The organism is Halalkalibacter akibai JCM 9157, assembly GCF_000513135.1.
Classification (GTDB): domain Bacteria; phylum Bacillota; class Bacilli; order Bacillales; family Bacillaceae_D; genus Halalkalibacter; species Halalkalibacter akibai.
The window spans coordinates 1-53,449 of record NZ_BAUV01000030.1; the positions used below are offsets into that span (position 1 = coordinate 1).

Below are 53,449 nucleotides of genomic sequence, written 5' to 3' on the forward strand. Positions count from 1 at the left end.
AGTGGTACTACTTAGAACATCCGATAATTAGCTAAATCCGTCACCCCACCCTCTCATTCCCAAACTCCAATTTATAAAAACATATAAAAAACAACTCAAAATTGTTACTTTTCAAAATATATTTAACTTTTCTTATCTATCAAGAGGTCAATTAAAAACCTATAATAAAGTTGTAAGCACTTACATGAAAGAATATGGGGGGAACGAAATGAAAGGGAAAATGACAAAATGGTTGATGTTGGCAATGTTTGCTTTAGTACTGGCTTTGGCTGGTTGTAGTTCACAAACAAATAACGATCCTGGTGGTAGTGAAGAAGCTCCGACTGATTCCGCAGATACGACTGATGATTCAGCTGCTACTGGCGAAGATGAAGTTACGATTCGTGTTGCTTGGTGGGGAGGGCAAGAGCGTCATGATATGACTCTTCAAGCGATTGATTTGTTTGAAGCAGAGTACCCTCATATTACTGTTGAGCCTGAGTATACAGGTTGGGATGGTTATTGGGAGCGCTTAAATACACAAGCTGCTGGAAATAACTTGCCAGATGTTATTAACATGGATAACTCCAAGTTAAATGAGTACAATAGCCGAGATTTATTAGTAGATTTGGCACCGTTTATTGATGCTGGAACGATTAATTTAGATGATGTTGATGATGTTTATCAAGAAATTAACCATGATGGTGACCGCGTTTTAGCTGTATCACTAGGGGCTAACTCGTTAGCAACTGTGTTCAACCGTGATTTGTTTGAAGAGCATGGCATTGAGTTAGAGCCTGGTTATACGTACGGGGATTTAGTTGATGCAATGCTGAAAATTAAAGCATCAGCAGATGGCGAATTTTACGGATTTGATTTTGCAAATGCGGAGTACGAATTATTCTTCTCTTATGCACGTCAAAATGGTCAATCTGTCTTTAATGCTGATGGAACAGGCCTTGGTTTTGAAGAAGGAGCACTAGTAGATTTCTTTACGTTAGTTCAAGATATGGTAAATGAAGGCGCTGGGCCAACACATGATATTACAATGTCTTACATTGATGGTGGGAACGCGATGATTGGAGATGGAACAGCAGCAGTACAAATGGCAGCTAGTAACCAAATTATCGGACTTTCTCAATCAACTGACTATGAACTAGGATTAAACTTGTTGCCTTCTCTAGAGGGTGGACAGCATGGTAACTGGATTCGTCCAAGTATGTCATTTGCGATTTCGCAACACTCCAAGCAACAAGAAGCAGCAGCTCTATTCATTGATTTCTTCACAAACAGTTTAGAAGCTCATGAATTATTAAAGGCTGACCGTGGGGTTCCGATTTCTTCAAAAGTTCGTGAACACTTAGCTCCATTAGTAGATGGACCGGTTCAAGAAACATTTGAATTCTTAGAACTAGTAGCAGAATACACGAGTCCAGCAGATCCACTATCTCCTCCAGGGGAATCGGAAGTTCGAGGATCATTTTTACGTATCGTAGAAACGCTGAAATACGACCGCATTACTCCAGAGGAAGCGGCGAAACAATTTATTCAAGAAGCTGAAGCAGTATTGAATTAGTAGTTTGTATAAGGCCACTGAGAAAAGGTGTGTTTTACCTTTTCTCAGTGGACTCTAAGCAACGTGTGGAGCCATTGCAGCTTCCTTGAATAAACTTTCAAGGGGTTTTCAGTGGGCTCCTCTTTTATAAAATAGGAGGTAGACGATCATGTCACGACCAGAAGAAGTAATTCGGACTCCATCACCGTCTCTGACACCATCTGAGCAAACGAAAAAACAAAGGCGCCGAAAGGCATTGAGAGAAAATTTAACAGGGTACGCAATTATTTCTCCTTGGTTAATTGGGTTTCTAATTTTAATCATAGGGCCAATGATTGTTTCTCTCTATTTATCTTTTACAAACTATGATTTGTTATCAAGTCCGAATTGGATTGGCCTTCAAAATTACGTGAACATTTTAACGAATGATCCACGATTTATTCAATCGTTAAAAGTTACTTTTATCTTTGTGTTTGTTTCGACACCTTTGAAGCTGATTTTTGCCTTGCTTTTGGCGATGTTATTTAATACAGGACGTAAAGGTACAGGATTAGCTACAACGATTTATTATATTCCTTCCATCATCGGGGGAAGTGTTGCCATTGCTGTTGTTTGGAAGCAAATGTTTGGTCGTTCAGGAGCAATAAATGAATTAGTCACATCATTAGGTTTCACAGGAGTTAACTGGATTGGTAATCCAGATACGGCTTTATCGGTTTTAATTTTACTAGTAGTTTGGCAGTTTGGATCGCCTATGATTATCTTTTTGGCGGGTCTTCGTCAAATTCCAATGGATTTATATGAAGCAGCGAGTGTAGATGGGGCGAATGCGATTACGAAGTTTTTCAAAATAACGCTTCCGATGCTCACACCTGTTATTTTCTTCAATTTAATTATGCAAACAATAGGCGGCTTTATGACCTTTACGCAGTCATATCTCATTACAGGTGGAGGACCAATGGATTCAACATTATTCTACGCGGTCTATCTTTATGAGGTTGCCTTTCAATATTTAAGAATGGGTTATGCATCTGCTATGGCTTGGATTTTGCTAGTGGTTATCGGGATTATTACCCTTATCTTATTTAAATCGTCGAAATATTGGGTTTATTATGAATCAGAAGGAGGGCGTTAATCATGAAAAATAAACGTCTTCTAAGCGACATCATTTATTATGTGTTTGTGATTGCCTTTGGCTTCATTATGATATATCCGATTCTATGGATGTTTGCAAGTTCTTTGAAGCCGGCTCAAGAGATTTTCAATAACGCTTTATCTCTCATTCCAAGTGTATTTGTCTGGGAAAACTATCCTACCGGTTGGCAAGGTTTTGGCCGAACAGGCTTCGATATCTTTTTCAAAAATTCAGCGATCGTGACATCTCTAGTGGTCATTGGCGCAATTTGCTCGAGTAGTATTGTGGCCTATGGGTTTGCGAGATTGAATTTTAAATTTAAAGGTCTTTTATTTGCCTGCTTGATGGGAACGATCATGCTTCCGATGCAAATTACGTTAATTCCGCAGTATGTGTTGTTTCATAATATCGGATGGGTGAATACGTTTTATCCGTTAATTGTTCCGGCATTTCTAGGTGGGACTCCGTTCTTTGTATTCTTGTTAATCCAATTTATTAGAGGGATACCGCGTGAGCTTGATGAAGCGGCTATTGTCGATGGTTGTTCTACCTTTGGAGTGTTCTGGAGAATTATTTTACCACTATTAAAACCAGCTCTTGTAACCGTGGCACTATTTGCTTTCATGTGGACATGGGATGACTTCCTTGCTCCATTAATCTATTTAAACAATGCGAATTTACACACCGTTACATTAGGGTTACGGAATTTTATGGATGCGGATGGCAATACAAATTGGGGACCATTGCTTGCGATGTCGTCACTATCATTAATGCCACAATTCATCTTGTTTGCCTTTTTCCAGAAATATTTAGTCGAAGGAATCGCAACTACTGGTTTGAAGTAGGAGAAGTAGAATAGGAGGCTACCAGAACATTTTCATTCAGGTAGCCTACTCTTTTTTAAACAGATTAGGAGGAGTATATATGCCAAGTTTAGTATTTGATGAGAAAGAAATAAAACAGGTGATTGATCGAATTGTGGAAAGAACATTGAATATGGATTTCAGCTGGGATTGGCCAGGAGGAGTAGCCTTTTACGGAATTACAGAGGCTTTTGAAGTAACAGGTGAAGAAAAATATATCACAGCTATTAAAGAGTGGATTGATCAGGAGTTAGAAGACGGACTACCGAAGTTAACGGTGAATGCCTCTTCCATTGGTCATATTTTACTAACATTATATAAGGTAACAGATGACAACAAATACTTAGAGATTGCTACACAAATGGCAGATTATCTAGTGAAGGATGCAGAACGTTTCGATGATGATGTGTTACAACATACTGTGAACGGAGATAAATACAATTTCCCTGAACAAGCATGGGTCGATACGATGTTTATGGCTGGTTACTTCTTGCTTCGTATTGGAAGATTGTTAGATCGAGAGGATTATTTTGAATTTGGTTTAAAACAGTATCACGGTCATGAGAAGTTTCTACAAAACGACGATACGAATCTTTACTATCATGGCTGGGACAATATTGCGGGCAATAACATGTCTAGTATTTTTTGGGCTCGCGGGAACAGCTGGGCTGCGATCACAATGGCAAGAGCATTAGAGTTAGTGGAGGTTCAGCATCCTTCTTATATGGTGATTGATGGTTCACTGAGAGATCAGCAAAGCGCACTTGTACGCTTGCAGGCAGAGAATGGCTTGTGGCATACGATTTTAACAGATCCTACTTCCCCTGTGGAGGTATCGGGTTCAGCAGGAATTGCAGCGTCTCTACTAGTGAGAGGCAAGTTATATAACAAGTATATTCAAAAGTCTATTCACGGAATGTTAGAGCAAGTGAAAGAAGATGGATCGGTTATGAGAGTGTCAGCAGGAACGGCTGTAATGAACGATGCTCAAGGCTATAAGGATGTTCCTGATAAAAGAGTTCAAGGCTGGGGTCAAGGGTTAGCACTCGTCTTCTTTGCTTCCTTGCTAAAAAGTAGAAACATTAACTAGTTTGAAAAGTTAGGAGTGTTCGGTATGCGAGCAGTATCAGAGGTACTTCCTTTTATTTCTTATGGTGGAGATTATAATCCTGAGCAGTGGTCAGAAGACGTTTGGCTTGAGGATGCTCGTCTGATGAAAAAAGCTGGTGTTAACATGGTGTCTCTTGGAATATTCAGCTGGGGTGTTTTGGAGCGGAGCGAAGGAGAGTTTGACTTTGGATGGCTAGATAAAGTCATGAATATTTTACACGATCATGGAGTAGGGGTTAATTTAGCGACAGCGACTGCTTCAACCCCTGCTTGGCTGTCAAAAAAGTATCCAGGTTCGATCGCACTTGATCAACATAAAAACCCGTATTCATTTGGCTCAAGGCAACATTATTCTCCTAATAGTCCAGATTACATCCGCCGTATCGAAATTTTAGTCCGGAAGCTCGGGGAAAGGTATAAAGACCATCGGCTTTAAAGATGTGGCACATTAATAATGAATATGCCTGCCATGTTTCTGAGTGTTATAGTGATGATTCGGAAAAAGCTTTTAGAGATTGGCTGAAGGAGCGTTATCAAACAATTGAAGAATTGAATGATAGATGGGGAACGAATTTCTGGAGTCAGCGTTATAACGACTTTGAAGAAATAACGTTACTGGCGAACCCGCCAACGTTTGCGAATCCAGGGCAAGAGCTAGATTACAAGCGGTTCATGGACGATGCTTTTTTAAATTTATATAAAATCGAAAAAAATATATTAAGAGAAATTACACCTGATATCCCGATCTTCACGAACTTTATGTATCAATTCAAGCCGTTGAATTATTTCAAATGGGCAGAAGAGATGGACATTGTCACCTGGGATTCCTATCCGGATCCAAGAGAAGGCATTCCGGTTTCTCATGCGATGACACATGATCTGATGCGAAGTTTGAAACAAGGGCAACCGTTTTTGTTGATGGAACAAGTAACAAGCCAAGTGAACTGGAGAGACATTAATGTCATTAAACCTCCTGGCGTCATGAGGTTATATAGTTATTCGACGATCGCCCGTGGCGGAGACGGAATTTTATTTTTTCAATGGAGACAGGGTCGTGCCGGGGCTGAGAAATTTCATGGCGCAATGGTGCCTCATTCGAATGATGAAAACAGCCGAATCTTCCAAGAGGTCAAGCAGCTCGGTCATGAGTTAAAGAAACTAGATGCGATTGTCGGTGCTAGAACGAAGGCGAAGGTCGCGATCGTTTTTGATTGGGAAAACTGGTGGGCGGTTGAGTTAGATGGTAAACCGCATAATGACTTGCAGTATGTTCAAAGAGTCGAGGTGTATTATCAAGAATTTTACAAAGCTAATATAGCGGTTGACTTTGTCAGAGCAGGTGATGACCTATCAGCTTATGAGCTAGTCGTCGCACCGATGCTGTATATGATTAAGCCTGGTGAAGCTGAAAATCTAGAAGCTTTTGTAGAAAATGGAGGGACGTTAGTCGTATCTTTCTTCAGCGGCATTGCCGATGAGAATGACCGAATTCACCTTGGTGGATATCCTGCGCCGTTACGTAAACTGTTAGGGATTTGTGTAGAGGAGTTTGATCCTTATCCATTGAACGAAAAAAATACGATTCTCTTTAATGGCCAAAAAGCCAGCTGCTCAATGTGGAGTGATGTTATTCGCTTAGAGGGCGCCGAAGCCTGGCAGAGTTTGGCGAAAACTGGTATAAAGGCAAACCGGCTGTTACCCAGCATAAATTTGGACAGGGAAAAGCTGTCTATATCGGAACAGAGCCAGAAGCCGATTATTTAAAAGACTTATTAACGAAGCTAACCTCTGAAAAAGCAATTAAAGCTCCAATTGAAGCACCAGCAAATGTAGAAATACAACTAAGAGAAACGAAAGAAAACAGCTTTCTCTTTATCATGAATCACAATGATGAAGATGTAGAACTACAACTACCAGCAAACATTCCATTCCAAAATGTATTAACAGGTGAAGTTATCTCAGAAACGATCACGGTTAAAGGAATTGACGTTGCAATTCTTCAAAGTAGAGGATAATTGCTGGTTGTATGTTTGCCCCACTAAGTGAAATGAAGCGGAAGTCACTCGAGTCCTGCGGGAAATAGAGGTAGGGTCAAGGCCCCACAGGCGCAGCGAGGAGGCTTGACCCCTCCCCGCGGAAAGCGAGTGACTGCAGCGCAATGGAACGAACACGTCCTGTTCCTCCCAACTGAAAAACCAACCAACAAAGATGTCCCAAAGGTTTAAACCAGCCTTTAGGGTCATCTTTGTTGTTTTTTAAAAGAAATTTAACGTTTTTTAGCTACTCCAATACAACCCAATCCATTATAATATTTTGTAAGCGATTTCATAGAGGGGCTGAGAATAGATGAATTTTATCGGATTTACCGAAGTCGTTAATACCTTTTGTGAATGGTTAATGAAGTTAGCTTTTCTGAACACCTTATGGGTGATTTTCACATTAGCAGGTGCGGGTATCTTTGGCTGGGCTCCCGCCACAGCAGCTCTGTTTGGAGTTTTACGAAAACGAATGCTTACAAATGAAGATTTCCCCACATTAAAAACCTTTTTTAGTCTTTATAAAAAAGAATTTTTCAGAGCCAACCTAATTGGTTTATTTATCTTAATAGGAGGCTGGTCGCTTTATTATAGTTTAAGCACACTGATCTTTTTAGAGCAAACGGCTATGATCCTTTTAGGAACGATCTTTTTTATTATGACGATTTTGTTTGTGATTGTTAGCTTGTTTATTTTTCCTGTCTTTTCCCATTATAATATTCCGTTTAAAAAGTGCTTTCGTTATTCTCTTATGCTTGGACTCTCTCATTTACACTATTGTCTACTGATGGTTATTGCGTTGAGTGTTACAGCTATTCTTTTTCATTCTTTCCCTGGGTTTTTATTGTTTTACGCAATCAGTATTCCTGTTGCTTGTGTGATGGTAATTACAATGAGAGTGTTTACTTCTCTAGAAGATAAAGTTGATTTGAAGGTATAGCGAGGAACTTTTGCTAGAAAATCAAACATGAAAAATATGAAACTGCTTACATTTAATAGGTTATATTGCTAAAATGATCATATTAGCTATCGGGTTGGACCTGGAGGATTCAAAAAAATGAACATTTTCAAGCGGTTTCGAATTAGGTATTTATTGTTTGGCAGTTTCTTTCTGTTTATGCTTGTGTTGTTTGGGGTCATTATTTACGTTAGTTATCAATATTCAGTTAGAGGCATTATTGAAACAACAACAGAATATCAAGAAAAACAATTAAGTTTGTTTAATGAGGACCTCACAAGCAAGCTAGACACATTTGAAGATTATTCTGTGATTTTATCGAGACAGCAAGTTTTTCGAAGTGTCATTAGTAGCAATCAAAGAATTTACAATAATAATGTTTTGTCTTTAACACAAGATTTTTCTAATATTGTTTATAGCATTCCAGCTCTTCATTCTGTGGAGATCTATTTGAATTATCCGCCAATCGATAATATTCAATATCCGATTAGGTATAAAGAGTTAACTGAACTTCATGAAGCCTCGTGGTATGCTCCACTTGAGGAAATTATTTCGTCTTGGCTCGGGACAAGAACTGTGGAAATGATATCAGGTGAAGAGCCTGTCATCAGTTATGGGAGGAAAATTAATACATCAAGAGGGAGTTTACAATCGGTTATGATTGTTAATCTCGATCCTTATGTTATTCAAGGTTGGTTAAGAGGATACAATGAAAATTCCAATTTAGTATTACTGGATCATAACGGGAAGGTCATATCAAGTAGCCGTCCTTATGACATGCCAGATGGGCTTTACGAAAAGGTAATGGCAGCTAGTCAAACGAAAGAAGATGGGAAATTATCCTTTCACTTACGCCATGATGAAGACTTTGTGGTAGCAACATCCATCTCATCTTTAAATTGGACGTTAATGGAGATCACTCCATTTGTTGAACTAGTGGCTGTTAGTAGAAAAATGACTAGTTCTCTTATTGCAATAGGAGTTGTTGCGATAGTTTTAGCTTTCGTTGGAACTTTATTTTTAACAAGAAGCTTTACATCTCCAATCTTAAAACTAGTACATGCGATGAATCACTATCACATTAATCAACCAAAGCCTGTTTTACCAGAAGGCTACAAAAATGAATTTGGTCAATTATTTAAAGGTTTTCAAGATGTAACAGACCGAACCGAAATGCTCTATCAATCTCTTGATGAACAAAATAAACGCCAGAGAGAAGCTGAAATTAAGGCGTTACAAGCAATATTAATCCTCACTTTTTATATAATACTTTAGACCAGCTTAACTGGATTGCGATTGAACGTGGCGATCATGATATGAGTAGAATGCTTGAACTACTTGGAAAAATGCTCAGAATTGGTTTGTCTAAGGGAGATAGTATTATTACGATCGAGAAGGAGTTAACCTACTTAGATTACTACATGAGAATTCAGAAAATTCAGCTAGAGGACCGTTTTGAATTTAAAATTGATTCACCGAAGGAACTCGAGCACTACTATATTCCGAAACTAACTTTGCAACCATTTGTTGAGAACGCTGTCATACATGGGTTTCAAGATGGTAGAAAAGGGAAAGTTACGATTTCGGTACAAGAAGAAGCAAATCATCTCATTATAAAAGTAATAGATAATGGCATTGGCTTTAACACATTGACTCCGAGTAAAAACAAGCTTCATACAGGAGGGTACGGAATTCGTAATGTGATCGAGAGACTGGATGTTTATTTTGGAAAAGAAACGAGTGTGAATGTCATGAACCGAGAAGAAGGAGGGATCATGGTCCTGATTCGAATTCCTAAGGTTAAGGAGCAGAGTGGGATTCAACATACGACGGCATAAAATAAAACAACCAAGGGGGATTATTATGTGGCGTGTCGTAATCATTGATGATGACCATAAAGTGCTAAGGGGAATGAAAAAGATCATTCCTTGGGAGGAACTGAATTGCGTTTGGGTTGGTGAAGCACCTAATGGTAAAGAAGGACTTGAAGTGATAAAAGAATTAAAACCAGATATTATCATTACAGATATTTATATGCCAGTGATGAATGGACTAGAGATGATTCAAGAATTGAAAGAGTTGGATGTAGCTAGCAAGGTCATTATTTTAAGTGGCTTTAATGATTTTGAATATGCACGTCAAGCGATGAGGCTACAAATTGCAGACTATTTATCAAAGCCTGCATCGATAGATACGATTACAGAAGTGTTGAGTAGAGTAACAAAGGAGTTAAAAGAAGAACAAGCAGAGCTTCTACAAGTTGTTGAATTAAAAAATAAGATAAGCCTGTACGAGCCATTTGTTGAAAAAGAATGGATCAAATCCATTGTCACAGGCACTGTGAATTTATCTGTTTTACCTAGTACAGTCCTACAAATGGTGGAAAGCTGGGAAAAGAAGCAACATGTCGTTTTGGCGATTTCTTATGATCAGCCGTTAGAAAACACATCCTTCTTTAAAGCAGATGGACACTTATTTCGTTTTGCAGCTAAAAATATAATAAATGAAGTGGCTCAATCATTTTTTGAAGATTTTCAGTATATTGAGCTTCACATCTTTCAATCAGCCTTATGTATACATTTTGAAGAAAATCAAGAAGCGATTTCTAACTTGAACAAGTTGACTAAGAAGATTGAAGCTTCTATCAATACGTTTTTACAAGTGAGAACAACGGTCACAATTGGCTCAATCAAGTCTAACTGGAGAGAGATATCTGACTCGATGAAAGATTGTGTGTCTGGTTATGGAAATAGATCAGTTATTCATCCAGTGAAAGAAGATGGCTCTGCCTCCTTTCAACAATTTCTTTGGTCACAGTCGATAGAGGCCATCCAGAAATTATCGGAAGCGATTCGCTACGCTGATCAAGATGCGGCTAGTGAGATTATCAATTCCTTCTTTGAACATGTGAGGAGTTACCCTTACTCAAATGCAGCAGCTGTTCGTCTCGGGATCGAAATGTGGACGGTGATGACCTATTCCCTCCATGATATCGGGATTCGCATTCAAGAAGTACTTCCTGAAGACTTTGACTTGTTATATGAACTCTCAAACCAAACATCATGGCAGGATCTAAATATATTTTTAAACGAAAAAGTAGCTGAGATTTGCCATCACCAGCAATGGGATGAGAACTTGAAGCACAAACAATTAGTCGAAAAAATGATCGCCTATTTAAATGAGCATTTAAGCGACAATATCACCTTACAAGATATTGCGAATGAATTATATATTTCTAGAAACTACCTTGGACAAATCTTCAAGAAAATCATCGGCGAATCCTTTAAAAATTACATTACTAGAGTTCGAATGGAAGCAGCAAAAAAAATGATCCAAGAAGGAAATTACCTCATCTACGAAGTGTCTGAAAAAGTAGGCTATGTTAATCCAGCCTATTTCACAACAACCTTTAAAAAATACACAGGGTACACCCCGACAGAGTTAATTCAAAAGCGATTCGAAGTGCCCAAAAAAGCATAGGAGTTGAAAAAGATGAACAATCGAAAAAAAGGCGAACTTAGTTGGTATATTCCGGATGGATACATTCCTCCGCTTAGTTCTGGAGATTTAGTGAGTCACGAGTCTATTTGTGTTCTGAATTGCAATAATGAGACTGCACACTTAAAAGTTACAATCTATTTTGAAGACCGTCCTCCGTTAGAAGAAATTCCATATGAAGTGAAAGGGAAAAGAACGAGCCACATTCGTACGAGTAGTTTAGAAAAAGACGGAGAAAAGATTCCTGTTGAAGTACCTTATGCCATCGAAGTCCAAAGTGATATCCCGATAATTGTTCAATATAGTCGCTTAGACTCAACTCAAAAGGAATTGGCTTTAATGTCTACTATGGCTTTTCCGATTGGGTAAATTTGAAGTATGGGTTGCGACGTGAAGGTAAAGAGATTAATAGTGTGTGACAAGGGGGAGTTTGATTCGGATTTGAATTGAACTTCCTTTTTTACGATGGTTAAAAGAATATATTTTGAATCAACGAATATTCAATGGAATAATGAAAGAATCAAATAAGCTGGATCGTACTAGAATAATTGATTTAATTCAGGGGGGTTTGATGGGATATTTGATTTTATTGGTTATTATTATTCTATGGTTTTTCTTAGGGAGATTGTTGAGGCAGAAGTACAATCTTCCGAAAAGAATGTGGGGTTATAAACATGAAAGAAAAGGATTTGCTGTTTTATTTTATCTGATTATCTTAGCTTGTATTTTTTACGCATATAACAATCCAAATGCAAATCTCTTTCTCCTATTCCCATTTATAGGAACATTAGTAAATGTCAGTTTTAGTCTGGAACAATTTTTATATAAAAGGACAAATAGATTATATATAGTGTATTTGTTTGATGCTGTTGTTTGGTTCGTATTGGGGATCGCGGTAAATTTAATTTTCGGTTAACTGCGATGCTCTAATAAGACATCGCTCGCTATTGCACTACCTGCAGGATTGTTTAAAATTAAATACTATAAGGGGGTTGTAATGAGTGAGTGTAATAGAAAAGGAATTTAATGTTCGTGATTTACGGTATATTATAAGGTCTGCAAACGAGAAGGATGCACAATCCTTGTCTGAAGTAAGGGTACAAATAGATGGCGAAACTGAAAATATGGATAGAGAAAAAGGCGAAGCGTACATAGATGAATCAGGTTTTAAACAACTAATTAAAGAAGATATAGAAAGAGCTCATAATCTTTTTTTAGTTTGCGAGATAAAAGGAAGTATTGTTGGTTTTTCAAGGTGTGAAGGCAAATTGTTAAAAAGAGAGTTTCATAAAGCTGAGTTCGGTGTTTGTGTACTAAAGGATTATTGGGGATATGGCATTGGTACAAACTTGTTAAAAGAAACAATAAAGTGGGCTGATTCAACTGAAATTAAGAAAATAACTTTAAACGTACTCGAAACTAATGAAAAAGCCATAATGCTCTATAAAACTATGGTTTTGAAGAAGAAGGAGTATTAAAGAGAGATAAGTTACTATCAGATGGAAATTATTATAATACCGTGATCATGGGAAGGTATAAAGAATAATTCTAACTGGTTCACTAAACGTTTGTAATTGTCCGTCCACTCCTTTCAACTGTTAATTCATTATTATCCCGTAGGGAAATTATATACTAATCGGAAAGCAGGAAATAATTTGATCCCAATTTTAAGTGATATTGCATTAGCCATATTATTAATGCTGCCACTAATCATCGTTCGCGTTCTCCTTAGCAATAACAAAAATATTGTTCATTCAAGTAAATTAGCTCAATTTTGCTCAGCAATCATAATATTAAACTTCCTACTCATCAAGATATCTATTGATATGGGAGAATTTTTATTAACACTGTTTTGGCAATTTTTAATCATTTATCCAATAAGCGTTGGTGTAATTTATTATTTGCTACAAACTCATAATAGGGAAGATTCTTCTAAATCTTTGTTGGTAGCTTTCAAACGCAAACAACAATATACTCTTGGTTTAATGATTATCTTGTGCTTAACCATTTTAGTTATTGGGATAAAGGATAGTAATCAGAAAGTTTTAGATACGCATAACCAACTTATTTTGGATTTAATAGAAAGCGATCATGCTATGGAGACATTGGTTATTCATACAATAACTCCAAGCACCATGTTAGAAATTTTGCCTGTTCTCCACGAAATAAAAGAAGGAGAAATAGAGGTGTTGTCGTTGCCTTGGAAAAGCACAGTGAAAGTGACAACAGATACAAACAATGGTGGGTTTAACACTAGAGAATTTACGTACGTCCGATGGTATCGGGAATGGAAATTAGATGGAATGTATAGAACTTCAGGTTACGATCGCTCGAACAATTAAAATAATTTTCCGCTAATTGGTGCCTTGGCGGGATTACTCCAGCAGTTAATTTTACAAAAAGAACGATTTTGAAAACTAGAATAAATTCTATTTGTAAATTAGTTAAGTATCTTTCAATATCAAAAGAAGAAACGGAGAAAGAGTTTGAGGATGATAAATCCATATTCAACAATGGAGGCGTTCCTTAAAGAAGGAATGCTTTTTTTCCCGTTAATAAAAAAGGATATTAATGTTAAATTTAGAGAATGGGTAATGTATAAAAACTTTAGAAGGGGAATTGCCAAAAGATCTAAATCTTCTTTCTAGTCTCGAGGCTCTGATTTAATTACATAAAATGTAAAAAAAGAAGGGAACATACTACATATAGAGATTTAGGAGGCTTATTGATGAGTGAACACATTCGGCTAACAGCAGCAGAAATTGGTGCTATTTGGGCATGTTACATGACGGAGAGCGCCACAATTCCCATGCTAAAGTATTTTTATTCAATAGCAGAGGATTCTGAGGTTAAATCAGTAATTGAATTGGCTTTAGAAACCTCTAAGGAGCACCTTAATGAATTAGGAACTCTATTTGAAAAGGAAGAATATCCAACCCCTGTTGGCTTTTCAGAAGAGGATGTAAACTTGAACGCACCTAGACTATTTTCTGATACATATGCTCTTTATTTTATTAGAAATTTCGGTAAAGCGGGACTTGCAGCTCATGGAGCAGCCGTTTCTTCAGCGGCAAGAGAAGATATCCGTGCTTTATATAAAAGGTATTTACAAGACGCAGTAGAAATAGAAGATGAAGCTAAAAAAGCTTTACTATCAAAAGGTCTTTTTATTCGCCCTCCTCATTTGCCGACACCGAAGGAAGCTGAATTTGTAAAAAATGAAACGTTTTTAAGAGGGTGGTTAGGAGAAAGAAGACCGTTAACAGCTGAGGAGATTACACACATGTATATGAATTACATGAATAACCTCTATGGTAAATCTCTCTTGCTTGGCTTTGCACAAACAGCTCAAATTGCAAAAGTAAAAAAACATTTTGTAAGAGGGGTTGAATTATCAAAAGACATTCTAGATGTGTTAAAAATTCTATTAGAAGAAAGTAATTTACCAGCTCCAATGACTTGGGATGCAGAGGTTTCTGCTAGTTCGGTTTCTGTATTCTCAGATAAGCTTATGATGTTTCAAGCAAATGCATTATCAGCTATCTCATTAGCGAACATAGGTGGTTCAATTGCATTAAGCTTCAGAAGAGATATTGCTGCCAAGTATTCAAAGCAAATGATCAATGTCGGTTTTTATGCAGAAGATGGGGCAGAAATCATGATTAACAATGGTTGGTTAGAGTTGCCGCCGATAGCAGCGAACCGGAATGATTTAGTTAACCAAAAAAAGTAAAAAAAATTCACTTCCTTAATCAAAGCATGGAGTTAATATCAGTAGTCTTAAGAAAAAAATGTACTAGTGCGTTGCTTTAAATATGAAGCAACGCATTTTACTTTTTACACGTGAAAGAAAAACCATTAAGAATGTAAAACGGTCTGATAACTTCAAATTGGATTCATACAGTAAAAAATAAAAAGAAGATAGCGGTTGTTCACTACCTTCTTCACTAGTATTGATTTCCTTACGTTATTTTTTCATCAATTCTTTCCGATTAGGCGCTTGGGGTGGCTCTTCTAACCAACCATGCTTCAGCATGATATCAACGCCATCCTTTGCAAATAAAGCAATTTCCAATGAGATTCGTTGATAGTCAGTTACGAGATCGTACCTCATGCTCGCAGTCGAGGCAGTTGAATAATTTCCTTGGCCAGTAGCACTTAATACGCTTAAGAAAAACATCATTAATTTATCTGAAAAAACTCGAGTTGTTGAATCGGTCACGCTGTTATCCCATGTAACAGGAGCATCTATGTCTGAACTTGAAAGGGTTTCTGTAAACAGTTGAACGTGTTTGTCTGAAATCGCTTTTCCCCGCTTCATATAAGCAGCTACTTCTTTGGAATCAGTTGTTTGAGCGAATCCTGTACAGATCGAGCTTCCGATGTAATTGGCTTTTGTATTTTCAAACAAATGGGAAATTTCAATGCTGTTCAACGTTCGCTTATTAAAAGGGTTCAAGCCACTGCTTAAGTATTTTTTACCTTCGATATACTCAACTTCATTCGGTTTTGAAATTATGGGCGGCCTTACATACGTTCCTTTTTCTAAAGCTGTATCAACAACTAAATTATATAGAGTTGACATGTTATGAAGGTAATTTGTAAACAATTCACGAACATCTTTCCGACTAGATACGGCTTGTGAAACACTATAGGCAACGGTTCCAGCCTTGCCCATTGTTTCAATAAAGGAAAGCATAAAATGATCTGTAAACAATTTTGGCGCGTGAAGGTTGACATCTGATTCAGTAAAACCATCAGGAACTGGAACCGCTTCTTGTTTAAAAAGCTGGGCAATCTGTTTTTTTGCGTTATTGGTTAAGTCAAGCGCACTTTTAACTACAATACAAATATCGCTGTCTTCAACCGTTTTATAAAAATAGTTCATAATTTGTAGAGACATACTATTTTGAATGTACTGCGTCCACAGCATTCCTATTTCTGAAGCTGTGAGATTCGGTTTGTTCATCCCGAGCACCTCTTTTTATGAGTGTTAGTAATAATAGCCTAACCAATTTATAAGGAAAAAATTATTTTAATTCAAAAGTGTTGAAAATATTCCTGTTGTTTTTTGTAAATAAAAAAATAAATATTAATTGTATTGAACTCACTTCCTTTTAATTTTGTTTCAACTTGCCGAATTAATTAAAAACGCGAGTAGGGAAATGGTAAAAAAAATAGAATGTAAGAGTATTAAATGATTTATAAAGGAGGCCGTTTTTATGACTACACCTTATCCTAAAACACCAATAAAGAATTTAGTCGGTGGCGTGTTTGTCCCGGTTCGTAACCTTGAAAAAGCAAAACAATGGTATAAAAATATTTTTGGTTTGGAGGGAGGAGAGGAATACTTTGGTCATATATTCGTAGTACCTATGGAAGGTACAGCTGGATTGGTTTTAGATACCATGCCACAGTGGAGAAAAGAAAATGGCGATATCCCGACATATCAAGCTCCATCCATTCAATTTTTAACGAGGAATATTCAGGCCTCTTATCAGTTTATGAAAGAAAATAATGTTGAACTGGTAACAGAAATTCAGGATGATTATTATTTTGTGTTTAAAGACCTAGATGGCAATTTATTAATGATTTGTAAGTCAAATGATTAAATTAGAGGAAAAAAAGATTAATATAAGAGCTAATGCCATGAGAAAAATCATCGTTACCTTTCTAATTCTGTTTATTGCTGGATGTAGTTTCTATAGTGATCAAGAAATGGAAACCATTCAACAAATTGACCGAGAACTAAACTTAATTCTTACGTCAACTGAATTTATACGATCTTCAAATCCTTATGATTACGTACAGGGTCATCCTGATAAATTTGATTATATTGTTTCACAAAAAGACATTACCTTAAATCATTTTTTAAATAAATTTTTATCAAGTCACTCTAATGGATTAGAAGAATATATAATGGCTACTGTTTGCGTCGAAATTTTAGGAGCGAAAAATCCTGTCACAGAATGGTCAACTGGTCGTGAATGGTACGAGAAATATTCTTCTGGAAATCTTTAAAAACAACGAAACAGCTTATAGAGTAACTATTTGCGTAGTTTTGAATAAAGGAGAGGCGTTCTGTAGTAGGAACGCCTCTTCTCCACATGTAATTAAAAACAATAAAATGGATTTATATGGTAAGGTAAGTGTAAGTGTAAAAAGGAAAGGTGATTAAAATGGACGTTTTCAGTGCAATTTTCAGTCTTGTTATTGTTCTATTAGTGATTTATGGACTATCAAGGTTTGCTCATTATATTCATAACACTAATAAAAAATTAGACGAAATTACTAAAAAGTTAGACGAGATTCAAGCAGCTCAGAATCAGAAATAAATGTAGAGAATGAAAGGAAGTTTAATATTGGGTTTATTAATAATTATACTCATTGGTTATGCTCCATTATTTTATAACATACATAAGCGCTTGCGGAATCTTGAAGAAGAAAATGCAGCGTTAAAAGAAGAGATACGAATGTTGAAGCAAGAGTAAGGGGTGGGTTACTGTTAGAGGAGGAAAGATGTTAGATTTAAGCTAATCTTTGGTTTAATTTGGTTACTCTTATTAATTGTACAAAGCGTTACGGCGAATTTTTCTTTACAGTTTTATGTCCTTCTATCATTTGGTGCCATGCTTTTAGTTATCGGAATTTCCGAATTTAGAAAAGATCGAGATTCCTTTTTACCTTATTGGTTTTTCATATGCTCAGGTATTACATTATTAATAGCTATTTTAGTATATTTTAACAGATTGTAAGTGTCGTGTTTAAAAAGAATCTAGCCTCTTTTTTGTATACTTTAGTGAATAAAAGGGAGACAATGGTGAGGTAAATTTAATTGATAAAAGGAGTGCTTTCAGTTTGGTTGGAGTAGAAATGAATATGGTTGCGAAAGATAGCTTAAAAGCATTGGAATTATACGAAAATATATTTGAAATCGAGCGTGTAGAGGTTTCGGACCTTCCTCTAGGTGAAAATGAAGCTGTTTTTACTTTATACGGAGTACGTCTCCATCTGTTAGATGAAAACCCAAAATTCCATTTGATTGCACCAAAACCAGACGACCCTAAAACGAGTTGGATTAACGTTACTGTCCCGAATATTAAGGAGACTTATGCAAAGGCAATGGATTTAAATTGTACAGAGATTCAACCGGTGACGGAGATGGCTGACTACGGAGTATCGAACGCTATCTTCATGGACACTTTTGGCTATGTATGGATGCTCCATCAAATTCATAAAGAAGTTAGTCATGAAGAACGCATACGGCTATGGGAGGAAAAAAAGCAAAGTGACAACTAATGTCAGTAAAAACTAGGAACAATCAGGAAGTGGTTGTTCTTGTTTTTGATTTCAAAAGATAAGGGATCTGAGGTCCAGAACAGAGAAGGGAGCGGACTACAGATCCCTTATGTACGGAAAAATACCCTGTTTTGGGTGCTCAGCGGACTTGAGATCTCTTATTTGAGTATGATCGTTATTATTTAGCAGCGATACAGTCAGATAAGGAATCAGGAGTCCTATTCCTTCATGAGAATGGACATTTCATTCAAATAAGGAATTCTCTGTCCGGATGAGTGTCAAGGTGGACCACAGTTCTCTAAAAATCGGTTTATAAAAAACAGGAGCAAACTCAATCTACGGCAGGCAGAAGACTAAAGAAAGGGGGATACAAGGTGGACTCTATTGTTTACTCAATTATGCTACTAGGTAGTTTCTTATTTTTATATAAAAAAAGGGAGGATACAGAACCTTATTTTCAACTAAAACTAATAGGCTATTTTATATTAGGTTCATTTGCTTTGAATTTTGATCAAGTGTCACTTCCACTTGGGTTTGTCGTGTATCTGTTGTTTTTATATCCTCATTTAAATGAACAGGTCAAACGACGAGCAGCAGTATTAGGTGTTCTTGCCTTTATTATTGTCCAGTGGATCATCCCCTTTACCATTGATGAATGGCAGAGCCGCCCGGTATTTATTAAACATGAAATTGAATCTGTTTATTCAATGAACTTTCTAGATGAATTTGAACGGGTTAGGGAAGAGTTAAAGTTAGAAGATAACAGTTTAGAACTGGAGAACTTCAAATTAGAATATACTAAAGAGGGTCAGATTCGAGATTTAAACTGGCAAATAATTGGACATAACGGCAATGGCTATATTTCTTACCATATTCAATACGAAAAGGAAGAAGGAAGGTATCGAGCAATGTCTAGTCAGTCAGATGATTTGTTTTATTACGAGTCATTGGTTGGTGCCGATCGTTTCTTTGAAAATCTTAATGTACTTGATATTCAAAGACTTACTCATGAAAAAGGTGACTTTTCTTACTATGTAATACAAAGTTCGGGGAATCAACTCTATTATCCAATAGAAGGTCAAACTCCATATGTAATTTCAAATGGAGACATACAATTATTAGATGACGAACAGTTACCAGTTGGGCCTTACATTTCAGCATATGCCATGGTGAAAACAGGGGAAAAACGAGATGATCAAGGCAATATTACAGAGGAAAGCTTTGAATGGACCGAACCATCTGATTATCTTTTTGATGTTAACTTTGCGGAGGAATGGGAGTGAAAAGTTTTAAATAAGAACGTATACCTTAGTTCTAGAAAGGAGCTGAGACTTTTTGAATAAAGACTCTCTAAAAATTAGAAAGGCTGTTATAGCTGATGCAAAAGGAATAGGGAAAGTGCATGTGGATAGTTGGAAAACAACATATGAAAATATTGTTCCAGCTGAGTTCCTATCAAATTTAACATATGAAAGTCGCGAAAAGGTATGGATAAATGAAATTCCTAAAGGCGGTGTCTATGTGGCTGAGAATAGCGTGGGAGAAATTGTTGGTTTTTCTTCTGGAGGTAAAGAAAGAAGTGGCAAGTATAAAGGATTTGATGGCGAGCTGTACGCCATTTATATTCTAAAAAAGTATCAAGGTAAAGGAATTGGCAAGGCACTAGTTCAACCGATCATTAATGAAATAACAGGAATGGGATTAAACTCTATGCTTGTTCTTGTTTTGAAAGATAATAGTTCTCGACTTTTCTACGAAGCGCTTGGAGGTAAAAAATTAGATGAGGTTGAAATTAAAATTGCAGGAAAGAGACTGTCTGAATATGTGTATGGGTGGAGAGATGTAAGGGAATTTTGACGTATTAGTTTAACTAATGCGTCTTTTTTTCATTCGAAAAGTCAGAAATTCGCCGTGCATATGATGACTAATATTGTAGGATTTTCTGTTTTTTAGTCATCTATAATACTGTCAAAATTGGAAGAATAATAGTCCTAAACGTCCTAGAAAAAATATATTTTTTCTGGGACTAATTGGAAAGGGAAAAGGTTCCTTAATATGGAATTATTTAGCGCTAGTATAAAGACGGTAGCCCGTAGAGAGGAGATACAAGGTTTTTATTTTATTAGATGTAAATTAGGAGGATAAAAAAATGAGTCGGATCATGAGTAAATTTTCTTTTCTACTGCTTATTGTAATATTGTTAGGTTCGTTTGCAACAAATGTCGAAGTAAGTGCTGATAATAGTCGAAACAAAGAATCTATTCAATCAATCAAGCAACAGACTTCAAATGTTAAAGGAAAGATCAAGGAAGGATCGCAAGAACTTAGAAACTCAGTTCTTATTATTCAAGAGAAAGGTAAAACGAACAAGTCATATCAAGTCATCACTGACTCAATGGGACAATTTCAAACGACGCTACCTGAAGGAGAATTTACGGTAAGAGTTGTGGAAGTTGAAGGTTCTTGGTTTAGTGCTAGCCAATCTTTTACTGTAGAAGACGGGAAAGTGAAAGGTAAGAAACAAGGTGAAGTTCAAATCGCCAAAAAAGAAAAGCTCTCTGGAAATAAGAATAGTAAAGATCAAACAATCACAGGTGTCTTAACAGAAGGTGAGCAAGGATTAAAAGGTGACATTGTTGTTGTGAAATACAATGAAGAGTATGAGGAAGATCTTTTTATCATTTCTTCAAAGAAAAATGGGGAATTTTCTGCTTCTTTACCAGAAGGTAATTATTTTATGTATGGTGTGTCATTAAGCGATGAATATTACCGCAAAGATCTCTTTTTCTCTGTAAATGATCAAGAACTTTTTATAGATGGTCAGAAAGAGGATAAGCTTTTGGTTTCTATCCCTAAAAAACGCTATAGCGGAAAAGTGATGGATAGTTCCAAAGCGATACCAACAGCTGAAGTAGTCGTTGAGAGAGTAAATAGCGAGGATGAATATGATACTGAATTAATCCAATATGTCTCCACAAATAAAAACGGTGAGTTCATGGTGCGAGAATTACCGGATGGGACATATTCTTTGGGAGTTCACCATAAATCCTATTACTCTTGGAATGCTTTAACGTTTGACGTTATGAATGGTAAACTCGTAGTGGATGGAAAGAAACAAGCCACTCTTGACATTAAAATACCGGATTTAAGTTTAAAGGGTTCTGTATTAGATGGGAAAAAATCAGTTACTGATGCTTATTTAGAGATTGAGCAACTATCAGAAGATGGCTACTCCGATCATTATTATTATGTCGAAGTTGACCAAAAAGGAAACTTCAGCTACCGATTACAAGATGGTTTCTATAAGATTGCTTACGTTGGGGAAGCGAACCGTACGACAAAGGTTGATATTCCTTTTGAGATTAAGGATGGACTTCTTTATCAGGATCAAGCCTTTAAAGCGTCTTTAGTGATTCAACTTCCTGCTATCACGTTAAAAGGTACATTGCTAGATGGAAATAAACTTCTACAAGGGCATGTGAGTATAGAGAAACAATCGGAAGAAGATCAATATGAATGGTATGGTGCGAGCACGGATTCAAAAGGCATTTACTCACTAAGACTTTTAGATGGTGAATACAGGGTATCCTATGTGTACCTTTATGAAGAAAATGAAGACTTACCGCTTTCTATCGAGTTTGAAATGAGAAACGGGCAACTTTATGTCGATGGAGTCAAGAAAGACAGACTGGATGTAACAATTCCTCCTGTTACGTTACATGGAATTGTTCAAGAGAATGGGAATCCAATTGGCAATGGCGAAGTATCTGTTCGATCAGAAGATCTTGATTTTTATTATTGGAAATGGGTTAACGATGATGGGACTTTTACAATGCGATTGTTAGACGGCGAGTATTTCTTAAGTGAAGTGTTTCTGTCTGAGAGCTCAAATGCGTATGTAGATCTCGCCTTTGAAATCAAGGACGGACAGCTTTATATTGACGGTGTACAAAAGAGTGTACTAGAAGTGAATGTCCCGCCAGTAACGTTAACAGGTTATCTGGTAGATGAAAATGGTAACAGACTGCATGGAGACATTACAATTTATGGATTTAATGGAGAAAGCGAGTTTTCTTACTACTGGGGTTGGACGAACGAGGAAGGGAAATTCTCTTTCCGCTTAGGTGATGGAGACTATCAAGTAAGCTACCTATCTTTCCATGATGGAACAAGTATGACGTCTGCGCTTGAATTCTCTATGGTGGATGGACAGTTATTTGTCAACGGCGAGCCAGCAGATCATCTAAATGTTCCTGTTAACCCGGTAACGTTGCATGGTAAAGTTTATAATCAAGGAAAGATTGTCAGAGACGGTTATGTTAACGTGCTTACAAGGAATGAAGAAGGTGAATGGTTAAATTGGAGCTGGATTGACTATGATGGTTCCTTTGCATTTCGTTTAGCTGATGGTGAGTATGAGGTAGAATCAGTTGAATATTATAACAAAGAATATATTAGAGTCGAAATGAACAAGCCTTTCTCTATTGAAGCAGGGAAAGTAATTGTCGATGGACAAATAGTAGATTCACTTGATCTACATTTAGAAGAAGGTATTCAAACTCCTTAATTAAAAAAAGACAGCAGAGTGTTTTCATTCTGCTGTTTTTTATTATGTTAAAATGAACAAACACATGAGTATGAAACAAGGAGACAAATTATGAATACTATGATAAAACAGTGCTTTGCCAATCTCGAATCAAAAAATAAGGAAGAACAATATCAAGCTTACACTGAAATTATGAAGGCAACGGATCAAGAGGTGGACTGGGCTTATGACGTTTGGGACCAATTGAAAAGGGATTTAACTGATCGTGATCATCATCGGAGGTCGAGAGCGGCACAATTTCTATCACAATTGGCGATAAGTGACCCAGAGAAGCGAATGTTAGAAGATTACGAAGCAGTTTGGCAAGTAACTTTTGATGAAAAATTTGTAACAGCAAGGCACAGTCTTCAATCATTTTGGAAAATTGGACTAGCGAGCCAGCTGCAATTAGAACTCGTGTTAAACAAGCTTACCGAACGGTTTCTAAGCTGTGAAGACGAAAAGAATTATACCTTGATTCGTTATGACATTGTGGAAAGCCTAAAAAAGCTGTATGAACATTTAAATGTTGAGGACGTTAAAACTAAAGCATTACAGCTGATTGAACAAGAAGAAGACGCAAAATACAAGAAAAAATATGCAAAAGTTTGGAAGTAATCTTCTCTTGTAAAACAATAATGAAACGTATATACCTTGAGCAATCTAAAGTGTATCTTGTGCCACTTATTTCCTTGTTGCCTTGGTATATATTTATAATGTTGCCATTTTATATTTTCTGATTGTTTAATTTTATCATAAGAGAAATCTAATAATTGCTAAGTGCCACTATGAACAAAAAAAGAGTTCATAAAAACATTTTGTGAAATAGTACATAAAGCAACTGGTGCGATAGCCGAAATTGGCTATCGTTCTTCAACTATTGGAGCAGTAAAGAAGGTAAGATGTGCAAACATATTACAAACACACCTCTAGAAGTTACCATTTACACCTTCCCTTAATATATGTAAACGAAATTCAATAATGAGTATAGTTAAAGATTCAATTCGATAAGTCATGTTATAATATAAATTATGGTATATTTGGTTTTTTATAGGAGGGGGGATTCGATGTCTAGAGGAATGATTGGAATATTATTAGTTATAGTAGCTGCAATAGCTATGATTATAAATATGTTAATTCTTAGAACAAACGAATATTACGATTTAATACGAATAACTTCTTTCTTACTGTTTATAGTAGGAAGCTCTATGATTCCTACCTTTTCAAAATCGAGCAAACGGGAAATTTAAAATAATATAATATCCCTACGCACTCCATAATTAAAAATAAATAATTCTTCTTTAACTGACGGTTTAGTTGAAGAAGAATATTTAAAAATACATTAATTAACCCAGTTTGATTTTGAACTGGGTTATTCTTTTACAAACAAATAGTGTTATAAAATAAGGCTCAATTTTGTATGCAGTTTACACGCAAGTCGAAGTTTTGCGATAGGTAGCGGAACCTGTAGGAATTGCGGAGGTTCTTTTCACCTAGATCTCCTTACATAGGTTGTGAAGGATTTTGGGTAAAAAGGTGCAGGGGGATTCTTCGTTACACTAAATATTAACTAGGTTAGGAAAGTACTATATTCTCATTTTTGAAAAATCAGAAAACACTAACAGGAAAGTTATTTAGGAACACGAATTTACATCTAGTAAGTTAGCAAGAATTTATGAAATTAGGAGGAGGAAATGTATGAAAAAGTGGTTAGTTGGATTATCATTAACAGGTTTGCTTGCATTTGGAGGAGCAGGTGCATTGGCTGCTGAGAAGACGGACTATATTGTTACGTTTTCTAGTCAATCTATTCCGCAAAGTCTCGTAACAGAGATGGAAGGTTTAGGGGCAGAAATCATTCAAACAGTTCCGCAAATTGGAGTTGTGAGTGTGAGTTCGGCAAATCCAGAGTTTAAAGCTTGGGCAGAAAGTCAAAGTGGGATTGCGGCCATCACAGAGGATGTAGAAATTCGTTCCCCTGAAACGGAATATGAATTTGCTTATCGCTTGGATGAAGGATTACGTGTTGATACTAGTGGTGCAGACTTGTATGAGGAGTATCAATGGGATATAAAACGTGTAACAAATAACGGAGCTTCTTGGGAAATTAACGCTGGAAATCATGATGTTGTGGTAGCAATTATTGATAGTGGTGTTGATACGACACATCCTGATTTGCAAAAAAATCTGATATATGCAAAATCATTTGTTCCTGGTACTGCGCATAATTCCTTCAGCGGGAATCATGGTACGCATGTAGCGGGTACGATTGCAGCAAACGGTCGAGTTATGGGAGTAGGACCTGAATTAGGAATTGCCTCTTACCGTGTTTCTAACTGGACAAGTATTTTAGCAGGTATTACGGCTGCAGCTGATGATGGTGTTGATGTTGCGAACTTAAGCTTAGGAACGTATAGTTTTATGAATGATGAACAACAAAGAACATTGCACTTAACAGCAGCACGCGCTGTTCGATATGCTCAAAGCAAGGACATGTTTATTGTTGGGGCTAACGGAAACAATGCGATTGATTTAGGAAAGAAAATGCACACTGTTCCCGGTGAAGGAGCACAGTGGCCTGGTCCATTACATGACACGTTCTCTGATATTCCTTGGGTAGTGAGTGTATCTTCTTCGACAATTAACGATGAGCTAGCGTATTATTCCAATTACGGAAATGTTGATCTTGCAGGTCCTGGCGGCGATACAGAAGCTCGAACATTATCAACTGTAGAAGGTGGATATGGCTACATGATCGGCACGAGCATGGCTGCACCAAAAGTAGCTGCAGCAATTGGTCTTGTAAAAGCACAAAATCCGGACATGAAGCCAGCTCAAATCAGAGCTTTGCTTCAACAAACAGCTGATGGCGGTAAAGGTCAAAGTCGTCAACACTTTGGTCACGGGATTGTGAACGTTTATACAGCATTACAAAAATAAAGAAGTTAGAAGCTGACAGACTGTCTCCTTGATGATAGAGATCGAGGAGACAGTTTTTGTTTATGGAGGTTGCTGATTTAATTATATTGTGCGCTTGTTGGGTGGTGCAAATGAGAAGGAGAATCCCTGATATTTCTGGAACGCGATTAAGGTGCGAGTTCTCGCTATTAAGGATGTTTCGATCGCAAATAAGACGGAGAAACTCGCTAATATTTTTCAAAGTTGCTAATAAGGTGTGAGTTCTCGCTATTAAGGATGTTTTAACCGCAAATAAGATAAGTAAAATCACTAATATTTTTGAGATCGCTATTATATTTTGAATTTCGCTATTATATTTTTCCTTTTGCTTGATAAAAAAGAGATTTCGCTATTAAATTCGTGATTTAATGATTCGCGCTTATCTAGCATCCAGCTCCCCTCTCCGCTTCCATCCCCTCCCCCCTAAATTTCACAATTCCTCCTCACTTTTTTACCAATTTATGTATTAACTCCTGCCTGTTATGGACATATTTGTTATTGAACGTAATTTAAGGAGGGAACACATTGAGCGACGAAAACAATATCTATGGTTCAAACGAGTCAGAAGATACGTTAACGAACAGGCAGGGACATCCTGTTACGAACAATCAAAATGTGCGTACAGTTGGTAATCGTGGTCCAACGACTTTAGAGAATTATGATTTTCTAGAGAAAATTAGTCACTTTGATCGTGAGCGTATTCCTGAGCGAGTTGTACATGCTAGAGGTGCGGGGGCGCATGGTTATTTTGAGGCTTATGGAACGGTTGGAGATGAGCCGATCTCGAAGTATACAAGAGCGAAGTTGTTCCAAGAAAAAGGAAAGCAGACTCCTGTTTTTGTCCGTTTTTCTTCCGTTGTACATGGTGGACATTCCCCAGAGACTTTACGCGATCCAAGAGGATTTGCTGTGAAATTTTATACAGAAGATGGAAACTGGGATTTAGTCGGTAATAACTTAAAGATTTTCTTTATCCGTGATCCATTAAAATTTCCAGATTTAGTTCATGCTTTTAAACCGGATCCGGTTACAAACATACAAGATGGGGAACGAATTTTTGACTTTGTTTCCAATTCGCCTGAAGCGACTCATATGGTGACATTCTTATTCTCTCCTTGGGGCATCCCTGCAAACTATCGGATGATGCAAGGTTCTGGTGTTAATACATACAAATGGGTGAATAAAGAGGGTACAGGGTTTCTTGTAAAGTATCACTGGGAACCAAAGCAAGGCATTCGCAATTTAACGCAAGAGGAAGCAGATGAGCTACAAGGTAAGAACTTTAATCATGCAACACAGGATTTATACGAAGCGATCGAGAAGGGTGATTATCCTGAGTGGGAGCTTTATGTTCAGATTTTAAGTGATGATGATCATCCTGAATTAGATTATGATCCACTTGATCCTACGAAGCTGTGGTATAAGGATGATGTGCCTTGGCAGAAGGTTGGGAAAATGGTCTTAAACAAAAATCCAGAGAACTATTTTGCAGAGGTTGAGCAAGCTGCATTTGGTACAGGGGTTTTAGTGGATGGACTAGATTTCTCTGATGATAAATTGCTTCAAGGTAGAACCTTCTCTTACTCTGATACACAACGTTATCGTGTAGGATCTAACTACCTGCAATTACCAATTAATTCTCCGAAAAAGCATGTGGCTACAAATCAACAAGGTGGTCAGATGGAGTACAAAGTGGATATTGGTAAAAATCAAAATCCACATGTTAATTATGAACCATCGACTTTAGGTGGTTTGAAAGAAGCAGAAAACCCTGGAAAAGAACACACTCCTTATGTCGAGGGTGAACTGAAAAGGGAAACGATTGATCGAACAAATAACTTTGGTCAAGCAGGAGAAACGTATCGCAGGTTCTCAGATTTTGAGCGAGATGAGTTAATTAAAAATCTTGTCAATACACTAGCTCCATGTGATAAGCGAATTCAAGAGCAAATGATTGAGAATTTCACAAAAGCAGATCCTGAGTATGGTCAAAGAGTGAAAGATGGTTTAGCAGCGAAAGCGAAAGAAATGGAATCAGGTGCGCCAATGGGAGCAACGCAAGCAGAAGAAGCGGTGCAACAAGCGCAAGATGTGAGTCATCCATCTGATCCATATTAAGAAGAAAAGCCTCCAACTGGAGGCTTTTTTCTGTATATCCAATTAGTTTTGCTCTCTAGCCCAATCAGCTTCTGTATTAATATTAATAAAATCTTTTTGGGTTTCGGAAAAAGCCACTGTTTTAATACGAACCTTGTCTAATAACGGCTTCATACTTCTTTTGTTTGTGGCAAGTATTTCTTTTGCAACAGGAAGACATCTTCTATGATAGAGAGCTAATAACGGCTGTTGTTGCCCGTTTGTGACTGGGATCACGACGTCTAAATCTGTTGAGATATGCTCGGTTAATTCTGTCACAAATTCTGCAGTTACAAAAGGAACATCTGCCGCAAGGACGAAAAACCAATCACCATCTTGAACCGATTCAAATGCAAAAACTAAAGCTTGAAGTGGCCCATTGTGCGGCTCTTCCTCAACTAAAACCGAGACATGGCCTTTAAAGCAGTCGGCTAACTCGTTATTTGTGATAATATAAACGTCTAAAATCGGATCACGTGTTAGAGCATTAACACTATGCTGATAAAAAGGGATGCCTTTGTAGTGTTCAAACATTTTGGGTCTTCCAAACCGAGAAGACTTTCCGCCAGCTAATACCACTCCGACCATTTTCATTTTTTAACCAATTCCTCTACAAAATGAGGCAAGGTCGGTAGAATGAGTTTTTCAATTGCTAGTTTAACTGCGTTTGTTGATCCAGGAAGAGCATAAATGCCAGTGGAGCCGATACTTCCGGCAACGGCACGGCTAAATAACGCTTTAGGACCAATTTCTTCGTAGCTCAGCATTCGGAATAGTTCGCCAAAGCCGTCCATTTTTTTATCCAATAATTGAGTAATGGCTTCATATGTAACATCTCTTGGTGAAAATCCAGTACCGCCATTTAAGATAATCGCTTGAATTTCAGCGTTGTTTGTCCAATCTGTTACAATTTCTTGGATTAAATGCAATTCGTCCTTTTCAATCTTATAATCAATAATCGTATGATTGGCGGCTTCAAGTAAGGATTTAATCGTTTTTCCACTGCGATCGTCTTCAAAATTTCTTGTATCAGAAATTGTTAATAGCGCAATCTTAACTTTTTTGGAATCATTTATATGATGCATACTGTTCATTCCTCCTCTTTTTTTATGTTAGAATGATTAATTATAACTATACAATGATTCGGTAAGAAACGAAAACCACCAATTACCTGAAGGGATGTGAATAGAAAAATGAATGAAATACGCGACAAATACTTGCGACCATTACAGGATTTACGAATCTCGATAATGGACAAGTGTAATTTCCGCTGTTCCTATTGCATGCCTGCAGATGTATTCGGTGAAGATTATGTGTTTATGAGAGAAGAGGAGCTTTTATCCTTTGATGAAATTGAAAGAGTCGTAAAGCAATTTACGAGTTTAGGTGTGAAAAAGCTGCGTTTGACAGGTGGAGAACCACTTCTTCGAAAAAATGTACCAAACTTAATCCAACGGTTAGCACGGATAGAAGGCATTGAAGACATCGCCCTCACAACAAATGGTGTTTATTTGGTTAAGCAAGCAAAAGCTTTAAAAGAAGCGGGATTGATGAGAGTAAATGTTAGTTTGGACGCGCTGGATACAGAAATTTTTCAAAAGATGAACGGTCGAAATGTAACGTCAAAAGTGGTTCTAAAAGGCATTGATGCGGCCATTGATGCCGGTCTGCACGTGAAAATTAATATGGTTGTTAAGAAGAATGTCAACGAAAATCAAGTTGTGAAATTAGCTTCTTACTGTAAAGAAAAAAACATAACATTGCGCTTCATCGAATTCATGGACGTTGGGCAAACAAATGGCTGGGATTTCTCTCAAGTTGTCACGAAAAAAGAATTATTAAAGCTAGTATCAACGATCGCTCCGCTTGAGGAAGTAGAAAGAGAGTATTTAGGTGAAGTCGCATCGAGATATAGATACGTTGGGACAGATTCAGAGATAGGCATTATTTCTTCGGTTTCTGATACGTTCTGCGGGAATTGCACACGAGCAAGAATTTCCGCTAACGGTATTATTTACACTTGTTTGTTTGCCGAAAAAGGCTTTGATCTGCGAGCATTAGTAAGGTCAGGTGCGACGGATGCGGAGATTAATGCTGCTATTACAGATATTTGGCGAAGCCGAGTGGATAAATACTCAGAGGAACGAACAGAAGAAACGGTGAAAAAAAGAAAGAAAATTGAAATGTCTTATATAGGTGGCTAAATAGGTTATAAATGAATGCAAGGGGATTTCCTCTTGCATTATTCTTGTTGGATCTGCTAGATTGAATTTAATGCTGTTCCTTAATATGGATACTAATTTGAATCAAATAGATCTACGAAAAGGTAGGATGGAGTGGTGTAAATGGTTGAGAGACGAAAACCAATCGGCGTTGCGGAAGCAGTGAAAAAGGTAATGCAGTACCAAATTAAAACGGAAATCGAAACCGTTGCTATTGAACAGTCCTATGGTCGTTTTCTAGCAATGGATTTAGTAGCTTCCCATGATGTACCTGCATTTGATCGTTCGCCGTACGACGGTTTTGCGATTCGAGCTGAAGATACGGAATCGGCTTCGTCTGATAATCCTGTTTCATTCGAAGTAGTTGGAGAAATTGGGGCAGGTTATGTTTTTGAAGATGAAGTTAAGCCTTTTCAAGCGGTTCGGATTATGACAGGTGCGCAGGTACCAGCTGGTTGTAATGCGGTCGTGATGCTTGAATTAGTCAAAGAGCTTGAAGTGGAAGGGAAACCAACCATTTTAATCAAACGTTTGTTTAAAAAAGGTGATAACATTTCATTTCAAGGGGAAGACACGCAAAAAGGAACGATTTTAGTGAAAAAAGGAACTGAGATTAACCCAGGTATCGTTGCGTTACTTGCCACATTTGGTTACCCAACCGTTTCGGTTGCGAAAAAGCCAGTCATTGGCGTGATTGCAACGGGAACTGAGTTACTAGATGTCGATCAACCTCTTGAACCTGGAAAAATTCGAAACAGTAATGCTTATATGATTATGGCCCAGATTGAAAGAGCTGGTGGTGTAGCAAAGTACTACGGGAAATTAGACGATGATTTGGAAGCTTGTCTGACCGCGACGAAACAAGCTCTAGAAGAAGTAGATATGTTAATTACAACAGGCGGAGTTTCAGTTGGCGATTATGATTATGTTCCAGCTATCTTAAAAGAACTAGGAGCAGAGGTGTTATTCAATAAAGTAGCGATGAGACCTGGAAGCGTAACGACTGTTGCAAATCTTGGTGTGAAGATGATTTATGGACTTTCAGGAAATCCGTCTGCTTGCTATGTTGGTTTTGAATTGTTCGTTAGACCGATGATGAGAAGAGCGATGTTTAACAATGCACCTCACTTGCGAAAATCAAAAGCAGTGTTAGGGGTTGATTTTCCAAAAGCAAACCCATTCATGAGATTGGTCCGAGCAAGGGTTGACTATCAAGATGGGAAGTTAGTAGCTTCGCCTTCTGGTGTGGACAAGTCAGGAATCGTAAGCTCACTAGGTGGAGCAGATTGCTTGCTGTTATTGCCAGGGGGAACGAGAGGCTATGAAAAAGGAATGTCAATTGATATTCTTTTGCTAGAAGATTCCCAAGGAAGTGAATGGCCATGGGACAACATTGTCGCATCTTACAAGTAGTCGGCTACCAAAATAGTGGGAAAACGACATTAATGGAAAAACTAATCCGTAGTTGTTCAGAGCGTGGCTGGCAAACGGCTTCGGTTAAACACCACGGACATATGACTCCTCAAAAGAGAGAAATCACATTAAAAGATAGTGAGAGACATCATCAAGCTGGTGCTTTTATGACAACAGTTGAAGGTGGTGGTTCCCTTCAGCTTCATGTTAAAAATCAAACATGGTCATTGCCGAAATTATTGGAGTTACACAAACTGTTTGAGCCAGATGTCATTTTAGTGGAAGGATTTAAAAAAGAATCTTTTCCAAAGGTTGTCTTGTTAAGAGGAGAAGAGGATTTAGAGCTGTTACAACATGTAGATCATGTGCTATGTGTGATTGCTTGGGAACCTTTAAAGGTTGAATCAAGTGCTTATCCTATTTATCATATAAAAGACGAATCAGGTTATTTAAACTTTATTTTAAAAGAAATGGAGTGATGATGTTGGAAGAAACTCTATTTGAAATATTAGAAACGCCTTTATCTCTCGATGACATCGTAGCAAAAGTTGTCCGCAGAGATTGTGGGGCCATTTCCACTTTCATAGGAACCGTTAGAGAACTTACGCACGGGAAAAAAACGTTAAAACTAGAGTATCAAGCTTATAAGCCTATGGCGATTAAGATGCTTGAACAAATCGGAAAAGAAGTAGAAGAAAAGTGGCCTGGGGCAACGATTGCGATTTCTCACCGAGTAGGAACACTTGAAATTACCGATGTTGCAGTGATCATTGCGGTTTCGACACCACATCGAAAAGCAGCTTATGAAGCAAATGAGTATGCGATGGAGAGAATTAAGCAAATTGTCCCAATTTGGAAAAAAGAATTTTGGGAAGATGGGACTCAGTGGGTTGGCGATCAACTTGAAAAAACAGCTTATCCTGAAGGGGCGCCACAGTTAGGGGGAGAGTCTAATGATTAAAATCTTGTTATTTGCTGAGCTTCAGGAACAAACGGGGCTAGACGAAATCTCTGTAGACAAGGCTGGACTAACAGTTAGTGAATTAAAAACTTGGCTAATGGAGAACTATGAACTACCTACTCTAAACAATTCAATGATTGCAATTAATGAGAGCTATGCGTCTGAAACTGACCGACTAAAGGACGGAGACATTATCGCCTTTATTCCGCCAGTAAGCGGAGGATAACAAAAACACCTAAACGTCATGAGCGTTTAGGTGTTTTTCCGTTTATGCGAGTAGAGCGATTAATTGCTTATTACGTTGTTGTTGTTCCTCAATAGGAGCTAAATCGTATTTTTTCAAAAGGTGAAAAAGCTCATTTAACTCAAGTTGAGTTCTTTCACTTTCTAGAAATGATTCACAACGAGAGAAAAGATCTGGTGGGAGATATTCCTTTTGAGAGTGTAATTTAGTCATAACATCTTCTAACGGATGATCAATTTTACATGAACTCATAACAATTCCTCCTTAGTTTTCGATAATTCGTTCAGGGTGCGAGTAGATATTGAAAGACGAACCTCTAATGAACCCAACAGCCGTGATGTTTAGATCATCAGCTAATTTAATCGCTAAATCGGTAGGAGCTGATTTGGATAAGACAATTCCAACACCAATTTTCGCGGCTTTTGTCAAGATTTCCGAAGAGATTCGCCCGCTAAATACAAGAATTTTATCTCTTACTGAAATTCCATTTAAAAGAGAATAACCATACAGTTTATCTAGTGCATTGTGTCGCCCAATATCGGAGCGACTAACAAGGATGTCCTCTGCCGTACAAAGCGCTGCGTTATGAACGCCACCTGTATTTTTAAAAACAAAACTATCTTCTTGCATCTTCTTCATCAACTGAATACATTGTAAACTAGTTAATGTCGTTTTTGCCATCGACGTTTTGGCAGTTCTAACATCATTTTGGAAATAAAATTGTCTGCTTTTTCCACAGCATGAACCAATGAAACGTTTCGAAAAATATTGTTGATTTTTTACTTCTTTTGAGTGCAATTCAATATAAGCGAAGCCACGGTCCGAGTCGATGTTCATTTCTTTGATTTCTTTTTTGAAATGTATAACGCCTTCTGAGGCTAAAAAGCCGATCACCATTTCATCAAGGTTTTGTGGACTACAAACCATTGTCGCGAACTCTTCGTTGTTAATATAAATCGTTAGAGGGAATTCAATAACGATCTCATCTTCCGTTTCAAAAATTTGTTCGTTGTCGTATTTATGAATTGTCTTACTTATACTTAAAGGTTCATCCATAGAGATCCCTCCTTCTGCTAGTTAATCTGTTTATCATATAACCATATAAATGGGAGACTAGCAAGAAGTGAGTTTAATAGACAACTAGAAAAAACAGCTATCATATTTGTTTGAGGTTAACTATATAAATATATTGAAAATGAGGTTAAAACAAGTTATGATACTTTATGTATTCATAAATTTGTAACATTTAAGATGTGAGATAGCGAACCTGTCGTCAATTTTACTTGTTACTTTGATGTAAGCGTTCTATTGGGATTGAAAGTAGCGTAACCTGCTTGAAACTAATCGTCGCACTTTTTCGGGATAACTATGCTTATTTAAGTGTATCCCTTAAAGTTTGCGACGATTTTTTTATTTAATAAAGGCTGTTTTGACTACTTTGTTGCTTTTTATGGGTTTGGGTGAAGAAGTCAGGATCGTTGCATTCCGCTCCATTTCACTATGAGCAATAAGCCATATTTAAAAGCAACAATCATTACGAAAACAGTCTTGATGAAAAAGGGAGTGAGAGAATGGGAAAAACAAAAAATCGCTGGTTAATTGCACTAGCAGCTGTCGGTATTCACATTTCGATCGGATCTGTTTATGCATGGAGTGTATTCACAAATCCACTTATGCAAGAGTATGGGTGGGAGTTAAGTTCAGTTTCGTTTACGTTCAGTATTGCGATTTTGTTTCTAGGGCTTTCAGCAGCATTTATGGGACACTTCGTAGAAAAGCATGGGCCTCGTAAATCCGGCTTAGTGTCAGCTACATTTTTTGGAATCGGTTTAATTGGAGCAGGTTTTGCCACGTCAATTGAATCTATTACGCTATTATACTTAACGTACGGAGTACTCGGAGGAATTGGCTTAGGTGTTGGTTATATTACACCTGTTTCCACACTTGTAAAATGGTTCCCTGATCGCCGCGGTCTAGCAACAGGACTTGCGATTATGGGATTTGGTTTCTCAGCAATGATTGCGAGTCCGATTATGGCGAACTTAATTGGTTCAGTCGGAATTCCAGGAACCTTTTATACGTTAGGAATTGTTTATTTTGCGATTATGATCTGTTCTGCCTTATATCTTGAGAGACCACCTGCTGGTTATATGCAAGACATTCAAGCAGACGGTAAAAAGGTAGCAACTGATTTATCACAATTAACAGCTAATGAAGCGGTTAAAACAAGACGCTTTTGGTATTTATGGATTATGTTGTTTATTAACGTAACGTGCGGAATTGCAATTTTATCCGTTGCTTCACCAATGGCACAAGAAATTGCTGGTCTATCAGCTGCAGCGGCAGCAACGATGGTAGGGATCATGGGAGTATTTAATGGATTTGGACGTATTGGTTGGGCATCGATTTCAGATTACATGGGACGCCCGAATGTTTACACGACTTTCTTTGCCATTCAAATCGCTTCATTTTTCTTATTACCGAGTATCACACATGCGATTCTTTTCCAAGCAGTCTTGTTCCTTATCTTAACATGTTATGGTGGAGGATTTGCTTCGATTCCAGCTTACATTGGGGATTTATTTGGAACAAAACAACTAGGGGCAATTCACGGGTACATTTTAACAGCTTGGGCAGCAGCAGGTTTAGCTGGACCAATTCTAGCAGCTTGGGTTCGTGAAACAACAAATAGCTACGCGGGAACTCTTTATATATTTGGATTCATGTTTATCGTAGCATTAGTCGTATCACTTGTGGTTCGTATCGACATTAAGCAACTAAAGCAAGCGAATGAAGTGAAAGATCTGGCTAGCTAACACATTGACTTTTACAGATAAACCCTTTACTCTTTTAATAATATTAAAGTAGGTGAAGGCAAAGTGAATAAATATGAAGCGGAATTCAGTAATCTAGTTCGTTCCTTCCGAAAAAAGCATATGGGGAAAGGTCCCAGTAAGGTAAGTACAACTTTCTGTAAAAACTGGGCGATCTGCGAGATGGAAGGAAACCTTTCTCCCGTAGAGAAATTTATTGCTACAGCTAGTGAGGGAAAGCAAATGCTTCGAGCCGCTCGAACAGAAATGGTCAAAGACATGTATCGTAAAAATCCTCCGTCTGAAATGGAAGAGTTCCTACAATGCAAGTTTGTCGATCTTTTCGTTGATATTGATATTGAACGTGATTTTGGAATGTCCATCTTCGTGTTTGATGAAGATATTGAACAAAAATTTTCATTGAAAAAATAATATCGGTTCTGGCACTTGGTAGCGACCCTGCAAAAGACTAAACCACTGTCTAACTTCTTTAAATACTTAAAGAGGTGGCGGTGGTTTTTGTTTTTTAGGGGAGGGAGATTACGTAACGTGTTCGTTTCGTTCCGCTCCAGTCACTCGCTTTCAAGGCCACTGAAAAAGGTGTGTTTTTCACCTTTTCTCAGTGGACTCTAAGCAATGAGAGGAACCGTTGCAAGCTCTTAAGCCTACTATGAGTGGGTTTCTCATATTAGGCGCGCAACGTGTGGAGCCATTGCAGCTTCCTTGAGTAAACGTTCAAGGGGTTTTTCAGTGGCCTTCTCGCTTTCCGCGGGGAGGATGTCAAGCCCCCACGACTTCGTCTGTGGTGTCTTGCCTTTTCCTCTTTTCCCGTAGGAGTCGAGTGACTTCCGCTCCACTACACTTAGAGGGAAAAAATTTATTCTAGTCATGGCGATTACAGCCTTTATAAAACATGTACGACCTTCTTTAATCATAACTATTATATAAACAATACAGGGAGTGACTTACATTGGGTAAAACAAAACATACAGGACCTACAAAATTACCTAGTACACCGGCTCCTAGCCTTTGGGCGAGTAAGGTTCCATTTGGTTTAGGGAAAGTAAAGCCAAAACACATTCGCGATACGATGAAAGTGGTTTGGGATAACAAAGATAATTTAAATTATGCGAAAAACATAATTACAAAAGGCGTCTGTGATGGCTGTGCACTAGGGGTTTCTGGTTTATACGATCAAACCTTGGCTGGGCCTCACGTTTGTACGACTCGTTTAAATGTATTGCGACTGAATACGATGCCTGCGATGAAAGAAGAAATAGTTCATGCTGACATTGATGAATTAAGAAAGTATTCAAGCGCAGAATTACGTGAATTAGGACGCATTCCATATCCATTAATTCGTCGCCCAGGAGAACGTCGATTTTCTCGGATTTCATGGGACGAGGCGATGGATCAAATCGCTAATAAAATGAAAAAATTAGATCCGAAAAATTACGGCTTTTTCTTAACGTCAAGAGGAATTACGAACGAATCCTACTATGTGGCCGCTAAAGTGGCGAGATTTCTAGGTACAAATAACATTGATAATGCATCAAGAATTTGTCATTCTCCTTCTAAAACAGCTTTAAAGCGTTCGGTTGGAATTGGAGCAGCAAGCTGTAACTACAAGGACTGGATTGGCTCAGACGTTATCGTATTTTGGGGCTCGGTAGCAGCGAATAACCAACCAGTCTCAACGAAATATATGTACGCAGCAAAGCGTAAAGGAACAAAAATTATCTGTATTAATCCATACCGCGAACCAGCAATGGAAAAATACTGGATCCCGTCAGTTGGGGAATCGGCGTTGTTTGGTACAAAGCTCGCTGATGATTTCTATCAAGTGAATATTGGTGGAGACATTGCCTTTATGCACGGAATTATGAAACATTGGTTTGAAATGGAAGAGTTTAACCCAGGTTCTGCTATTGATCATCAGTTTGTCCAAGAGCATGTAAACGGCTATGAGGAATTAAAGGCAAAAGTACTAGAGCAATCTTGGGAAGAAATTGTTCAATCTGCGGGCGTTTCGAAAGAAAGAATCGGTGAGTTAGCTCAGCTTTTAGCTCAAAGTAAATCGGGTGTATTCGTATGGTCATTAGGTTTAACGATGCATACATTTGCTTCAGATAATATCTCGCAAGTTGCAAATCTAGCATTGCTTCGTGGTTTCTTAGGTCGTGAGCACTGTGGTGTTATGCCAATCCGTGGTCACTCTAGTGTTCAAGGAAGCGGGGAAATGGGAGCTGACCCATTTGTTTTACCTGGTGGCGATTTTGAACCAAATAATATCGAGCGTATTGAAAAACTATGGAACTTTGAATTACCAAAATGGCAAGGTGATGTATTAGGGGTAACTCTAGAAAACTGCTTATTACCAGAAGATCATGAACGCAAAGTGAAGATGTATTATTTATCTGGTGGGAACTTCTTAGAAACAATGCCAGATCCAACTTTCGTTGAAAAAGCATTATCAGAGCTTGAAGTACGTGTTCATCAAGATATTATTTTCAACACATCCACACTGGTCGATGCGAAAGAAGCTGTTATTGTGTTGCCGGCTAAAACTCGTTATGAGCAAGATGGAGGTGGAACTTCTACATCGACTGAAAGAATGGTTTATTTCTCTCCGACCATTGAAGGAAACAAACAAATGGTAGAAGAGGCTCGTTCTGAATGGAAGATTTACATTGATCTTGCGAAAAGAGTAAATCCTGATGAAGCTCATTTAGTCGACTTTAAAGACGGTCAAGCCATTCGAGACGAAATTGCGCTAGCCAACCCTAACTATGAAGGAATTCAACATCTTAAAAAGCAAGGCGATGTGTTCCAATGGGGAGGCGCATGGCTTTGTGAAGATGGGATTTGTCCAACGCCAGATGGTAAAGGGAATCTAATTCCAGTTGATATTCCTGATTTAAATAGAGTAGCGGGTGATTTCTACGTAACAACTAGACGTGGAAAACAGTTTAACTCCATGGTTTATAGTGAGTATGATCCTTTCAACTCCGCAGATCGTTATGATGTTCTAATGAATGCAGAGGATGCTAAAAACTTAAGTATCTCAGATCGTGAGCTAGTTGTCGTTTACAACCAACACGGTGTCTTTACTGGAAAAGCTAAATTTGTTAACATCGCTAAAGGAAACATTGAAGTTCACTTCCCTGAAGGAAACTTCCTACTTCCAAAAGGTGTATATGAGAAGTTAGCGAAAATTCCTAGCTATAATATCGCAGCGAAAGTGGAGAAAGCTGAACGTTTTAATGCGCGTAAGGATGTTCAATATCTAGAAAAGCGTGTTGACGATTTAGAGATGACAGCGGATTAATAGAGATTAGTATATAACTTAGAAGCAGTTCAATTAGAGTATAATTGGACTGCTTATTTTTTGTTTTAGAGACAACACGTAAATGGAAAATTATATTGAGAGAATAATGTGTGTATGATAAACAGTATTTAATTTTTAAAACAGGAAATAGCTTGTCTATTTGGTTAAATTTAGTTTATAATAAATCGAATGTACGTTCGTATTAAAAGGGAGATAGAAACGTGTGGAAAAGAATAGAATGTGTGGCAATCTATACAGAGGACATTGAAAAGTCAGCTGACTTCTATCAAATGTTAGGTTTAACAAAAGCTTGGGAAGCTTTTCAAGACGAAGACAAGCAATGGAAACTTGTTGGGATGAAGTATCCTGATGGTCGCTCACAATTGGTTTTAAAAAATAACCCCAACTTGAAATTCGCTGAAACTGAGATTGTTGTTGAAGACGTTCGGCAAACTTACGAAGCTTTAAAATCAAATCCAGAAGTTCAATGGATTCGCACGCCATTCCCTAATTCTTTAGGAGGATATGTGGCTGTTATGTAAGCTCCAGACGGAAATGTTTTTGTTTTAATAGGAAATTAAACTAGAGGAGTAAAGAAGTTATGTTTACTTCAGCTCCCATCATTATATGAAGAAAGAGGAAATCCAGGAAAAAATGGAGGTAGCAAATGGAATTATGGGATGTGTATGATCGTAATCGAAGCAAAACCAATCGTATTTGTGTTCGTGGTGAAGAACTTCAACATGGTGAGTATCACTTAGTTGTTCATGTGTGTATTTTTAATTCAGGTGGAGATATGCTCATTCAACAAAGGCAGGCTTTCAAAGAAGGATGGCCAAATATGTGGGATCTTACTGTAGGAGGGAGTGCAATAGCTGGGGATACAAGTCAAACTGCAGCTCAAAGAGAATTACTTGAAGAAATTGGCTTGGATTTAGAATTTCAGCATATGCGACCTCATTTAACAATTAACTTTGAGAAAGGGTTTGATGATATCTATTTGATAGAAGAAGATGTGCAAATACATACACTCATTTTGCAACAGGAAGAGGTCCAAAACGTCAAATGGGCAAGCAAGGAAGAAATTTTGACGATGATTAAAAACGAAGAATTTATTCCATATTATGAAAGCCTCATACATTTACTGTTTGATTGTCGAAACAAGCGTGGAACTACACAAGGGCAATTAAGCATCTAATTTTACTTCACACTGTTTAAGGTTTTGACACTACGGTAAATAGTTGTTTTAATTAGCGAAGAGAGCTAAACAGAGGAGTCGATAAAGTGTCAAACCATGATTTCACAAATCAACGCATTTTCCCTGCGGCGCGTTCCATTAAAGAATACGAAAAGTTACTAAGAACAAATTTCGAAGCGATTTTTCTGCTGAATAGTCATGTTAGTCAGTTAAAAAGTTTAATGCAGATGGCCCGTTCAGCAAATAAAAAAATCTTTTTGCACGCTGATCTTGTCCAAGGTTTAAAAACCGATGAATACGCTGCACAATTTCTATGTCAGGAAATAAAGCCAGCTGGGATTATTTCGACTAGAAAAAACGTCGTATTAACCGCAAAGAAAAATTCAATCATTGCGATTCAACGGTTGTTTTTACTAGATTCCATTGCCCTAGAATCAAGCTATAAATTGCTAGAAACAACAAAACCAGATTATATAGAAGTCTTACCTGGCGTTATGCCTCATATTATTACAGAAGTCTACGAGCGCACCCAAATCCCTATTATTGCAGGTGGATTAATTAGAGAAAAGCAAGAAGTTCTCAATGCAATAGAAGCAGGAGCCATCGGAGTAACTACTTCAAGACAAGATTTATGGGATATCTAGTATTTTATAAAAATATTGACTGCGCTTTCAAAACCTGTTTAAATAAAAAGCAAGTTTATACGTTTACTAGCGTAAATTAAAAGACGAGCATCTCATCTATTATTTATTATACAAGATGATAGTGTTTGTCTTTTTTTACTTTAGTGTTCTATTGCAAGGGTTTTGCCATTCAATTTTCATAATGCAAACTATAGTGGAATGAAGCGGAAGGCACTTGACTCCTGCGGGAAAAGAGGAAAGGGCAAGACACTACAGACGTAAGTCGTAGGGGCTTGGCTTTCTCTCCGCGGAAAGCAAGTGCCTGTAGCGTAATGGTGGAACGGAGCCGGTAAGGAAAATGAAATGCTAACAAACACATATATGAACTTCAGCCTAATGGGGGAATGAAAAATGGAACAAAAATATATTTTATCTCTAGATCAAGGAACAACAAGCTCAAGAGCGATTTTATTTGATCATACAGGAAAAATCGTCGGTGTAGAACAAAAAGAAATTCAACAAATTTTCCCAAAGTCAGGTTGGGTGGAACACAATGCCAATGAAATATGGGCATCCATTCTCGCTGTTATCTCAGGAGTTTTGTTAAAAACCGAAGTCAGTCCAAAAGAAGTAGCAAGCATCGGAATCACCAACCAACGAGAAACCGCTGTAGTTTGGGATAAGCACACCGGAAAGCCTGTATATAATGCAATTGTCTGGCAATCAAGGCAAACAGCTGATATTTGTGAAACGTTGAAAAATCAAGGCTATGAAAAAATGGTTCGAGAAAAAACAGGATTACTGATCGACCCATATTTTTCAGGAACAAAAGTAAAGTGGATTCTTGATCATGTTGAAGGAGCAAGGGAGAAGGCTTTAAACGGCGATTTGTTATTCGGTACGATTGATACATGGCTCATTTGGAAACTTACAGGTGGCGAAAGACATGTGACTGATTATTCGAATGCATCTAGAACATTGATGTATAACATTTACGATTTGAAATGGGATGATGACTTACTCGCGATGCTTGACGTGCCAAAGACAATGCTTCCAGAAGTAAGGCCTTCATCTGAAATTTACGGAAAAACAGTTAGCTACCATTTCTTTGGTACCGAAGTTCCGATTGGAGGAGCAGCAGGTGATCAACAAGCAGCACTTTTCGGTCAAACATGTTTCGATGAAGGAATGGTCAAGAATACGTATGGAACCGGTTGTTTTATGCTGATGAATACGGGGCAACAAGCGGTGAAATCAGAGCAAGGGTTGTTAACCACTTTAGCTTGGGGAGTAGACGGTAAAGTTGAATATGCGTTAGAAGGAAGTATTTTTGTAGCAGGTTCGGCAATTCAATGGCTACGAGACGGTTTGCGTATGATCAAATCAGCGAAAGACACAGAAGAGTATGCGAAACGAATTACATCGTCAGAAGGGGTTTATGTTGTACCCGCTTTTGTAGGGCTCGGAACACCTTATTGGGATAGTGACGTCAGAGGTGCGATCTTTGGTTTAACAAGAGGAACGGAGAAGGAACATTTTATCCGTGCAACACTCGAATCACTGGCTTACCAAACGAAAGATGTTCTAGCTGCAATGGAGACTGACTCCAACATTGCAGTGAAAGCACTTCGAGTAGATGGTGGTGCAGTTGCGAATGATTTTCTGATGCAATTTCAAAGTGATATGTTAGATGTACCTGTTGAAAGACCTGCCATTCAAGAAACGACAGCCCTTGGAGCCGCTTATTTAGCGGGCCTTGCGGTTGGTTTTTGGAAGGATAAAGAAGAGATCAAAAAACAGTGGGAGTTAAATCAACGTTTTGAAGCAAATATGGTTAAAACAGAGAAAGATGCGTTGTATGCCGGGTGGAAAAAAGCGGTTCAAGCTGCCCAAATGTTTAAATAAATCTTGAAATTTTCGGAAAACAACGTATAATAAAAGATAAGTTAATAACTCGGTCGGAGATTAGGAGAAGACCACAACACTCTTTGTAGCATTTTGTTCGCAAGAGTTGTTGTGGTCTTCTTTTTTTATTTCTTCACCTGAAAAAGGAGAGAAACAGATGAACCAGTTTTCTAGTTTTGAGAGAGAGAAAGTTTTAAAAAAGATGAGTGAAGATACATTAGATTTACTAGTAATCGGTGGCGGCATAACGGGGGCTGGGATTGCTTTAGATGCTCAAGTAAGAGGCTCAACACCGGTTTAATTGAGATGCAAGACTTTGCAGCTGGGACTTCTAGTCGTTCGACAAAGCTTGTTCACGGAGGCCTGCGCTACTTAAAGCAATTAGAAGTGAAGTTAGTTGCTGAGGTAGGAAAAGAACGTGCGATTGTCTATGAAAATGCGCCGCATGTTACGACGCCAGAATGGATGTTACTTCCGCTCATTAAAGGGGGAACATTTGGGAGGTTCTCACTTCGTTAGGACTTAAGGTATACGATTTTCTAGCGGGAGTGAAAAGAAGCGAACGAAGACAAATGCTGAATAAAACGAATGTGTTAAAGAAAGAACCTTTGATTCGAGAAGACCGTTTAAAGGGTGGTGGAATATACGTTGAGTATCGAACAGATGATGCCCGGTTAACACTGGAAGTTTTAAAAGAAGCTGTCAATAGAGGGGCAGTTGCCACTAATTATGCTAAGGCAGAGGGCTTTATCTATGTAAGTGGGAAAGTGGTAGGAGTAAAAGTTAAAGATATTCTCTCAGGCAAGATGTATGAAGTCTATGCAAAGAAAATCGTGAATGCAGCAGGGCCGTGGGTTGATACGTTGCGAGAACAAGATGGTTCTAAGCAAGGGAAGTATTTGCATTTAACAAAGGGAGTTCATCTAGTAGTTGATCAAAGTCGCTTTCCGTTAAAGCAAGCGGTTTACTTTGATACGGAAAAGGATGGACGGATGGTATTCGCCATTCCACGTGATGGCAAAACATATGTAGGCACAACGGATACTTTTTATAATGATGATCTTGTTCACCCACGAATGACAGAAAAAGACCGAGATTATATTATAAAAGCTGTTAATTTCATGTTTCCGACGGTTAAACTTACAGCCGAAGATATTGAATCGAGCTGGACTGGACTTAGACCTCTAATTCATGAGGAAGGTAAAAGTGCTTCTGAAATATCTAGAAAAGATGAGATCTTCTTATCTGAAAGTGGTCTCATTTCAATTGCAGGTGGAAAATTAACAGGATACCGAAAAATGGCAGAGAGGATTGTCGATTTCGTGGCAAAAGAATTAGGAAACAACCAGCGCTGTACAACAGATCGAATCACGCTATCTGGAGGAGACGTCGGCGGTTCTGCAAAGTTTCAGAAGTTTGTTAACCGTAAAACAAAAGAAGGAATGAAACTAGGGTTAACTGAAAAAGAAGCGAAACGAGTTGTGAACCTTTATGGAGGTAATATAGATAAGATTTATAGTTTATTGCGTTCAAATGAAGCGGAATCTAAGGAACATCAATTACCAGCGCTCCTTTTAGCCCAGCTTCAATATGGAATGGCTGAAGAGATGGTAGTGACTCCAACGGACTTTTTCAATCGACGAACAGGTGCCATTTTCTTTAACATTGACTGGGTATCCGAATGGAAAGAGGCGGTTGTTGCTTACATGGCTAAGACATGTCATTGGTCAGGTGAAGAAAAAGAAAGATATAAGGTTGATCTTGATACAGAACTGTATTATGCTCGAAACCCTTTAAATGAAAAAGACAGTCAAACTAAAATCGGGTAATGAAAAAGGTAAGAGGTTGGGAGGAAACTGAGGTGTTTAACTGAAGATGAACGGTGCATAACCTTAGCGAAGTGTATTTCCGGAGCGAGTGCGAAGCAGTAACCTTTTACGTTCGGATTTTGTTTTCAAAAATTTCTTTGTCCCAACCTCTACCTTTCAATTACTTTTTAATGGTCATCGTCCACATTTCCATGTCCTCATAGCCTAACCTTTTATAAATTCTGCCTGCTTCGGGGTTGTCATAAAATAAACAGACACTCTTTCCTTCTTGTAACAGATTATTCGTAAGTTGGTTTAAACACTGGCTTGCTAGGCCTTTTCGTTTAAAAGCCTCAAGTGTGCAAACACCAACAACCATTGCTGAAACGTTATTTTCGGCAGCCGTTGAGACAGCAGAAACAAATTGATTAGCGTCTTCAATATAATACGTTCTTGAAACACCAAGCTCCATGTTCCGCTTTCTTTCTTCAGGAGAGGAAGGGCGTTCAAATTCTGTTATTTGACTGTATAAGGTGGAAATCTTATCTATATCAGCTAGTGTTGCTTTTTTCACGGTGTTTGGCTTAACCGGCATTAGTTTTGATGGACTATCACATTTAGCGTAAAACAACTTTCTAGTGTGTTTTAGTGGGACCGTTATGTATGGAATCATCTTTGATGTAACGTTTTCTAAGCCTGATAGCATTACTGCTTTTGGGTGTTCTGAGAAAAGATCGGCAAATCCTTTTGCGTCAAACTCACCAGGGCTATAAGGAATAAAGTTGCCCTCATAATTCAGCATAAGTGCTTTAAGTTGACCTTGTTCGTTAAATTCTCCCCAGACTTGTTGAAAGTCTTCTTCAAAACCAAACGTTTCTATATCGCTAATAAGAAATAAATTCTCAGCTGGGTAATCATTTAGTAACGTCATACAACTTGTGTAATCTTCTGAGCTCAGTCGTCTAATCATTTTTCCCCCACCCTTTCAAATTTAGATTATTTTACCATATTTAAACTTTAAGGAGTGAAAAAATTTAAAGAGAGAAAGGAGGTTAATCAAACGTTTGTTTAAATGGTGGATTCCTTACTCAGTCCGGCTTACAAAGTTTTAATTAAACGTTTGATTAATGAATGACAGTTAAAATCATGAATGATTAATTCAAGCATAACAATCGTTTCAATACGCACAAAATAGGGAAGTGTTATAATAAAGATATATTATAGATAAAGGGTGATAAGTATGTTGAGTGAAAAACTGTTAAAAGGGCTTAATGATCAAATGAATTATGAATTTTACGCAGCGCATTCTTATTTAGCGATGGCAGCCTATTGCTCGGCTGAGAGTTACGATGGCTTTGCTAATTTCTTTTTAGTTCAAGCTGAAGAGGAAAGATTTCATGCGATGAAATTTTACAACTTCATTAATGCACTTGGAGAAAGAGCGATGATCCAAGCATTCCCTGAACCTAACAATGAATTTAACTCCATCCTTGATGTGTATGAAAAAGCGTTACTTCAAGAGAAAGACGTAACGAAAAAAATCTATCACTTATCGGACCTAGCTCTTGACTCTAGAGAGCACGCAACGATTAACTTTTTAAAGTGGTTTATTGAGGAACAAGTTGAAGAAGAAGATATGTTTGATAGTGTTATTCAAAAATTAAAACGAATTGACACAGATAGCAATGCCTTTTTCATGTTGGATGACGAATTTTCTAAACGGACTTTTACTCCAGAAGCAGAGTAGTTTCGTTTAGAGCAAATAGAAATGATTAGGCCGAGTCGAAGTGACTCGGTCTTTTTCTATAGTGGTCTCTAGTTGTTCGAGGACACGAGGGATCCTATTTGCGATAAAACAACCATTTCGAATGGTTACGAGGACTCAGAAGTACTTATTGCGTGAAAATGATATTGATATTCCTTTTAAAAAGCTAGATAGAGGATGTCATGTCCTCTTAAGCTCCCAAAATACGATTTTTTAGTTCAATAAGGAATCTAGTGTCCGCTCAGTAAAGTACATAATAAAAACCCTAACCGCCTTATGCCCCGAGACAGTCTCTAAGCGTTTTCATGATGAAAACCTTCTTTCAAAACAGTTCATTCATGAAAAACGGCCAGTCATTCATTAATAATGGCAAGTTATGTAAAAACGGCTAACATTCGTCAATGAAGTTGGTATAGTAAAAAGGGAAGAGAGGAGGAATTGAATGAGGGTAAATATTGATATTAATGAAAAGTATGATGAAACTTTGGTTACGATTCATGCAAAAGAATGGACAAAAGAGCTTGAAGATCTAGTCAGAAAATTAGAGTTGAAAACCCCTAAAAAAGTTGTAGGAACAGAAGGGGATCATTCTATTTTGCTCTCACCAGCTGACATTGACTTTGTTTTTGCTGTCAAACGTAAAGTGTATGCATCTATAAACCAACAATCCATTGAAATAAATATGAAACTGTATGAAGCAGAAAGTCTTTTAGCAAGCCATGGGTTTTGTCGGTTATCGAAATCAGCTATTGGGAATCTGAACCAAATTAAGCGTTTTGAGTTAGCCTTTAACGGAAACCTTTGTGTGTATTTTCAATCTGGTAGTAAAGAGTACGTTTCACGCAAGTATGTCCAAGAGTTAAAGAAAAAATTAATTATAGGGGCTGATGAATACAATGATTGAAGCAGTAAGAAGGAGTATTTTGGGGTTGGGATTTTCAGCTGTTTTCACGTTCGTTGCCTTAACCATAATGATGTTGCAAGATGTTCAGGTGTCTGTTTCAATTATCTGGATGAATATGTTAGGCAGTATGGTTATGGGGATTTACTTTGGTGTATCTTCCATGATTTTTGATGTGGATCATTGGAGTCCGCTGAAACAAACGACGATTCATTTTTTACTGTCAATAAGTGTTTGGTTGCCTTTAGCGATGTTGATAGGGTGGTTACCTTTTAATGTGATTCCTATTATAGTCGGGATTGGAAGTTTTATTGTCGTGTATGTTATTTTCTGGTCTGGTTCCTATTTCTATTTTAAGAGGCTAGAACATGAAATGAATCAATCAGTGAAAAGATAGTCTTAAATACGGACAAAGGCTTGGACATAACGTCCAAGCCTTTGTTGCTCTTATTTCAAGAATGAGCGTAGCATCCAATTGTGCTTTTCAAGTGATTGGTGGATGGCAAGAAGCATATCAGCTGTTGTCTCATCACCAAGAGAGTCAGCAGCCTCCATGCCTTCTTTTAATTCATCGATTAATGTATCAAAGTCTTTAACAAGTTCTGCAACCATTGCCTCAGCATCTTGATCTCCGCTTGCTTCTTGTATAGAAGCTGTTTCTAAAAATTCTCTCATCGTAGCAACAGGGTGGCCCTTGAGCGCTAGAAGGCGTTCTGCCAACTCATCAATATGTGTAGAGGCTTCTGTGTATAATTCTTCAAATTTCGCGTGTAATGTAAAAAATGCTGGTCCTTTTACAAACCAATGGTAGTTATGGAGCTTAATGAAAAGAACACTCCAGTTCGCAATTTGCTTGTTTAGAATGGTCGATACTTTTTCTTGACTCATACGATAACCTCCTCATTTTCACTTCAGTATACTATTTCCCTAATCAAGAATATTATAAACCCGATTCTTGATCTAAACTGTGAATAAGATCACTTTTTGGAGTTTATTTCCAATAGGAGTTAGAAAAATTTTATGTTCTTTCGACTACACTCTGTTCGAAATCACCGCCGTGGATTTGTGTGAACATTTTTCCGGCAGCCTCAAGTAACTGTGTTGCTTCTGCTTGTGTCATTGAAGGGCGTAAGTAAAATAACTGTAAAGCTGAAGTTGTGTTTGTTGTTACTTTTGTTCGGGTCGAATCAACAATTGGGCTACCGAAAGCACCAAGGTTATCCGAACTAATTAATTTTTCATTCATATCGTTTACCCGACCATTAACGCCTTCATAAGAATCCTCCTCTTTTCCTAAGCGAAGGATGACATCACCTTGAATGTGATCGAGATCATAAATCCCAAGTGGTATACAATATTCAAGAGAGAAGAATGTATTTAAATCAACGGCTGAATGAACAAGGGGAAGATTGTCCCCTTTTTTGATTCGTCTTAAAAGAGCTTCGTGTGAAGGACGATATCTACCAGGATTCATTTTTAAAAGCTTAAATATTTGACGCCATTCCGCAATTCCCTCGTAATTAGTTAACTCCTTCGTCTCAAGTTCCATCCTTAATGTTTCTTGAAAAAATTGTAAACGACCTTTTAACATTTGAGGTGAGTCATCAATCGCGATATTATGGTATAGGATTACTCCCATTTTAAAGTTGGGAACGGTAATATTCGAATCTATTTTAATGTTAACCATAGATGGACCTCCTATTGTTTTTGTGCTTATTGTAGCACATTGGAAACAAAAGGGAGAAGAAAGGTGATTGACCTATGACACTTGCCCAATTAAAGGATGAGCTTATTGCATATAGTAAAACAATAGGAGTTGATAAAATTGGATTTGCGTCTGCAGACCCCTTTTTACAATTGAAAGATCGACTTCTAACACAACAGCAATTGGGATTTCAATCGGGTTTTGAAGAGCCAGATATAGAGAAACGTGTAAATCCCGCAAAAGTTTTAACAGAAGCTAGAACCATTATTTCAATAGCTCTTGCTTATCCATCAAAAATGTCTAACCCCCCGAAGAATACGAAAGAGGATCGCAGAGGGATTTTCTGCCGAGCTTCTTGGGGGCGCGATTATCATGATGTGTTAAGAGACCGCTTAAAGAAAATTGAGCAGTTTTTGCTAGAACGTATTCCGGAGGCAAAGACGGTCTCAATGGTTGATACAGGAGAATTATCCGATCGTGCTGTTGCCGAAAGAGCAGGGATTGGTTGGAGTGGGAAAAATTGCGCTATTATTACACCGGAATTTGGAAGCTATGTTTATTTAGGTGAAATCATAACGACCATTCCGTTTGATCCTGATACTCCTATTACTGAGCAATGTGGAACATGTACAAAATGTATTGATGCTTGTCCGACTGATGCGCTCGTTCAAGGAGGACAATTAGACTCGAATAAATGTATTGCGTTCTTGACGCAAACGAAAGATTTCCTTCCAGATCAATACAGGAAAAAGTTAGGCAATCGCATTTATGGATGTGATACTTGCCAACAAGTTTGTCCTGAGAATAAAGGGAAAGACTTTCATCATCACCCTGAGATGGAGCCTGATCCTGAAATTGCAAAGCCGAAACTTATTCCATTGTTAACGATAAGTAATCGAGATTTTAAAGAAAAGTTTGGCCATGTATCTGGATCATGGAGAGGGAAAAAACCAATCCAAAGAAACGCTATTATTGCCCTAGCTCATTTCAAAGATCAAAAGGCTCTACCTGTATTAGCTGATTTAGCCAAGAAAGATCCTCGTCCTGTTATTAGAGGTACGGCAGCCTGGGCAATTGGTGTAATTGGAAGCTTAGAAGAGAAAAAGCTACTTAATCAGCTGAAAAATATAGAAAAAGATGATAAAGTGCTAGGAGAAATCGAGAAAGGGCTAAATATCCTCGAAAATAAGGAGTAGTGGTCAAGCGAAGGAATCATTTATTAATGTAAGATAAGGGAAAGATTGGACAATTGGAAGGAAGGGATTACATGACAACGCAATTTAATCATTATGTTACTGAAATGAATAGTCCCCTAGGTACTCTTACAATCGTTGCAACCGACAAAGGCGTTTGTCATATTCATTTTGGAAATTTAACTAAATGTATGGCAGCATTAAAGGTCTGGCTGAAGAAACAAGGTCGGAACGGAGAAGTTATTCACTGTCAGGAGACATTGCAACCGATTTGTCAACAATTAGAAGAGTATTTTTCCGGAAAAAGAACCAAATTTGATGTTCCGTTAGATTTATGTGGAACAGAATTTCAAAAGAAGGTTTGGAACACGCTTAGTGAAATTGAATATGGCGAAACAAAATCATATAAAGAAATAGCGCAAAAAATAGGGGCACCGAAAGCTGTCCGGGCAATAGGTGGCGCAAACAACCAAAACCCAATTCCAATTATTATTCCTTGTCATCGCGTCATAGGAAGTAACGGAAGTATGGTTGGATACGGCGGTGGACTGGATAAGAAAGAAATTCTCCTCTCTCTAGAAGGGGTGCCGGCAAAAATATCGTAAGTAAGGGTGATCTTGTCACTCTTTTTTTTGTGGTCTAAAACTGAATCCTTCCCTTGCATTTCTAAATGAAACTAAAGTTGCATAGTGTGTAAGGGAAGGAGGAGAAAAAATGAGGGAAAGGATTGTTAAGTCATTACATGAGCTGATAGAAAAGCGAAATAAACAATATGTTGATGAAAGTAGAGAAATAGACCAAGATGATTCAATTACTAGATGCAAAAACATGCATAAAAGTCGCGGTGCTGAAATTGTAAAATCTTTCGTAGAAGGAGATATTATTCGTACGACTAAAGTAGACGATCAACTCTTAGTTGATTATGCGATTAGAAATGAACTTTTAATTCGAATAAAAGAGGATGTTTATTTGGAAGAACATCGTGAGAACCGGAGAGCTTTATTTGAAGGTGATGAGTTAATCACTGACAGCATTCAGCTTAGCGAACAGGAAAGAGAGGCGGTAAACCCATTAGCAGATGCCTCTTTTTCCTCTTTAAATCAGAGGACTATTAACGACAGGTCTTACAGCGAAAGATCTTATGACCGCCGTGAAGCCGTTCGTTATGCTGAAAGATGGTGGGATGATTATAATCCAGAGTACAGAAAGTTTGAGAATAACTGCACGAATTTTATTTCTCAATGTCTTCGTGCTGGGGGGCTACCCATGTCAGGACATTCTGATCGCTCAAAAGGTTGGTGGTATCGAGGCAAGAATTGGAGTTATAGCTGGTCCGTTGCGCATGCAATGAGATGGCATTTAAGTGGCTCAAAGCAAGGATTGCGAGGAGAGGAAAGAGAGAGTGCTTCTGAATTAGAGCCTGGTGATATTATTTGTTATGACTTTAATGGAGATGGACGTTGGCAACATACGACCATTGTCGTAGCGAAAGATGCAAATGGTGAACCACTCGTTAATGCACAAACAGCAAACAGTCGTATGCGCTATTGGAAGTATGAAGATTCAACAGCGTATACCCCGAACATCAAATATAAATTTTTTCATATCGTCGGGTAAATAATAAGAGGATGACTCATTAGTTTCCTTGCTGCTGTCAAAATGAGGTAGTAAAGGAGAGAAAACTAATAATGTGTCATCCTTATTTAGATTTCTTCTTTTAACTAGAGATGATATAATGAATTTTGTCGAAAATATGATTCAATAGAAATTGAGGTGAATGCACGTGGGACTTCACATCGTGCTTTATCAACCAGAAATTCCTGCAAACACAGGGAATATTGCTAGAACATGTGCTGGTACAAATACAACGCTACATTTAATTCGTCCACTTGGCTTTTCTACAGATGATAAAATGTTAAAGCGAGCTGGTTGTGATTATTGGCCGAGTGTTACGATAAAATATTATGACTCAATGGACGAGCTGTTTTCCACTTATCCAGAAGGAGAGTTTTATTTTATAGAAACGGTCGGAACCAAAAACTATAGTGAGTTTGACTACTCACAACAAGACGTTGATCATTTCTTTGTATTTGGAAGAGAGACGACAGGCATACCAAAAGAGATCATAGAAGCGAACATTGATCGCTGTTTCCGGATTCCGCAAACCGATAAAATTCGTTCTCTGAACTTGTCCAATACGGCAGCGATTGTCATTTATGAAGCGATTCGCCAGCAGGGTTTTTCTAACTTAACGTAAATAAAAAATCGACCAACTCATATGAGCTTGGTCGATTTTCAAAAAAGTAAAGAGGTTTCATTAGTTCTTGTGTGGATTGTCTTCATAACCTGCAGTAAAAATAGCAATAAGGAAAACAATACTTACACCAAGGATGAGTAGTGTACCCATTTTTATTCCTCCTTGTCACAAATCTAACACTCATTATAAAGCATATTAAAACAGATTGAAATGAAAACAACAGAATTGTGCTCGATTAGTCAAATTTAGTATGTAACGTTCTAGTAAAAATAACAATAAAGTTTTAGGAGACCTGTTAAATGACCAATCGTTATATCACAAGTCATTTTCCGCTTATATCAATTCTGCTTTTTAGTCTGGCCTTTGCGATTTTCTTTCAAGGTTTTATTTTAACGCAATTGGTTGATTTAGGAATTTATAACGGAATGAGAGAATTTATATCTGAAAGCGGAATTAAATTGACCTTGCTTTTTTTGATGCAGTTATTCTTTTTTATGGTGTTTTCAGCTTTGAAATTAATTGCCGATACAACGATTGAACTGTCGATGCTCTTTTTTTCAAAAGATGAGGAAGGAACGGAACTTAATAAAGTAAAAATGGGCTCTTGGATTTTCTTGATAGCAAGTATTCTGTCGTTGCTTTTAGCACAGAATGTCTTTTTGATTGTTATCGTGTTTCTGATCGCGAGCTTGAGCTATTTTATTTTTCTTGTTTATAAAATTAGTAATACATTGAGTTTAGCTGGTTTAATTGGGTTTATCTTTTTTCAAGTGATTTTTTGGAGTGCTTTTATCTTAACGATTACGTTAGCTTTAGTGAAACTTTATAATAGTTTTATGGCGAGTTTGCCGTTTTAATCATATAAAAAAAGAAGTCAAGGGAGCGTTGTGATGTGCCCTTGACTTTTTTGGTTTCAGCAACCTCTATCTCATTAAGGATATGTTGGTTAGCTTAACGAATCCGTTTCATTGCGCTGCAGGTACTTGCTTTCCGCGGGGAGA

Annotated in this window: 53 protein-coding genes and 3 pseudogenes; 48 read left to right on the forward strand and 8 right to left on the reverse strand. The window is 37.7% G+C overall.

Translation table 11 applies throughout. The features are described 5' to 3' along the window. Positions 1 to 208: 208 nt before the first annotated feature. The 15 genes and pseudogenes from JCM9157_RS15130 to JCM9157_RS15195 all read left to right on the forward strand — a co-directional run bounded on the left by JCM9157_RS15130 (position 209) and on the right by JCM9157_RS15195 (position 14,867). Positions 209 to 1,555: an ABC transporter substrate-binding protein gene (locus tag JCM9157_RS15130; protein WP_035665987.1), complete on the forward strand. Its 1,347-nt coding sequence runs from the start codon at positions 209 to 211 to the stop codon at positions 1,553 to 1,555. Positions 1,556 to 1,703: 148 nt separating this feature from the next. Next, positions 1,704 to 2,669 carry a carbohydrate ABC transporter permease gene (locus tag JCM9157_RS15135; RefSeq protein WP_081734203.1) on the forward strand — a complete coding sequence of 322 codons (966 nt, stop codon included), beginning with the start codon at positions 1,704 to 1,706 and terminating at the stop codon, positions 2,667 to 2,669. Positions 2,670 to 2,671: 2 nt separating this feature from the next. Next, on the forward strand, positions 2,672 to 3,514 hold the full coding sequence (locus JCM9157_RS15140) for a carbohydrate ABC transporter permease (RefSeq protein ID WP_035665990.1): 843 nt from the start codon (positions 2,672 to 2,674) through the stop codon (positions 3,512 to 3,514). A gap of 79 nt (positions 3,515 to 3,593) precedes the next feature. Further along, positions 3,594 to 4,622 (forward strand): glycoside hydrolase family 88/105 protein, encoded by a 1,029-nt coding sequence (locus tag JCM9157_RS15145; protein WP_035665991.1) that lies wholly within the window; start codon positions 3,594 to 3,596, stop codon positions 4,620 to 4,622. Positions 4,623 to 4,745: 123 nt separating this feature from the next. Then, a pseudogene (locus JCM9157_RS15150) lies at positions 4,746 to 6,384 on the forward strand (beta-galactosidase); the annotation flags it as partial. Positions 6,385 to 6,519: 135 nt separating this feature from the next. Beyond that, the gene (locus JCM9157_RS25450; protein WP_235715032.1) at positions 6,520 to 6,657 is read left to right on the forward strand and encodes a Beta-galactosidase C-terminal domain; all 138 of its coding nucleotides are present in this window, start codon (positions 6,520 to 6,522) and stop codon (positions 6,655 to 6,657) included. A gap of 331 nt (positions 6,658 to 6,988) precedes the next feature. Beyond that, a complete protein-coding gene (locus JCM9157_RS15155; RefSeq protein ID WP_035665992.1) occupies positions 6,989 to 7,618 on the forward strand; it encodes a YesL family protein in 630 nt (209 codons plus the stop codon). Between the two features lie 117 nt (positions 7,619 to 7,735). Further along, a complete protein-coding gene (locus JCM9157_RS15160; protein ID WP_035665994.1) occupies positions 7,736 to 8,911 on the forward strand; it encodes a cache domain-containing sensor histidine kinase in 1,176 nt (391 codons plus the stop codon). Between the two features lie 20 nt (positions 8,912 to 8,931). Beyond that, complete coding sequence (locus tag JCM9157_RS15165; protein WP_235715033.1) at positions 8,932 to 9,474, forward strand: sensor histidine kinase; 543 nt, start codon at positions 8,932 to 8,934, stop codon at positions 9,472 to 9,474. 25 nt (positions 9,475 to 9,499) lie between these two features. Further along, on the forward strand, positions 9,500 to 11,116 hold the full coding sequence (locus JCM9157_RS15170; RefSeq protein WP_035665996.1) for a response regulator transcription factor: 1,617 nt from the start codon (positions 9,500 to 9,502) through the stop codon (positions 11,114 to 11,116). Between the two features lie 12 nt (positions 11,117 to 11,128). Continuing rightward, positions 11,129 to 11,503, forward strand: a complete 375-nt coding sequence (locus tag JCM9157_RS15175) for a sensory rhodopsin transducer (RefSeq protein ID WP_035665998.1) — start codon at positions 11,129 to 11,131, stop codon at positions 11,501 to 11,503. A 202-nt stretch (positions 11,504 to 11,705) separates the two neighbouring features. Beyond that, positions 11,706 to 12,050, forward strand: a complete 345-nt coding sequence (locus tag JCM9157_RS15180) for a DUF4181 domain-containing protein (protein ID WP_035665999.1) — start codon at positions 11,706 to 11,708, stop codon at positions 12,048 to 12,050. 85 nt (positions 12,051 to 12,135) lie between these two features. After that, positions 12,136 to 12,680 (forward strand): annotated as a pseudogene (locus JCM9157_RS15185) (GNAT family N-acetyltransferase). A gap of 109 nt (positions 12,681 to 12,789) precedes the next feature. Then, positions 12,790 to 13,476, forward strand: coding sequence for a hypothetical protein (locus JCM9157_RS15190; protein ID WP_035666001.1), 687 nt, complete (start codon positions 12,790 to 12,792; stop codon positions 13,474 to 13,476). A 386-nt stretch (positions 13,477 to 13,862) separates the two neighbouring features. Further along, on the forward strand, positions 13,863 to 14,867 hold the full coding sequence (locus tag JCM9157_RS15195; protein ID WP_035666003.1) for a DUF3231 family protein: 1,005 nt from the start codon (positions 13,863 to 13,865) through the stop codon (positions 14,865 to 14,867). 234 nt (positions 14,868 to 15,101) lie between these two features. Here the strand turns inward: JCM9157_RS15195 and JCM9157_RS15200 are convergent, their stop codons facing one another. Then, on the reverse strand, positions 15,102 to 16,103 hold the full coding sequence (locus JCM9157_RS15200) for a DUF3231 family protein (protein ID WP_035666007.1): 1,002 nt from the start codon (positions 16,101 to 16,103) through the stop codon (positions 15,102 to 15,104). 253 nt (positions 16,104 to 16,356) lie between these two features. Between JCM9157_RS15200 and JCM9157_RS15205 the strand changes: the two genes are divergently transcribed. The 12 genes from JCM9157_RS15205 to katX all read left to right on the forward strand — a co-directional run bounded on the left by JCM9157_RS15205 (position 16,357) and on the right by katX (position 28,094). Next, positions 16,357 to 16,746, forward strand: a complete 390-nt coding sequence (locus JCM9157_RS15205) for a VOC family protein (RefSeq protein WP_035666009.1) — start codon at positions 16,357 to 16,359, stop codon at positions 16,744 to 16,746. A 37-nt stretch (positions 16,747 to 16,783) separates the two neighbouring features. Next, positions 16,784 to 17,155 (forward strand): hypothetical protein, encoded by a 372-nt coding sequence (locus JCM9157_RS15210; RefSeq protein ID WP_148296892.1) that lies wholly within the window; start codon positions 16,784 to 16,786, stop codon positions 17,153 to 17,155. A 158-nt stretch (positions 17,156 to 17,313) separates the two neighbouring features. Further along, positions 17,314 to 17,469 carry a hypothetical protein gene (locus JCM9157_RS24935; RefSeq protein ID WP_162831769.1) on the forward strand — a complete coding sequence of 52 codons (156 nt, stop codon included), beginning with the start codon at positions 17,314 to 17,316 and terminating at the stop codon, positions 17,467 to 17,469. Between the two features lie 27 nt (positions 17,470 to 17,496). Continuing rightward, positions 17,497 to 17,625, forward strand: a complete 129-nt coding sequence (locus JCM9157_RS25805; protein ID WP_268870954.1) for a hypothetical protein — start codon at positions 17,497 to 17,499, stop codon at positions 17,623 to 17,625. Positions 17,626 to 17,700: 75 nt separating this feature from the next. Further along, complete coding sequence (locus JCM9157_RS26115) at positions 17,701 to 17,889, forward strand: DUF3953 domain-containing protein (protein WP_369384761.1); 189 nt, start codon at positions 17,701 to 17,703, stop codon at positions 17,887 to 17,889. Positions 17,890 to 17,992: 103 nt separating this feature from the next. Further along, positions 17,993 to 18,433: a VOC family protein gene (locus tag JCM9157_RS15215; RefSeq protein ID WP_035666012.1), complete on the forward strand. Its 441-nt coding sequence runs from the start codon at positions 17,993 to 17,995 to the stop codon at positions 18,431 to 18,433. A gap of 374 nt (positions 18,434 to 18,807) precedes the next feature. Continuing rightward, positions 18,808 to 19,716, forward strand: coding sequence for a hypothetical protein (locus JCM9157_RS15220; protein ID WP_035666015.1), 909 nt, complete (start codon positions 18,808 to 18,810; stop codon positions 19,714 to 19,716). 52 nt (positions 19,717 to 19,768) lie between these two features. Continuing rightward, positions 19,769 to 20,290 (forward strand): GNAT family N-acetyltransferase, encoded by a 522-nt coding sequence (locus tag JCM9157_RS15225; protein WP_035666017.1) that lies wholly within the window; start codon positions 19,769 to 19,771, stop codon positions 20,288 to 20,290. Between the two features lie 292 nt (positions 20,291 to 20,582). Beyond that, on the forward strand, positions 20,583 to 23,000 hold the full coding sequence (locus tag JCM9157_RS15230; RefSeq protein WP_035666021.1) for a carboxypeptidase-like regulatory domain-containing protein: 2,418 nt from the start codon (positions 20,583 to 20,585) through the stop codon (positions 22,998 to 23,000). A gap of 90 nt (positions 23,001 to 23,090) precedes the next feature. Then, positions 23,091 to 23,636, forward strand: a complete 546-nt coding sequence (locus JCM9157_RS15235) for a hypothetical protein (RefSeq protein ID WP_035666022.1) — start codon at positions 23,091 to 23,093, stop codon at positions 23,634 to 23,636. 1,080 nt (positions 23,637 to 24,716) lie between these two features. Next, on the forward strand, positions 24,717 to 25,958 hold the full coding sequence (locus JCM9157_RS15245; RefSeq protein ID WP_052013182.1) for a S8 family serine peptidase: 1,242 nt from the start codon (positions 24,717 to 24,719) through the stop codon (positions 25,956 to 25,958). A gap of 543 nt (positions 25,959 to 26,501) precedes the next feature. After that, positions 26,502 to 28,094 (forward strand): catalase KatX, encoded by a 1,593-nt coding sequence (katX, locus tag JCM9157_RS15250; RefSeq protein WP_035666030.1) that lies wholly within the window; start codon positions 26,502 to 26,504, stop codon positions 28,092 to 28,094. Between the two features lie 42 nt (positions 28,095 to 28,136). Here katX and mobA read toward each other — a convergent pair whose 3' ends face one another. After that, a complete protein-coding gene (mobA, locus tag JCM9157_RS15255) occupies positions 28,137 to 28,706 on the reverse strand; it encodes a molybdenum cofactor guanylyltransferase (protein WP_035666032.1) in 570 nt (189 codons plus the stop codon). Beyond that, positions 28,703 to 29,197 (reverse strand): MogA/MoaB family molybdenum cofactor biosynthesis protein, encoded by a 495-nt coding sequence (locus tag JCM9157_RS15260; RefSeq protein ID WP_148296893.1) that lies wholly within the window; start codon positions 29,195 to 29,197, stop codon positions 28,703 to 28,705. Before JCM9157_RS15260 ends, mobA begins: the two co-directional genes overlap by 4 nt. Positions 29,198 to 29,305: 108 nt before the next feature. Here JCM9157_RS15260 and moaA point away from each other — a divergent pair, with 108 nt between their 5' ends. From moaA to moaD, 5 genes are all read left to right on the forward strand, one after another. Further along, entirely contained in the window at positions 29,306 to 30,316 is a 1,011-nt protein-coding gene (moaA, locus tag JCM9157_RS15265; protein ID WP_035666036.1) for a GTP 3',8-cyclase MoaA, read from the forward strand. Positions 30,317 to 30,457: 141 nt separating this feature from the next. Beyond that, positions 30,458 to 31,747: a molybdopterin molybdotransferase MoeA gene (locus tag JCM9157_RS15270; RefSeq protein ID WP_035666037.1), complete on the forward strand. Its 1,290-nt coding sequence runs from the start codon at positions 30,458 to 30,460 to the stop codon at positions 31,745 to 31,747. Beyond that, complete coding sequence (gene mobB / locus JCM9157_RS15275; RefSeq protein ID WP_235715031.1) at positions 31,717 to 32,226, forward strand: molybdopterin-guanine dinucleotide biosynthesis protein B; 510 nt, start codon at positions 31,717 to 31,719, stop codon at positions 32,224 to 32,226. Before JCM9157_RS15270 ends, mobB begins: the two co-directional genes overlap by 31 nt. A 5-nt stretch (positions 32,227 to 32,231) precedes the next feature. Beyond that, on the forward strand, positions 32,232 to 32,708 hold the full coding sequence (locus JCM9157_RS15280) for a molybdenum cofactor biosynthesis protein MoaE (RefSeq protein WP_035666071.1): 477 nt from the start codon (positions 32,232 to 32,234) through the stop codon (positions 32,706 to 32,708). Next, positions 32,701 to 32,934: a molybdopterin converting factor subunit 1 gene (moaD, locus tag JCM9157_RS15285; protein WP_035666039.1), complete on the forward strand. Its 234-nt coding sequence runs from the start codon at positions 32,701 to 32,703 to the stop codon at positions 32,932 to 32,934. The genes JCM9157_RS15280 and moaD overlap by 8 nt, the downstream gene beginning before the upstream one ends. Before the next feature lie 42 nt (positions 32,935 to 32,976). Here moaD and JCM9157_RS15290 read toward each other — a convergent pair whose 3' ends face one another. Together JCM9157_RS15290 and fdhD are read right to left on the reverse strand one after the other, a co-directional pair. Continuing rightward, positions 32,977 to 33,204: a hypothetical protein gene (locus JCM9157_RS15290; RefSeq protein ID WP_035666041.1), complete on the reverse strand. Its 228-nt coding sequence runs from the start codon at positions 33,202 to 33,204 to the stop codon at positions 32,977 to 32,979. Between the two features lie 12 nt (positions 33,205 to 33,216). After that, positions 33,217 to 34,008 carry a formate dehydrogenase accessory sulfurtransferase FdhD gene (fdhD, locus tag JCM9157_RS15295; RefSeq protein ID WP_035666042.1) on the reverse strand — a complete coding sequence of 264 codons (792 nt, stop codon included), beginning with the start codon at positions 34,006 to 34,008 and terminating at the stop codon, positions 33,217 to 33,219. Between the two features lie 515 nt (positions 34,009 to 34,523). On the opposite strand from fdhD, the gene JCM9157_RS15300 reads away from it, so the two are divergent. From JCM9157_RS15300 to JCM9157_RS15340, 8 genes and pseudogenes are all read left to right on the forward strand, one after another. Further along, entirely contained in the window at positions 34,524 to 35,768 is a 1,245-nt protein-coding gene (locus JCM9157_RS15300) for an L-lactate MFS transporter (RefSeq protein ID WP_035666043.1), read from the forward strand. A 63-nt stretch (positions 35,769 to 35,831) separates the two neighbouring features. Further along, complete coding sequence (locus JCM9157_RS15305) at positions 35,832 to 36,197, forward strand: Na-translocating system protein MpsC family protein (RefSeq protein WP_035666044.1); 366 nt, start codon at positions 35,832 to 35,834, stop codon at positions 36,195 to 36,197. 538 nt (positions 36,198 to 36,735) lie between these two features. Continuing rightward, positions 36,736 to 39,093 carry an FdhF/YdeP family oxidoreductase gene (locus JCM9157_RS15315; RefSeq protein WP_035666048.1) on the forward strand — a complete coding sequence of 786 codons (2,358 nt, stop codon included), beginning with the start codon at positions 36,736 to 36,738 and terminating at the stop codon, positions 39,091 to 39,093. A 221-nt stretch (positions 39,094 to 39,314) separates the two neighbouring features. Further along, positions 39,315 to 39,635, forward strand: a complete 321-nt coding sequence (locus JCM9157_RS15320) for a VOC family protein (protein WP_052013183.1) — start codon at positions 39,315 to 39,317, stop codon at positions 39,633 to 39,635. Between the two features lie 125 nt (positions 39,636 to 39,760). After that, positions 39,761 to 40,291 (forward strand): NUDIX hydrolase, encoded by a 531-nt coding sequence (locus tag JCM9157_RS15325; protein WP_035666049.1) that lies wholly within the window; start codon positions 39,761 to 39,763, stop codon positions 40,289 to 40,291. Between the two features lie 86 nt (positions 40,292 to 40,377). Beyond that, positions 40,378 to 40,935: a glycerol-3-phosphate responsive antiterminator gene (locus JCM9157_RS15330; protein WP_035666051.1), complete on the forward strand. Its 558-nt coding sequence runs from the start codon at positions 40,378 to 40,380 to the stop codon at positions 40,933 to 40,935. 390 nt (positions 40,936 to 41,325) lie between these two features. Beyond that, entirely contained in the window at positions 41,326 to 42,819 is a 1,494-nt protein-coding gene (gene glpK / locus JCM9157_RS15335) for a glycerol kinase GlpK (RefSeq protein ID WP_035666053.1), read from the forward strand. 157 nt (positions 42,820 to 42,976) lie between these two features. Next, a pseudogene (locus JCM9157_RS15340) lies at positions 42,977 to 44,648 on the forward strand (glycerol-3-phosphate dehydrogenase/oxidase). 160 nt (positions 44,649 to 44,808) lie between these two features. Here the strand turns inward: JCM9157_RS15340 and JCM9157_RS15345 are convergent. After that, positions 44,809 to 45,597 carry a GNAT family N-acetyltransferase gene (locus tag JCM9157_RS15345; RefSeq protein WP_035666054.1) on the reverse strand — a complete coding sequence of 263 codons (789 nt, stop codon included), beginning with the start codon at positions 45,595 to 45,597 and terminating at the stop codon, positions 44,809 to 44,811. 270 nt (positions 45,598 to 45,867) lie between these two features. On the opposite strand from JCM9157_RS15345, the gene JCM9157_RS15350 reads away from it, so the two are divergent. The 3 genes from JCM9157_RS15350 to JCM9157_RS15360 all read left to right on the forward strand — a co-directional run bounded on the left by JCM9157_RS15350 (position 45,868) and on the right by JCM9157_RS15360 (position 47,690). Then, a complete protein-coding gene (locus JCM9157_RS15350) occupies positions 45,868 to 46,374 on the forward strand; it encodes a ferritin (protein ID WP_035666055.1) in 507 nt (168 codons plus the stop codon). Between the two features lie 460 nt (positions 46,375 to 46,834). Next, on the forward strand, positions 46,835 to 47,296 hold the full coding sequence (locus tag JCM9157_RS15355; RefSeq protein WP_035666056.1) for a LytTR family DNA-binding domain-containing protein: 462 nt from the start codon (positions 46,835 to 46,837) through the stop codon (positions 47,294 to 47,296). After that, the gene (locus JCM9157_RS15360) at positions 47,289 to 47,690 is read left to right on the forward strand and encodes a DUF3021 domain-containing protein (RefSeq protein WP_035666057.1); all 402 of its coding nucleotides are present in this window, start codon (positions 47,289 to 47,291) and stop codon (positions 47,688 to 47,690) included. The genes JCM9157_RS15355 and JCM9157_RS15360 overlap by 8 nt, the downstream gene beginning before the upstream one ends. Positions 47,691 to 47,740: 50 nt before the next feature. On the opposite strand, the gene JCM9157_RS15365 is transcribed toward JCM9157_RS15360, so the two are convergent. Both JCM9157_RS15365 and JCM9157_RS15370 read right to left on the reverse strand, forming a co-directional pair. Next, positions 47,741 to 48,181, reverse strand: a complete 441-nt coding sequence (locus tag JCM9157_RS15365) for a Dps family protein (protein WP_035666058.1) — start codon at positions 48,179 to 48,181, stop codon at positions 47,741 to 47,743. Between the two features lie 130 nt (positions 48,182 to 48,311). Continuing rightward, positions 48,312 to 48,980 (reverse strand): B3/B4 domain-containing protein, encoded by a 669-nt coding sequence (locus JCM9157_RS15370; RefSeq protein ID WP_035666059.1) that lies wholly within the window; start codon positions 48,978 to 48,980, stop codon positions 48,312 to 48,314. Positions 48,981 to 49,054: 74 nt separating this feature from the next. Here JCM9157_RS15370 and queG point away from each other — a divergent pair, with 74 nt between their 5' ends. The 5 genes from queG (at position 49,055) to JCM9157_RS15395 (ending at position 53,305) form a co-directional block, all read left to right on the forward strand. Further along, positions 49,055 to 50,194 (forward strand): tRNA epoxyqueuosine(34) reductase QueG, encoded by a 1,140-nt coding sequence (gene queG, locus JCM9157_RS15375; protein ID WP_035666062.1) that lies wholly within the window; start codon positions 49,055 to 49,057, stop codon positions 50,192 to 50,194. A 71-nt stretch (positions 50,195 to 50,265) separates the two neighbouring features. Then, entirely contained in the window at positions 50,266 to 50,796 is a 531-nt protein-coding gene (locus tag JCM9157_RS15380) for a methylated-DNA--[protein]-cysteine S-methyltransferase (RefSeq protein WP_035666064.1), read from the forward strand. A gap of 109 nt (positions 50,797 to 50,905) precedes the next feature. Then, on the forward strand, positions 50,906 to 51,808 hold the full coding sequence (locus tag JCM9157_RS15385) for an amidase domain-containing protein (RefSeq protein ID WP_052013184.1): 903 nt from the start codon (positions 50,906 to 50,908) through the stop codon (positions 51,806 to 51,808). Between the two features lie 166 nt (positions 51,809 to 51,974). After that, positions 51,975 to 52,448: a tRNA (uridine(34)/cytosine(34)/5-carboxymethylaminomethyluridine(34)-2'-O)-methyltransferase TrmL gene (gene trmL, locus JCM9157_RS15390; protein WP_035666066.1), complete on the forward strand. Its 474-nt coding sequence runs from the start codon at positions 51,975 to 51,977 to the stop codon at positions 52,446 to 52,448. Positions 52,449 to 52,747: 299 nt separating this feature from the next. After that, a complete protein-coding gene (locus tag JCM9157_RS15395) occupies positions 52,748 to 53,305 on the forward strand; it encodes a DUF5366 family protein (protein WP_035666068.1) in 558 nt (185 codons plus the stop codon). The last annotated feature ends 144 nt before the right edge of the window (positions 53,306 to 53,449 follow it).

Bases quoted from the DNA above. Each gene is read 5' to 3' on its own strand.
- JCM9157_RS15130 (WP_035665987.1), top strand. From the start codon at position 209: ATGAAAGGGAAAATGACAAAATGGTTGATGTTGGCAATGTTTGCTTTA.
- JCM9157_RS15135 (WP_081734203.1), top strand. From the start codon at position 1,704: ATGTCACGACCAGAAGAAGTAATTCGGACTCCATCACCGTCTCTGACA.
- JCM9157_RS15140 (WP_035665990.1), top strand. From the start codon at position 2,672: ATGAAAAATAAACGTCTTCTAAGCGACATCATTTATTATGTGTTTGTG.
- JCM9157_RS15145 (WP_035665991.1), top strand. From the start codon at position 3,594: ATGCCAAGTTTAGTATTTGATGAGAAAGAAATAAAACAGGTGATTGAT.
- JCM9157_RS25450 (WP_235715032.1), top strand. From the start codon at position 6,520: ATGAATCACAATGATGAAGATGTAGAACTACAACTACCAGCAAACATT.
- JCM9157_RS15155 (WP_035665992.1), top strand. From the start codon at position 6,989: ATGAATTTTATCGGATTTACCGAAGTCGTTAATACCTTTTGTGAATGG.
- JCM9157_RS15160 (WP_035665994.1), top strand. From the start codon at position 7,736: ATGAACATTTTCAAGCGGTTTCGAATTAGGTATTTATTGTTTGGCAGT.
- JCM9157_RS15170 (WP_035665996.1), top strand. From the start codon at position 9,500: ATGTGGCGTGTCGTAATCATTGATGATGACCATAAAGTGCTAAGGGGA.
- JCM9157_RS15175 (WP_035665998.1), top strand. From the start codon at position 11,129: ATGAACAATCGAAAAAAAGGCGAACTTAGTTGGTATATTCCGGATGGA.
- JCM9157_RS15180 (WP_035665999.1), top strand. From the start codon at position 11,706: ATGGGATATTTGATTTTATTGGTTATTATTATTCTATGGTTTTTCTTA.
- JCM9157_RS15195 (WP_035666003.1), top strand. From the start codon at position 13,863: ATGAGTGAACACATTCGGCTAACAGCAGCAGAAATTGGTGCTATTTGG.
- JCM9157_RS15200 (WP_035666007.1), bottom strand. From the start codon at position 16,103: ATGAACAAACCGAATCTCACAGCTTCAGAAATAGGAATGCTGTGGACG.
- JCM9157_RS15205 (WP_035666009.1), top strand. From the start codon at position 16,357: ATGACTACACCTTATCCTAAAACACCAATAAAGAATTTAGTCGGTGGC.
- JCM9157_RS15210 (WP_148296892.1), top strand. From the start codon at position 16,784: ATGAGAAAAATCATCGTTACCTTTCTAATTCTGTTTATTGCTGGATGT.
- JCM9157_RS24935 (WP_162831769.1), top strand. From the start codon at position 17,314: ATGGACGTTTTCAGTGCAATTTTCAGTCTTGTTATTGTTCTATTAGTG.
- JCM9157_RS15230 (WP_035666021.1), top strand. From the start codon at position 20,583: ATGAGTCGGATCATGAGTAAATTTTCTTTTCTACTGCTTATTGTAATA.
- JCM9157_RS15235 (WP_035666022.1), top strand. From the start codon at position 23,091: ATGAATACTATGATAAAACAGTGCTTTGCCAATCTCGAATCAAAAAAT.
- JCM9157_RS15245 (WP_052013182.1), top strand. From the start codon at position 24,717: ATGAAAAAGTGGTTAGTTGGATTATCATTAACAGGTTTGCTTGCATTT.
- mobA (WP_035666032.1), bottom strand. From the start codon at position 28,706: ATGAAAATGGTCGGAGTGGTATTAGCTGGCGGAAAGTCTTCTCGGTTT.
- JCM9157_RS15260 (WP_148296893.1), bottom strand. From the start codon at position 29,197: ATGCATCATATAAATGATTCCAAAAAAGTTAAGATTGCGCTATTAACA.
- moaA (WP_035666036.1), top strand. From the start codon at position 29,306: ATGAATGAAATACGCGACAAATACTTGCGACCATTACAGGATTTACGA.
- JCM9157_RS15270 (WP_035666037.1), top strand. From the start codon at position 30,458: ATGGTTGAGAGACGAAAACCAATCGGCGTTGCGGAAGCAGTGAAAAAG.
- mobB (WP_235715031.1), top strand. From the start codon at position 31,717: ATGGGACAACATTGTCGCATCTTACAAGTAGTCGGCTACCAAAATAGT.
- moaD (WP_035666039.1), top strand. From the start codon at position 32,701: ATGATTAAAATCTTGTTATTTGCTGAGCTTCAGGAACAAACGGGGCTA.
- JCM9157_RS15290 (WP_035666041.1), bottom strand. From the start codon at position 33,204: ATGAGTTCATGTAAAATTGATCATCCGTTAGAAGATGTTATGACTAAA.
- fdhD (WP_035666042.1), bottom strand. From the start codon at position 34,008: ATGGATGAACCTTTAAGTATAAGTAAGACAATTCATAAATACGACAAC.
- JCM9157_RS15300 (WP_035666043.1), top strand. From the start codon at position 34,524: ATGGGAAAAACAAAAAATCGCTGGTTAATTGCACTAGCAGCTGTCGGT.
- JCM9157_RS15325 (WP_035666049.1), top strand. From the start codon at position 39,761: ATGGAATTATGGGATGTGTATGATCGTAATCGAAGCAAAACCAATCGT.
- glpK (WP_035666053.1), top strand. From the start codon at position 41,326: ATGGAACAAAAATATATTTTATCTCTAGATCAAGGAACAACAAGCTCA.
- JCM9157_RS15345 (WP_035666054.1), bottom strand. From the start codon at position 45,597: ATGATTAGACGACTGAGCTCAGAAGATTACACAAGTTGTATGACGTTA.
- JCM9157_RS15350 (WP_035666055.1), top strand. From the start codon at position 45,868: ATGTTGAGTGAAAAACTGTTAAAAGGGCTTAATGATCAAATGAATTAT.
- JCM9157_RS15355 (WP_035666056.1), top strand. From the start codon at position 46,835: ATGAGGGTAAATATTGATATTAATGAAAAGTATGATGAAACTTTGGTT.
- JCM9157_RS15360 (WP_035666057.1), top strand. From the start codon at position 47,289: ATGATTGAAGCAGTAAGAAGGAGTATTTTGGGGTTGGGATTTTCAGCT.
- JCM9157_RS15365 (WP_035666058.1), bottom strand. From the start codon at position 48,181: ATGAGTCAAGAAAAAGTATCGACCATTCTAAACAAGCAAATTGCGAAC.
- JCM9157_RS15370 (WP_035666059.1), bottom strand. From the start codon at position 48,980: ATGGTTAACATTAAAATAGATTCGAATATTACCGTTCCCAACTTTAAA.
- queG (WP_035666062.1), top strand. From the start codon at position 49,055: ATGACACTTGCCCAATTAAAGGATGAGCTTATTGCATATAGTAAAACA.
- JCM9157_RS15380 (WP_035666064.1), top strand. From the start codon at position 50,266: ATGACAACGCAATTTAATCATTATGTTACTGAAATGAATAGTCCCCTA.
- JCM9157_RS15385 (WP_052013184.1), top strand. From the start codon at position 50,906: ATGAGGGAAAGGATTGTTAAGTCATTACATGAGCTGATAGAAAAGCGA.
- JCM9157_RS15395 (WP_035666068.1), top strand. From the start codon at position 52,748: ATGACCAATCGTTATATCACAAGTCATTTTCCGCTTATATCAATTCTG.